Raw genomic sequence first — 57671 nt, 5'->3', positions numbered from 1 at the left:
CGACACCTGGTTCTTCGTCGCGGCCCTCCCCGAGGGCCAGCGCACCCGCAACGCCTCCACCGAAGCCGACCGGACTGTGTGGATCCGCCCCGCCGAGGCGGCCGCCGGGTACGACGCGGGCGAGCTCCTGATGATGCCGCCCACCATCTCCACCCTGCGCTCCCTGGAGCCGTACGGGAGCGCCGCCGGGGCGCTCGCCGCAGCCGCTGCGCAGGACCTCGCGCCGGTCCTGGCGCGGGCCTCGCTGGAGGACGGGCAGCTGGTGCTCAGCTGGCCGGGCCACGACGAGTTCACCAAGCGAGTGCGCCCGGGAGGCCCCGCATGACCGACGCCGCCGCACTCCCCGGACAGCCCCGCGGGGTGGTCGCCTCGGGACCGGCCACCGCCCGCGCGGTCAACGTCCTGGCCCCCAACGCCTCGGCGATGACCCTGGACGGCACCAACACCTGGCTCCTCTCCGAGCCCGGCTCCGACCTGGCCGTCGTCGTCGACCCCGGCCCGCTGGACGAGGGGCACCTGCGCGCCGTCGTCGCCGCCGCAGAGCAGGCCGGCAAGCGGATCGCGCTCACGCTGCTCACCCACGGCCACCCCGACCACGCGGAGGGCGCCGGCCGCTTCGCGGAGCTCACCGGCACCAACGTCCGCGCCCTGGACCCGGCCCTGCGCCTCGGCGACGAGGGCCTGGGCGCCGGGGACGTGATCCGGACCGGCGGGCTGGAGCTGCGCGTCGTCCCCACGCCCGGCCACACCGGCGACTCGCTCTGCTTCCACCTGCCCGCCGACCGGGCCGTGCTGACCGGCGACACGATCCTCGGGCGCGGCACCACGGTCGTGGCGCACCCCGACGGCCGCCTCGGCGACTACCTGGACTCGCTGCGCCGGCTGCGCTCGCTCGCGGTCGACGACGGGGTCCACACCGTCCTGCCGGGCCACGGACCGGTGCTGGAGGACGCCCAGGGGGCCGTGGAGTACTACCTGGCGCACCGCGCCCACCGTCTGGCCCAGGTGGAGACGGCCGTGGAGAACGGTTGCACCACCCCGGCGGCGGTCGTCGCCCGCGTCTACGCGGACGTGGACCGCTCCCTGTGGCCGGCGGCCGAATGGTCCGTCCGGGCGCAGATCGAGTACCTTCGTGATCACGGACTGATCCCCGGGGGGCCCGAGTGAACGACCTCGTCCTGTGGGCGGCGGTGATCGCCGTGGCCGCGGGGATCACCTCCACGCTGGCACTGCGCATCCGGCGCCTGGAGCGCACCGCCGACCGGGCCGAGCGGCGCCTGGGGCTGCTGCTGGACCACCTCGGCGTGGCCGAGCCCGAGCCGGCCGGCCTGGACGGGGTACGGGCCCTGCTGCGGGAGGGCCGCACGATCGAGGCGATCAAGGCGTACCGGGGTGCCACCGGCGCCGGCCTGGCGGAGGCCAAGGCGGCCGTCGAGGCCCTGGAAGCCCGCCGCTAGCCCGTCCCGTCCCGTCGGGCCGCCGTCGCGGCGGCCGATCCGCCCGCTTCCGTGCCGCGGCAGGCATGCCGCAGGGCAGTCCCGCACGGCCCGTGGGCCCGTCCGGGGCTAGCGGGTGGCGCAGGGGTGCCCGTACCGGTCGCAGGCGCGTCCGCGGTTACTCCTGCGGCGCGGCCGGCGCTGTACGGCGGTAGGCGCCCGTACGGCCCGCTGACCCGCCCGGCGCGTGGCGCCCTTAGGGCCCGTGGGCCCGTCACGAGCGGCATGTGTACGGCCCGGAGGCCTCCCGGCCCCAGGGCCTGCCGGCCGTACGGCCCGTGGGCCCGTCCCGGGCCTGCGCGGCCCCTCCCGTACGCGGGAACGCGAAAGGGGCCCCGCCCGGCCGGGCAGGACCCCTCGACGGCTCAGAGCGGCGTCGGTGTCAGCGGGACCGCTTCGCGAGGCGCTCCACGTCCAGCAGGATCACCGCGCGCGCCTCCAGGCGCAGCCAGCCGCGGCCGGCGAAGTCGGCCAGGGCCTTGTTCACGGTCTCGCGGGAGGCGCCGACGAGCTGCGCGAGCTCCTCCTGCGTGAGGTCGTGCACCACGTGGATGCCCTCCTCCGACTGCACGCCGAACCGGCGCGACAGGTCGAGGAGCGCCCGCGCCACGCGGCCCGGGACGTCGGAGAAGACCAGGTCGGACATCTGGTCGTTGGTCTTGCGCAGGCGCCGGGCGACGGCGCGCAGGAGCGCGGTGGCGACCTCGGGCCGGGCGTTGAGCCAGGGCTGCAGGTCGCCGTGGCCGAGGCCGAGCAGCTTGACCTCGGTCAGCGCGGTGGCGGTGGCCGTGCGCGGGCCCGGGTCGAAGAGCGACAGCTCGCCGATCAGCTCGCCGGGGCCGAGGACGGCCAGCATGTTCTCGCGACCGTCGGGGGAGGTCCGGTGCAGCTTCACCTTGCCCTCGGTGACCACGTACAGCCGGTCGCCGGGGTCGCCCTCGTGGAAGAGGGCGTCACCGCGTGCGAGGGTCACCTCGCCCATGGAGGCGCGGAGCTCCGCGGCCTGCTCGTCATCGAGCGCCGCGAAGAGCGGGGCGCGCCGCAGAACGTCGTCCACGAATCTCTCTCCTATGTCGACCAGCTCAGGGGACAGTGCCCCCATTTTGCCGGACGGCTCAAACAGTGCGATCAATCACAAGGATGCCGGACGGACGGGTGTGCTGGGTGGTGGGAGACCAATCGGGGTGGTGTTACCTGAGGTCCGGGCGGGTGTCAGCGGCCGGCCTTAGGCTGGCCGGGTGTCCAATAAGCCGGTGAGAGCACAGGCCAAGGGGTCCGCAGGAGTGACGGCGGCCCATAATTCAGCCGTGGGCGAACAAGTCCCCGGGAGGGTGTCCGCGGAGGCCCTGGGACCCCCGGAGGGCAAAGTTTCGGCCAAGAAAGCGCAGTCGGCCCGACCCGAATCCCGTCTGGCCATGGTGCGCCGGGCCCGGCGCATCAACCGCGAGCTGGCCGAGATATACCCGTACGCCCATCCGGAGCTCGACTTCCGCAATCCCTTCGAGCTGCTCGTCGCAACGGTGCTGTCCGCCCAGACCACCGACCTGCGGGTGAACCAGACGACCCCGGCCCTGTTCGCCGCGTACCCGACGCCGGAGGACATGGCCGCCGCCGCTCCCGAACACCTGGAGGAGCTGATCCGGCCGACCGGGTTCTTCCGCGCGAAGTCCCGCTCCCTGCTCGGGCTCTCCAAGGCCCTGCGGGACGACTTCGGCGGGGAGGTGCCGGGCCGGATCGAGGACCTGGTGACCCTGCCCGGTGTGGGCCGCAAGACGGCGAACGTGGTCCTCGGCAATGCGTTCGGCGTCCCCGGGATCACCGTGGACACCCATTTCGGGCGGCTCGTGCGCCGCTGGAAGTGGACCGAGCAGGAGGACCCGGAGAAGGTCGAGGCGGAGATCTGCGCGATCTTCCCCAAGAGCGAGTGGACGATGCTCTCGCACCGGGTGGTCTTCCACGGCCGCCGGATCTGCCACTCCCGCAAGCCCGCCTGCGGGGCCTGCCCGATCGCCCCGCTCTGCCCGGCGTACGGAGAGGGCGAGACCGATCCGGAGAAGGCGAAGAAACTGCTCAAGTACGAGAAGGGCGGCCAACCGGGCCAGCGCCTGACCCCGCCCCCGGACTACCCGGGCCTCCCGGCGCCGCCGCTGGGCGCCCCGGCGCCCTGAGGGCCGGTACGGGCCGGCGCAGGCGACCGGGCACGACGACCGGGCACGACGACCGGGCACGACGACCGGGCACGACGACCGGGCACGACGACCGGGCACGACGACCGGGCAGGGCGGCCCGGGCGGCGTCCGCGGCGCCGGGCGGGGTCGGAGTCGCGGCCGCGGCGCCGCACCGCAGGAACGAATCGGTACCCGGGCCGCGTTGGCGGTGCGGGGGAACACGGACAGGGGTGCCTATGACCGGGGCTACGCAGAACCGCCGGACCGACTCCGGCACGGCCGGGCGCGAGGCCCCGTACGGCCACTCACGCGGCAGTACCGCCCTCAGCACCGTCGGGCTGCCCGACTGGCTCGATCCCGTCGTGCAGGCCGCGCGGACGGTCCGGCCGACCCAGCTCAGCCGCTTCCTGCCGCCCGAGGACGGCCGCGGCCGGCAGTCCGCCGTGCTGATCCTCTTCGGCGAGGGCCCCCGCGGCCCCGAGCTGCTCCTCATGGAGCGCGCGGGCAGCCTCCGCTCCCACCCCGGGCAGCCCTCCTTCCCCGGCGGCGCCCTCGACCCCGAGGACGGCGACCCGCACACCACGGGCCCGCTGCGCGCCGCGCTGCGGGAGGCGGAGGAGGAGACCGGCCTGGACCCCGCCGGGGTGCAGCTCTTCGGAGTGCTGCCCCGCCTCTACATCCCGGTCAGCGAGTTCGTCGTGACCCCGGTGCTCGGGTGGTGGCGGTCCCCCAGCCCGGTCGGCGTGGTCGACCCGGCCGAGACGGCCCGGGTGTTCACGGTTCCCGTGGCGGATCTCACGGACCCCCGGTTCCGGGTCACGGTCGTGCACCCGAGCGGCCACCAGGGTCCGGCTTTCACCGTTGAATCGGCTCTGGTCTGGGGTTTTACCGCCGGAGTGATCGACCGGATCCTGCACTTCGCGGGCTGGGAACGCCCGTGGGACCGTTCGCGGCACGTCCCGCTCGACTGGCGCGCATGAGACGGTGGCCCACGTGAACGTGCTGGACATCCTGTTGCTGGTCGCCGCCGTGTGGTTCGCGATCGTGGGCTACCGCCAGGGGTTCGTCGTCGGCATCCTGTCGGTGATCGGCTTCCTCGGCGGTGGTCTCATCGCCGTGTCCCTGCTCCCGCTGATCTGGGACCGGGTGACCGACAACGGCACCCAGGTGTCCACCACCGTCGTCGTCATCGCCGTCGTCTCGATCATCATCTGCGCCTCGATCGGCCAGGCCCTGACCACCCATCTGGGGAACCGGCTCAGACGCCACATCACCTGGTCGCCGGCGCGCGCGCTCGACGCGACCGGCGGCGCCCTCGTCAACGTGGTCGCGATGCTGCTGGTGGCGTGGCTGATCGGCTCGTGGGTCGCCGTCACCTCCCTGCCCACGGTGGGCAAGGAGGTCCGCACCTCCAAGGTGCTGACGGGCGTGTCGCGGGTCCTGCCGGACCAGGCGGACACCTGGTTCTCGGACTTCAGCTCCACCCTCGCGCGCAACGGGTTCCCGCAGGTGTTCAGCCCGTTCTCCAACGAGCCCATCACCGAGGTGCGCGCGCCGGACCCGGCGCTCGCCCGCAGCCCCGTCACCGAGCAGGCCAAGCGCTCCATCGTGAAGGTCGTCGGCACCGCCTCCAGTTGCAGCAAGGTGCTGGAGGGCACCGGGTTCGTCTTCGCGCCCGGCAAGGTGATGACGAACGCGCACGTCGTCGGCGGGGTGTCCGAGCCGACCGTGCAGATCGGCGGCGAGGGCCGGCTGTACGACGGCAAGGTCGTGCTCTACGACTGGGCGCGCGACATCGCCGTCCTGGACGTGCCGAAACTGAAGGCCCCGCCGCTGGAGTTCATCGACAAGGACGCGGCGAGCGGCAGCGACGCCATCGTGGCCGGCTTCCCGGAGAACGGCGGGTACGACGTCCGCGCGGCCCGTGTCCGAGGCCGCATCAACGCCAACGGCCCGGACATCTACCACCGGGGCACGGTGCGCCGCGACGTCTACTCGCTGTACGCGACGGTCCGCCAGGGCAACTCCGGCGGCCCCCTGCTCACCCCCGACGGCAGGGTGTACGGGGTCGTCTTCGCCAAGTCCCTGGACGACCCGAACACCGGTTACGCGCTGACGGTGGACGAGATCCGCGACGACATCCGGATCGGAAGGACTGCCGACCGACGGGTCGACAGCCAGAGCTGCGCCCTGTGAGCCGTACGGGAGGGTGAGCCCGTACGGCCGGCAGGACGAGCGGGCTTCCTGCGTCCGCCCGTCTCGCTGCGTCGGCCTGTCTGGCTGCGTCCGCTCGTCTCGCTACGTCCGCGGATGGCGGAGGCGCGCCGAGACCCAGCGGGCCCTGCGGCGCAGGATGCGCGGAATTCCGAGCCGGAGGTCGTGGCCGTGGCGGCCAGTCCTCTCGCGGGTGCCCGGCACGGTGGCCGAGCGTCGTTCGTATGCGGTGTCACCGTGGTCGTGCGTCCAGCTCATACATCGAGCTGTGCCCGTGCCCCAAGGTCGGTAATCCCGTTCGGGGCGGCCAATCGGCCTATGCGCCAGGCAAATGAATGCTTGTCATACAAGCGTGGCGCACGTGCCGTTCGCCGTTCAGCGGTCCGGCTCGGGGTCCTTGAGCCAGTTCACCAGCTCGGTGGTGAAGGCCGCCGGATCCTCCTCGTGCGGGAAGTGGCCGAGGCCCTCGAACAGCCGCCACCGGTACGGGGCTTCGACGTACTGCCCGGAACCGGCCGCGCTGCGCGTCCGCATGACCGGGTCCAGCGAGCCGTGCAGGTGCAGGGTCGGCACCCGCACCGGCCGCTTCATCCGCCGGTTGAACTGGAGCCCGTCGGGCCGCGCCATCGACCGCATCATCCAGCGGTACGGCTCGACCGAGCAGTGCGCGGTGGACGGGATGCACATCGCCCGCCGGTACACCTCCAGGTCCGCGTCCTCGGGAGGCAGCGGACCCGACCAGTCCCGGATCAGCTCCGCCACGAGCGCCCCGTCGTCGGCGACGAGCTGCCGCTCGGGGACGAACGGGCGCTGGAAGCCCCAGATGTGCGAACTGGCGCGGGTCTGGCCGAAGTCGGACAGCATCGCGGAGCGCCAGCGGCGCGGGTGCGGCATCGACGACACGACGAGCCGGCGCACCAGCTTGGGCCGCATCACGGCGGCCGTCCAGGCGAGGTAGCCGCCCAGGTCGTGCCCGACGAGGGCGGCGTCCGGCTCGCCGAGGGAGCGTACGACCCCGGTGATGTCGAGCGCGAGGTTGGCGGGGTCGTAACCGCGGGGGGTGCGGTCGCTGCCGCCCACTCCGCGCAGGTCCATCGCGACCGCCCGGTACCCGGCGTCGGCGAGGGCCGCCATCTGGTGGCGCCAGGTCCACCAGAACTGCGGGAAGCCGTGCAGGAGCAGCACCAGCGGGCCGTCGCCGAGCTCGGCGACGTGGAAGCGGGCTCCGTTGGCGGCGACGTCCCGGTGGGTCACCGTCCGCCCGCCGGGGAGGCCGAGCCGCACCGCCGTGGCAGCAGTGGGGGGAGTGCCGGGGTCGGGTGTGGGCGCTGTCATGAGGACGAGCGTGCCACACCCACCACCTGGTCACTCACCGGCCGCGGATGCGGCTTGACGGTGCCGACGAGCGCCGCGGTCCGCTTGACGGACTCGATGGTCTTCGTCGGCGGCTTGACCTTCTTGAACTTCGCCACCGCGAGCAGTCCGACCAGGCCCGCGATCAGCCAGAACGCGCCGCCGACGATGAGGAAGGACCACGCGAGCCCGAGGCCGAGGTTGTGGATCCCGTAGGCCGCCGCGAAACTCAGTACGGGGAGGGAGAACAGGATCAGGACGCCCGCCACGATCGCCGCGCCGCTGCCGATGCCCGCGCGCTTGACGTCCTGCTTGATCTCCACCTTGGCGAGGGCGATCTCGTCGTGCACCAGGGCGGACATCTCGGCGGTGGCCGAGGCGACCAGCTGGCCGAGCGTGCGCTCGGCTCCTCGTGCCCCTTGGTCCACTGCGCTCATCGCTCTCTCCCTCTGTCGTCTGCCGCCGGCGGCTGTCCTCCGTCGTCAGTCAGATCATGCCGGACGGTCGGCCTCGGCGCTGGACCCGGATGCCTCCGGGGCGTCGGCGGCACTCGCCGCAGCGGCCCTGCGGCGGTGCTCGGCGGCCTTCGCCTCGTGGATCAGGGCCATCCGCAGGTGGTATTCGGGATTGCCCTCCTCGTAGACGTCCGGGATGCCGTCGAGGTCCTCGTCGCGCTCCTCGGCCTCGGTGAGGGCGCGGTACCTGCGGTTGCGGAGCTTGAGCATGACGGCGGCGACCACGGCGGCGATCAGGGAGCCGATCAGGACGGCGGCCTTGACCTCGTCGGTGAGGACGGGGTCGTCGGTGAAGGCGAGTTCGCCGATGAGGAGGGAGACGGTGAAGCCGATGCCGGCGAGCGTGGCCACCGCGAGCACGTCGGGCCAGGCCAGGTCCTCGTTCAGCTCGGCCTTGGTGAAGCGGGCGGCCAGCCAGGTGCCGCCGAAGATGCCCACGGTCTTGCCGACGACCAGGCCGAGCACCACGCCGAGGGTCTCGGGGCGGGTGAAGACCTGGGCGACGGCCTTGTCGGAGAGGGACACGCCGGCGGAGAGGAGCGCGAAGAAGGGCACGGCCAGACCGGCCGACAGGGGCCGGACCAGGTGCTCGATGCGCTCGCCGGGGGAGTGCTCCTCGCCGTCCTGGCGGGAGCAGCGCAGCATCAGGCCCATTGCCACGCCGGCGATGGTGGAGTGGACGCCGCTGTTGTACATCAGGCCCCAGATGACCAGGGCGAGCGGGACGTAGACGTACCAGCCGCGGACGCCGGCGCGGAGCAGGAACCAGAAGAGGGCGAGCCCGAAGACGGCGCCGCCGAGCGCCGGGAAGTTGATCTCGCTGGTGAAGAACACCGCGATGATCATGATGGCGAAGAGGTCGTCGACGACCGCGAGGGTCAGCAGGAAGGCGCGCAGGGCGGACGGCAGCGAGGTACCGATGACCGCGAGGACCGCGAGGGCGAAGGCGATGTCGGTAGCGGTCGGGACCGCCCAGCCGTCCATCGATCCGCTGCCGACGGTGTTGACCGCGACGTAGACCAGCGCGGGCGCGGCCATGCCGCAGAGGGCGGCGATCACGGGGAGGGCGGCGGCCTTGGGGTCGCGCAGGTCGCCCGCGACGAGTTCGCGCTTGAGCTCGATGCCGGCGACGAAGAAGAAGACGGCGAGGAGGCCGTCGGCCGCCCAGTGTTGGAGCGAGAGGTCCAGGCCGAGGGAGGAGGGGCCGATGTGGATGTCGCGGACGCTGTCGTAGCTGTCGGCGATCGCGGGGACGTTCGCCCAGACGAGTGCGGCGATGGCGGCCGCGAGCAGCAGTACGCCGCCGACCGTCTCCGTGCGCAGTGCGTCGGCGACGAAGCGGGCCTCGGACAGCGAGAGCCGGCCGAGGAACGTGCGGCGGGGGGCGGGCGCGGGCGTCTCCACTGGGGGCACCTCCGGGTCGGTCGACGGCATGGCTCATGCAGTTGCCGACCAGACTTCCCGGCGCACCCTGTGTTCCGCGGCCGTCACGAGGGACGGCTCTCAGACTTTACAGGGCGCACAGTCGTATCGGATGATCTTCACCTTAAACGGACGGAGGGCGTCCGGCGCGGTGCGCCGGACGCCCTCCACAGCCTGTGGACCGCCGTCGGGTCAGTCCTCGCCGCCCGCGGTGGGGAGCTTGGACTGGATCAGGTCCATGACCGAGGAATCGGCCAGGGTGGTGACGTCGCCGACCGCGCGGTTCTCTGCCACGTCGCGCAGCAGGCGGCGCATGATCTTGCCGGAGCGGGTCTTCGGCAGCTCCTGGACCGGCAGGATGCGCTTGGGCTTGGCGATGGGGCCGAGGGTGGCGCCCACGTGGTTGCGGAGCTCCGCGACCAGGGTGTCGGTCTCGGAGGCGGTGCCGCGCAGGATGACGAAGGCCACGATGGCCTGGCCGGTGGTCTCGTCGTTGGCGCCGACCACGGCGGCCTCGGCGACCGAGGGGTGCGAGACGAGTGCCGACTCCACCTCGGTGGTCGAGATGTTGTGGCCGGAGACCAGCATGACGTCGTCCACCCGGCCGAGCAGCCAGATGTCGCCGTCGTCGTCCTTCTTGGCGCCGTCGCCCGCGAAGTACTTGCCCTCGAACCGCGACCAGTAGGTGTCGATGAAGCGCTGGTCGTCGCCCCAGATGGTGCGCAGCATCGAGGGCCACGGCTCGGTGAGGACGAGGTAGCCGCCCCCGCCGTTCGGGACTTCGTGGGCCTCGTCGTCGACGACGGTGGCGGCGATGCCGGGCAGCGCGCGCTGCGCCGAGCCCGGCTTGGTCTCGGTGACGCCCGGCAGCGGCGAGATCATCATGGCGCCGGTCTCGGTCTGCCACCAGGTGTCCACGATCGGGCAGCGGTCGCCGCCGATGTGCTTGCGGTACCAGATCCAGGCCTCGGGGTTGATCGGCTCGCCGACCGAGCCCAGCACGCGCAGGCTGGAGAGGTCGAACTTCGCGGGGATGTCGTCTCCCCACTTCATGAAGGTGCGGATCGCGGTCGGCGCGGTGTACAGGATGGTGACGCCGTACTTCTGCACGACCTCCCAGAACCGGCCCTGGTGCGGGGTGTCCGGGGTGCCTTCGTAGATCACCTGGGTGGCGCCGTTGGCGAGCGGCCCGTAGACGATGTAGGAGTGTCCGGTCACCCAGCCGATGTCGGCCGTGCACCAGTAGACGTCCGACTCGGGCTTGAGGTCGAAGACGGCGTGGTGGGTGTACGCGGCCTGGGTGAGGTAGCCGCCGGAGGTGTGCAGGATGCCCTTGGGCTTCCCCGTGGTGCCCGAGGTGTACAGGATGAACAGCGGGTGCTCGGCGTCGAAGGCCTGCGGGGTGTGCTCGGCGCTCTGCCGCTCGACGATCTCGTGCCACCAGACGTCGCGGCCCTCGGTGAAGGCGGTGTCCTGGCCGGTGCGGCGTACGACGAGCACGTGCTCGACCTGCGGGCACTTGGCGACGGCGGCGTCGATGGCGGGCTTGAGGGCGCTCGGCTTGCCGCGGCGGTAGCCGCCGTCGGCGGTGATGACCAGTTTCGCGTCGGCGTCCTGGATGCGGGAGGCGACGGCGTCGGCGGAGAAGCCGCCGAAGACCACGGAGTGCGCTGCGCCGACGCGGGCGCACGCGAGCATCGCGACGACCGCCTCGGGGATCATCGGCAGGTAGACGGCGACGCGGTCCCCGGCCTGCACGCCCAGCTCGGTCAGGGCGTTGGCCGCCCGGGAGACCTCGTCCTTGAGTTCGGCGTAGGTGATCGCGCGGCTGTCGCCGGGCTCGCCCTCGAAGTGGATGGCGACCCGGTCGCCGTTGCCCGCCTCGACGTGGCGGTCCACGCAGTTGTAGGCGACGTTCAGCTTGCCGTCCGCGAACCACTTCGCGAAGGGCGGGTTGCTCCAGTCGAGCGTCTCCGTCGGCTCGGTGGCCCAGGTCAGGCGCCGGGCCTGCTCGGCCCAGAAGCCCAGCCGGTCCGCATCGGCCTGCGCGTACGCAGCCTCGGTCACATTGGCGGCGGCGGCCAGATCGGCGGGCGGTGCGAACCGCCGCTCCTCCTTGAGCATGTTGGAGATGGAAGGACGCTCGGACATTTGTGGGGCTCCCAACACGCGACACCGAATGGTGTAGACCAATCACACAGCTGCGTGGAATTCTTCTGCGTGCGGTACGAGTTGGTCAACCCCCCATCGATCCTGACATCTGCGACGGCTCGAATACAGCCGGTGTCCGGGCCAGGCGTGTCGGGTGCAGCGGGAACGGCCCTCCCCGCTCCGGGGAGCGGGGAGGGCCCGGGGGCGCCGCGGGGGAGGCGGGAGGCAGACGGGAGGGAGGGCGGGAGACAGACGGGAGGAAGGGCGGGAGGCGGCCGGTCAGGCGTTCTGGCCGACGCTGTCGAAGACCCGGCAGTCGAAGAAGTCCTCGCCCTCGGAGAGCAGGTAGGCCTGGGCCTCGCCCACGTGGAAGTACATGCCGTGCAGCTCCAGCGTGCCCTCGGCCAGCCTCCTGGCCACCGATTCGTGGGCCCGCAGGTGCTCCAGCTGCTGCACCACATTGGTCAGGCACAGCTGCTCCACGGCGTCCGCCGGAAGCCTCCCCGCGATCCGGGCCCAGGCGTGGTGGCGGCTGGCCATCCGCTCCAGGCTCGGCAGCCCGTGCCGCAGCCAGCGGCGCAGCGGGGTCGTCGGAGTCCCGGGCGAGGAGGTGAGCAGGGCCTGCATGGCGCCGCAGCCCGAGTGTCCGCACACCGTGATGCTGTCCACTTCGAGCACGTCCACGGCGTACTCGATGGCCGCCGCGACCGAGTCGTCTCCGGACTCCGCGCCCGGCAGCGGGACCAGGTTGCCGACGTTGCGGACGGTGAACAGGTCGCCCGGGCCGCTGGCCGTGATCATGCTGGTCACCAGGCGCGAGTCGGCGCAGGTCAGGAAGAGCTGCGAGGGGCGCTGCCCCTCGCGGGCCAGCCGCGCCAGCTCGTCCCGCACATGGGGTGCGGTGTCCCGCTGGAACGCGCCGATGCCGTTGGCCAGCTGACCGGCGCCGCGCCGGCGGGGGGCGGGGGAGGGGCGCTGCGAGAGCGGCTGCGCCTCCTCGGCGACCGCGTCGGCGCTCCCCGAGGCCCGGTGGTCGCAGTGGTTCTGCCACGGAGTCCACGGTCGGCAGCACTGGTGGCCCCCGCGCTGTGCGGAGCGCCGGGACCGCTCGCCCCGCTGGACGCGGTCGGCGAGCCCGGCCCGGTCGGTGCGGTCGGTGCGGCCGGGGGCGCCGAGGAGGCCGGCCCGGTCGGAACGCTCGCTCTCGGAGGCATGGGCCTCCGCCCCGGAGCGGCCGCTGACCTCCACCGAGCCCCCGTGTGCCAGATGGGAGTCCTGCCAGTCCTTCAGCGTCTCGTAGGCCGCGTGGTCCATGAAGGAGCCGTCCAGCTCGATCAGGACGCGCCGGTCGTGCGGGATCTGGTTCAGCACCCGGCTCAACCGGGGCACGGCGAGGAAGGTCAACTGACCCCTCACAAAGACGCGCAGGCTCCCGTCGTCCACCTGCTCGGAGGTGATCCGTGTGCGGGCCAGCCGGTGCAGGGCGAGCGCCACGGCCACCGCGATGCCGATGGCCACGCCCTCCAGCACCCCGCCGAGGACCACGGCCGCGATGGTCGTCCCGTAGACCAGGATCTCGCGGTGCCGGGAGACGCTGCGCAGGTGGGTGATGTTGACCATCTGCACGCCCACCGCCATGACGAGCGCGGCCAGTGCGGCGAGCGGGATCAGGTCGAGGACGGGGACCAGCAGCCCGGCCGCCAGGAGCACCCAGAAGCCGTGCAGCATGGTCGATCTGCGGGTGGCCGCACCGGACTTGACATTGGCCACGCTGCGGACGGCGACACCCGTGATGGGCAGCCCGCCGAGGGCTCCGGAGACGATGTTGGCCGCGCCCTGCCCGCGCAGTTCCCGGTTGAGGTCGGCGCGCGGCGGTCGGTCGGCCGTGCCCCGCTCGGAGGCGATCAGCTTGTCGGTCGCGACGGCGGACAGCAGGGATTCCACACTGCCGACCAGGGTGATGGTCAGGACGGCCGCGATGAGGCCGAGGATCGGACCCTCGGGCAGTTCCGGCAGGGCGTGGCTGCGCCAGGACGGCAGGTCCACGCGGGGGAGGGTGAGCCCCGCCAGGGCGGCGAAGGCGGTGGCCGTGGCGACGGCGGCGAGCGCGGCCGGCACCTTGCGCAGGGCGCGGCCGGCCGCGCCGGGCAGTCGCGGCCAGCCGAGCAGGACAACGAGCGTAAGCGCGCTGACGCCGAGGGCGACCGGATGCAGGTCGGCCAGCTGTCCCGGCAGGCCGCGGACGTTGGCCACGGCGGAGCTCTGCGGGGTGCCGCCGAGCACGATGTGCAGCTGGGCGAGCGCGATGGTCACGCCGATGCCCGCGAGCATGCCGTGCACGATGGCCGGGCTGACCATGAGCGCGGACCGGGCGGTGCGCAGTGCGGCGAGCCCGAGCTGACAGCAGCCGGCCAGCACCGTGATCGCGCAGGTGGTGCGCCACCCGTAGTGCTGGATCAACTCTGCGGTGACGACGGTGAGTCCGGCGGCCGGGCCGCTCACCTGGAGCGGTGCGCCGCCCAGCCGTCCGGCGACGATTCCGCCGACGGCCGCGGCGACCAGGCCGGCCTGGAGCGGTGCGCCGGTGGCCAGGGCGATGCCGAGGGAGAGCGGCAGGGCGATCAGGAAGACGGCGGTGGAGGCGGAGAGGTCGGCAGAGAGGTCCTTGCGGGCCTTCGCCTTCGCCTTCGTGGGGGTGGGGGAGGTGGTCGTCATCAGGTCCCGTCTCCTCGGGGGAGGGGTGAAGCGGCGGGAGTCTCAACACTCGGTAAATGGATGGTAATGGAGAGTAAAGGGGATTGGTGAGTAATGCGGTCAAATGGCCTATGGATTAGCGCTCAAGAGTGATTAAGCATTTTGTCCGGCTTGTCATACCTTCCTCAAAGTGGACCGCATGGGACGTTGCGGCGCGGAAGTCCTGCGATGGAACTGCGAGGGAGAGGTGGGGCGGATGATCGCCGCCACGAAGAAGATCGCCGGCGGCCTGGTCGCCACGGCGCTGGTGCTGGGTGCTGCCGGCTGCGGCGCCTCGGACCCCGCCGAGAGCCCGGCCCCCGGGGGCCAGGCCAGGAAGGGCGCCGCCGCCCCGGAGGCGCCGGGCAGCGTCAACCGGCCCATCGGTGACGGCTCGACCGCGTACACCGGCTCGCAGCCGAACGTACAGAGGCCGCAGAAGCTGAAGCCGGGCGAGAAGCCGCCGCAGTTCGTGGTCTTCTCGTGGGACGGCGCCGGCGAGGACAGCCAGAGGCTCTTCTCGCACTTCCGTGACGTGGGCAAGAAGTACAACGCCCGGATGACGTACTTCCTCAGCGGCGTGTACCTGCTCCCGGAGGAGAAGCGGAACCTCTACACGGCCCCGCAGCACGAGGCGGGCCGCTCGGACATCGGCTTCGGCGACCTCCAGGGCATCAAGGACACCGCCACCCAGGTGCGCGCGGCCTGGCTGGAGGGCAATGAGATCGGCACCCACTTCAACGGACACTTCTGCGGTCCCGAGGGCGGGGTGGGCACCTGGTCCGTGGACGAGTGGAAGAGCGAGATCAACCAGGCCAAGTCCTTCGTCAAGAACTGGAAGACGAACGCGGGCCTGAAGGGGATGGAGGCGCTGCCCTTCGACTACGACAAGGAGCTCATCGGAGCCCGCACCCCCTGCCTCGAAGGCCAGAAGAACTTCATGCTGGCCGCGAAGGACATGGGCTTCCGCTACGACTCCAGCGGCATCAGCAAGCAGATCTGGCCCAAGAAGACCGAGGGCCTCTGGGACCTGCCGCTGCAACTGGTCCCCCTGCCCGGCCGCGCCTTCGACACGCTGAGCATGGACTACAACTACATGGTCAACCAGTCGGGGACGACCTCGCAGGGCGACCCGTCGCAGCACGAGTACTGGGGCGACCAGATGCGCGACGGCCTGCGCCAGGCCTTCGACCGGGTCTACCAGGGCAACCGCGCGCCGCTGATCATCGGCAACCACTTCGAGTCCTGGAACGGCGGCACCTACATGCGCGCCGTCGAGGAGTCCATCAAGGGGATGTGCACCAAGCCCGAGGTCCGCTGCGTGCCCTTCCGCGAGCTGGTGGACTGGCTGGACGCCCAGGACCCGAAGGTCCTCGCGTGGATGCGCACCCTCGACGTCGGCGAGACGCCGAAGGAGGGCTGGTCCAGGTTCCTGACCGCGGGGCCGCCGGCGGCGCCGGCCACCCCGGCGGCCCCCGCGGACGTCACGCCGGCTGAGGAGCAGGCCGAAGCGGGTGCGGACGAGGACTGACCACCGCACCCGCGTCCCCGACGGGCTCCACACCCCCGACCCCCTCGCGCAGGACGAACTCGGGGTCGACCTGGTCCGCCAGGTCGGCCCCGGTCCTGGCGTTGCCCCAGCTCTCCGCGTTCTTCAGGTGGAAGTGCACCATCTGCTCCGTGTACCGGTCCCAGTCGCGGTGCGCGTACGAGTCGTCGGCCGCGTCCTGGAGCGCCTGCAGGGCGAGCCGGTTCGTCGCCTCCAGCAGCTCGAAGGCGGCCGGGCGGCCCTTCTCCATCGCCCGGACCCAGTCCGAGTGGCCGACGGTGACCAGCAGGTCCTCGCCCACCTCGTCCTGGAGGAACTCGATGTCCTCGGGGCCCTGCACCTTGTTGCCGACGACCTTGAGCTCGACGCCGAAGTCCCGCGCGTACTCCTTGTACTGACGGTAGACCGAGACGCCCTTGCGGGTGGGCTCGGCGACGAGGAAGGTCACGTCGAAGCGGGTGAACATGCCCGAGGCGAAGGAGTCGGACCCGGCCGTCATGTCGACGACCACGTACTCGTCGGGTCCGTCGACGAGGTGGTTGAGGCAGAGCTCGACCGCGCCGACCTTCGAGTGGTAGCAGGCCACGCCCAGATCGGCCTCGGTGAACGGCCCGGTGGCCATGAGCCGTACGGGCTCGCCGTCGAGCAGGAGCGTGCGGGCACAGGCCTCGTACACCGGGTTGTCCCCGGTGACCCGCAGCAGGCGCGAGCCCCGGCCGGGCGGAGTGGTCTTGATCATGGTGTCGGCGGAGCCGATCCGCGGATTCGACCCCCGGAGGTACTCCTTGATCAGGGGCAGGTGCGCGCCCAGGGCGGGCAGCCCGGCGGCCTCGTCCTCGTCGAGACCGAGGGCGGCGCCCAGGTGCTGGTTGATGTCGGCGTCCACCGCGACGACCGGGGCTTCGTTTGCGGCGAGGTGGCGGATGAAGAGGGAGGACAGCGTCGTCTTCCCGCTGCCGCCCTTTCCCACGAAAGCGATCTTCATGTTCACCAAGCGTAGTGGAGTCGTCGCCCCGTGTGGTCGAGGTGAGTGAAGAAGACCACTCCAAGGAGGGGTCGGTGCCGGGGGTGTGCAGTGCGTAGGCTCCCTACTTATGAGTAGCGCTGCTGACCCGCTGGCCCCGCTGGCCGGGCTCCCGGGTGTCGCCGATTCCGTGGATTCCGTACGCAAGGCCGTGGACCGGGTCTACGGGCACCGGGTGATGCGGCGGCGGAGTGCCGAGATCACCTCGGAGGCCGCCCTGCGCGGTGCCCGCGGGAGCGCGGCGCTGTCCGGGGCCGACTGGGCGCTGGAGGAGGTGCGCAGGCGCACCGACTTCGGATCGGAGCCGGAGGCCCTGGTGGTGGGCGCCGCGCTGCGGCTCACCGCGGAGGCTGGCCAGTTGTTGAGCATCTGGCGGCAGTCGCCGCTGCGGGTCCTGGCGCGCCTGCACTTGGTGGCGTCGGGGTCGACGGCGGACGGGGATGTGGTGGGACGCCCCCGGCTGGCGGGCGAGCCGGTGAGTGAACCGCTGGTGGACCTCCCGCTGCCGAGCGCGGAGGAGGTGGCCGGGCGGCTGGACGGCCTGACCCGCCTGATCATCGCGGGCGGCCCCGCCCCGGCGCTGGTCACGGCGGCGGTGGTGCACGGCGAGCTGCTGGCCCTGCGGCCCTTCGGCTCGTACAACGGCCTGGTCGCGCGGGCGGCGGAGCGCATCGTCCTGATCAACAGCGGGCTGGATCCCAAGGCGATCTGTCCGGCGGAGGCGGGCCACGCGGAGCAGGGGACCGCGGAGTATCTGGCTGCCTTCGAGGGCTACGTCTCCGGGACCGCGGAGGGGATGGCTGCCTGGATCGCCCATTGCGGTCGTGCGGTCGAGCTGGGGGTCCGCGAGTCGACGGCGGTCTGCGAGGCACTCCAGCGGGGCGCGGCCTGACCTTCGGGGCCTTCCGGGCTGACCTTCGGGGCCGTACGTACCCCGGACGCGGGTTGCGGCGACACCGTCTTGCCTTGGTGTCGCCGCTCGCATTCCCGCCCAGTTACCAAGCGTCCTCGAAGTTTGCCCATCAGGTCGGGAGCTTTGCCCGTTACCTGGTGCGGCTGGCCCGTAATCGACGGGTCGACGTCGCGTGGGTGCTCGGCGTTCCTGCTTCGGTCCGTGGGCCTTACTGCGTTTTAAAGATGATCCTCTCGGATGTTCTTTGGTCTCGCGGGCCGTTGGTTCCTTTCTACTCCGCTTCGGAGACATGCGGAAGCCCTGGCCGTACTTCTTTACTTTCCGGGGCGATATCGGGCCAATCGGGCGGCCGGTACGGCCACGTTTCGGGACGTTCGGGACCTTTCGGCGGGGTCAGTCGAGGGGGCCGGTCGGCGGAATCAGCCGCCGGCCGCGGCCAGGGCGCCGGCCCGGCGCCGGCTCGCCCACCAGACGAGCCCCGCGGTGGCGGCCGCCGCTCCCACGGCCGCAGCGGCGACCAGCGCCGGACGGGCGGGCATGGACAGGCCGGGGAACCGCTGCTTCAGGCGCACCGGCCGGTTGAAGACGAGGACCGGCCATTCCCGGGCCACCGCCTCACGCCGCAGGGCCCGGTCCGGGTTGACCGCGTGCGGATGTCCGACCGCCTCCAGCATCGGGACGTCGGTGAACGAGTCGCTGTAGGCGTAGCAGCGGGCGAGGTCGTAGCCCTCGGACTCGGCGAGTTCGCGGACGGCTTCGGCCTTCGTGGGCCCGTAGGCGTAGTACTCGATCTCCCCGGTGAAACATCCGTCGTCCCCCACGACCATGCGCGTGGCGACGACGCGGTCCGCGCCGAGCATCTCGCCGATCGGCTCGACGACCTCGGCGCCGGAAGTCGACACGATCACGACGTCGCGGCCGGCCGTGTGGTGGGCCTCGATGAGGGAGGCGGCCTCGTCGTAGATGATCGGGTCGATGAGGTCGTGCAGGGCCTCCGCGACGATCTCCCGCACCTGCTGCACGTTCCACCCCTTGCAGAGGGCGGACAGGTACTGGCGCATCCGTTCCATCTGGTCGTGGTCGGCGCCGCCGGCCAGGAAGATGAACTGCGTGTACGCGGTGCGCAGCACGGCCCGCCGGTTGATCAGGCCGCCCTGGTAGAAGGACTTGCTGAACGTCAGGGTGCTCGACTTCGCAATGACCGTCTTGTCCAGGTCGAAGAAGGCTGCGGTGCGAGGCGAGGAGTGCGGCAAGGGCTGATTTTCCACGCACCGAGCATATGCGCCCACCATTCGGCGTAAGGTGTGGCGCGTGGGTTTGCCTGAGAAGCCTCTCGGGTACACCATGGAAGTCACGGATCGTTCGCGACCGTGCTAACCCGGTCTGGCTCCTCCCCCCCCGAGTCGGACCGTGGGGACGACCCCCGCTCTCCCCCCCGGCGGGGGTCGTCGCATGTCCGGACGCGGTTCGCGTCCCCCTCTTCGGCCCCAGGTGACCATTCCCGAGCTCCTTCCTGTCGAGCGGGGCCCACGCGGCGAAGACCCTCCTCCCCCTCTGACTCGTTACGTTGCGTAATGGTTCCGCCGCGCTCCGGAACTCACCTGGGAGGGTGACCGGGTTATTCACAATGGGGTCTCTGTCCACAGTTTTCCGGCAAGATCCACATTCCTTTTCCAATGGCTGCACCGTGATTACTGCCGCGAACTCCGCGGCGAACGGATGTGCAGCAGGAAGGGGGCGGAGATCGTGGCGCGATCGACGTCGTGTGAAGTGCGGGAAACGGTGGTCCGCGGGCGGCGGACCGGTGTCGGCGCAAGGGTCGGTGCCGGGAGCGGCGCCGGGGTCGCGGACGGGCCCGGGGCCTCGGCCGGACCGCGGGCTTCGACCGGACCGGGGGCCTCGACAGAACCGCGGGCCGTGACCGGACCTGCGGCCGGGCCCGCCGGGGGGCGGCCCCTGATCATCACCGAGGATCCCCGGCTGCTCGACGACCTGTTGCGGCTGTGCGCCGCCGCGGGGGCCGACCCGCATGTGCACCACGCGGTGCCCGAGCGAAGCGACGGGACTGCGGGGGCTGCCCGGGAGGGTGATGCGGAGGGCGGCTCAAGCCGGCCGAGGGGCGGCAGTGTCGGCTGGGATTCCGCGCCTCTGGTCCTGGTCGGGGATGACGCGGCCCGACGGGTGCGCGGAGCGCCGCGCAGGGACGGGGTGTTTCTCGTCGGCCGGGACCTGGACGATCCCCTCGTCTGGCAGCGGGCGGTCGAGATCGGCGCCGAGGAGGTCCTGCGGCTCCCCGAGGCCGAGAGCAGTCTCGTCGACCGCATCGCCGATGTGGTGGAGGGAGCGGGGCGGCCCGCCCTCGCCGTGGGCGTGATCGGAGGCAGCGGCGGCGCCGGAGCCTCGACCCTCGCCTGTGCGCTGGCCGTTCGGGCCGCCCGCGCCGGGGAGCGGACCATCCTCATCGACGGCGACCCGCTGGGCGGGGGCATGGACGTCCTGCTCGGGGGCGAGGGCGCGCAAGGACTGCGCTGGCCCGACTTCGCGAAGTCGCGGGGGCGGGTCGGGGCCGGAGCGCTGGAGGAGTCCCTGCCCGAACTGCACGCCCTCCGGGTGCTCAGCTGGGACCGCGGCGACCGGGTGGTGGTGCCGCCCGCCGCGATGCGCTCGGTGGTTGCCGCCGCCCGCCGCAGGGGCGGGGTGGTCGTGGTCGATCTGCCCCGCCGGGTGGACGAGGCCGTCGCCGAGGTGCTGGCCCAGTTGGACCTGGTGCTGATGGTGGTGCCGTGCGAGCTGCGGGCGGTGGCGGCCGCGGGCCGGGTGGCGGCCGGGGTGCGGATGGCGGCCCGGGACGTGCGCGTCGTCGTGCGGGGCCGTTCACCGGCCGGCCTCGACCCGGAGGCCGTGGCCGGGCTGTTGGGGGCGCCGCTGGCCGGCGAGGTGCCGGTCGAGGTGGGGCTCCCCGGGCGGGTGGCCGAGGGGGAACCGCCGGGGGCGCAGGGGCGGAGCGCCCTGGCCCGCTTCTGTGATGGCTTCTGGCAGCGGGCGCTCGGCCCGGCCCAGGGGGTGCCGGCATGAGCGCCGTACTGCTGGACGCGGTGCGCCGGCAGCTCGCCGAAAGTGGGGCGGAGCCGACCCCGGCCAGGGTGGCGGCGGCCCTGCGGGCCCAGGGACGGCTGCTGGGCGACGCGGAAGTGCTCGGTGTGGCGGCGGAGTTGCGGTCCGAGATGGTCGGCGCGGGCCCGCTGGAGGCGCTGCTCGCCGACCCCGAGGTGACCGACGTCCTGGTGGCGGCTCCCGACCGGGTGTGGGTGGACCGGGGCGGCGGGCTGGAGCTGACCGGGGTGACCTTCAGCGGCGCCGACGCCGTGCGCAGGCTCGCCCAGCGGCTGGCCGCCGTGGCGGGTCGCCGCCTGGACGACGCGCGGCCCTGGGTGGACGCCCGGATGCCGGACGGCACCCGGCTGCATGCCGTTCTGCCCCCGGTGGCGGTCGGCTCGGCCTGTCTCTCCCTGCGGGTGGTGCGGCCGCGGGCCTTCACCCTGGAGGAACTGGTCGCGGCGGGCACGTTGCCGCCCGGCGGGCAGCGGCTGCTCCGGGACATGGTCGAGGCCCGGCTGTCGTTCCTCGTCTCCGGGGGGACGGGCACCGGGAAGACCACCTTGCTCAGCGCCCTGCTGGGCTTGGTCGGTCCGGGTGAGCGGATCGTCCTCGCCGAGGATTCGGCCGAGCTGCGCCCCGACCATCCGCACGTGGTGCGGTTGGAGACGCGGCCCGCCAACCAGGAGGGCGCCGGGCTGGTGACCCTGGCGGATCTCGTCCGGCAGGCGCTGCGGATGAGGCCCGACCGGCTGGTGGTCGGCGAGGTCCGGGGCGCCGAGGTGGCCGACCTCCTGGCTGCCTTGAACACGGGGCACGAGGGAGGCTGCGGCACGGTCCACGCCAATGCCGCCGCCCACGTCCCGGCCCGGCTGGAGGCACTCGGCACGGTCGCCGGGCTCGACCGGGCCTCCCTGCACAGCCAGTTGGCGGCGGCGCTGACGCTGGTGGTCCATCTGGTCCGGGACCGCGAAGGGCGCCGCCGGGTGGCCGAGGTGCACGTGTTGGAGCGGGATGCCGCCGGGCTCGTGGTCACCGTGCCGGCATTGCGCTGGGGCGCGCGCGGCTTCGTACGGGAGCGGGGCTGGGAGCGGCTGCGCCCGCTGCTGCGGAGTGCCAGGTGAGCGCCGGGGCGGCGCTGTCGGCGCCGGTGTTCGCGGGGGTGTTGTGTGCCGGGGCCGCCGCCTGGGTGCTGGCCGGAGGCGAGCGGGTCTCCCGGCGGGCCCGGCTGGTGCTGGCGGGGGCCGGGGCTGGGGCGGTGGCTGTACGGGGTCCGGCGCGCCGGGAGCGGCTGCTGATCGCCGTACGGGTGCGGGCGGCCCGCTGGCGGGAGTGGGCCTGCCTGGTCGCGGGGCTGCTGGTGGCGGTCGCCGGCGGCTCGGTGATCCCGCTGGTGGCCGGTGCGGGCGCGGTGCCGCTGGTCCGGCGGTGGCTGCGGGTCCGGGCGCGGGAGCGCGCCCGGGCGGCGCGCGCCGCCGAGGTGGTGGAGCTGTGCGGTGCGGCGGTGGCTGAGCTGCGGGCCGGTGCCCAGCCCGGGCAGGCGCTCACCGCGGCGATGCGGCGGACGGCTGCGGGGCCCGGAGGTCCTGGCGCGGCCGAGGCGGGGGTGTTGGCCGCCGCGGCGTTCGGCGGGGACGTGCCGGGGGCGCTGCGCCTCGCGGCTCGCGAGCCGGGCGCGGAGGGGCTCGCCGGGATGGCGGCCTGCTGGCGGGTGTCCGTGGACGGGGGCGCCGGCCTGGCCGCCGGACTGGACCGGCTGGAGGGGGCCCTGAGGGCCGAGCGGGACCGGCAGGAGTCGCTGCGGGCCCAGTTGGCGGGGGCCAGGTCGACGGCCGTGGTGCTCGCGCTGCTGCCGCTGGTGGGGCTGCTGATCGGGACCGGGCTGGGGGCGAATCCGCTCCGCGTGCTGCTGCACACCCCGATGGGGTGGGGCTGCCTGCTCGCGGGCGGGGTGCTGGAAGGGCTGGGGCTGCTGTGGTGCAGGCGCATCGTGCGGATGGGGGAGCGATGAGGGGCGGCTTCGAGGCGCACGGGCCGGGGACGGTGCTGTGCCTCGCGGTGGCGGTCGTGTGCGTGGTGTCCGCGATGGCGGCGCGGATCCGCGGGCGCCGGGCGCGGCGGCGTGTGTCGGCCCTGCTGGGGGAGGAACCGGCCCCCTGGGGACGGGCTTCGGGCTCCAGGCTGCGGGAGGTGACCGCTGGGTGGGCGGCTCCGGCCGGGGCGGCATTGGCGGGCTGGGTGCTGGCCGGTGGAGTGGTGGGCCTGCTGATGGGAGGGGCGGCCGCGCTCGGGGTGTGGCGCTGGCAGGCGAGGGCGCGCCCCCCGGCCGGTGTCGATCGGCGGGAGGTCGAGCGTCAGTTGCCGCTGGCAGCCGACTTGTTGGCGGCGTGCCTGGCGGCCGGGGCGGCGCCGGTGGAGGCGGCCGAGGTGGTGGGGGAGGCGCTGGGCGGCCCGGTGGGCGAGGGGCTGGCGCGAGCCGGGGCGGAACTGCGGCTCGGCGGCGAACCGAGCTCCGCGTGGGGGAGGTTGGCGGAGATACCGGGCGCCCGGGGGCTCGCGGAATGCCTGGAGCGAGCGGGTCGGACGGGGGCGCCCGCGGCGGAGCCGGTGTCCCGCCTCGCGTCGGCCCTGCGGGAGGACCGGGCGCGGCAGGTGGGCGCGAAGGCGCAGCGGGCGGCGGTTCTGGTCACCGCGCCGGTGGGGTTGTGTTTTCTCCCTGCATTCCTCGCGATCGGGGTCGCACCGGTGGTGATCGGAATGGCCTCCGGTCTCCTCTCCCACACCTGAAGACACATGGGCCACATAAGTCGACAACGGAAACGACAACGGAAAAACGGGAGTTGCCATGAGGATCATCTGGTTTCGTGTGCGGGCCGCGCTGAGCGGTCGCGGAGGCGACGAGGGAATGTCCACTTCGGAATACGCCATGGGCACGATCGCGGCCTGTGCGTTCGCCGCCGTTCTGTACAAGGTGGTGACGAGCGAAGTGGTCTCCACGGCCCTTCAGTCGACCATCGGGAAGGCACTCGATGTGCCGTTCTGAGGAAATCTCCGGGGAAAACCGAGGAAGGGGTGACCTGGGCTATGTGACGGCGGAGGCAGCCCTGGTGATCCCGGCTCTGGTGCTGTTCGCGGCGCTGCTGGTGTGGGCGCTGATGGCGGCGGCCGCGCAGATCCGCTGTGTGGACGCGGCCCGGGCCGGAGCCAGGGCGGCGGCCCGGTCGGAGCCGGCGGAGGTGGCGGTGGCGGCGGCGCGGGCCGCCGCCCCGCCGGGGGCGGAGGTGGAGCTTGAGCGGGCCGGAGACCTGTGGCGGGTCCGGGTGGTGGCGCCGGCGCCGGGGCCGGCGCGCCTGCCGGTACGGCTCGGCGCCCGGGCGGTGGCGTTGGCGGAGGACAGCGTGGGGCCGCCGCCGTGAGCCGGGACCGGGGGTCGGCCACGGTGTGGGCGGCCCTGGTGGCGACGGTGCTGGGCGCCGTGTTCGGGGGAGTGCTGCTGCTGGGGCAGGCCGTCGTGGCCCGCCACCGGGCAGCGGCGGCCGCGGACCTGGCGGCGCTCGCCGCGGCGGCGACCTGGGCCCACGGGCCGGAATCGGCCTGCGCGGCTGCCCTGCGGGTGGCTCGGGCCCAGGAGGCGGCGCTGGACTCCTGCCGGGTCCTGGGGGAGGTGGCCGAGGTGGCGGCCCATCCGGTGACGGGCCCCTTCGCCCCGAGCATCCGGGCCCGGGCGGGTCCGCCCGCCGAATCGCCTTCGCCGGCCGAGCCGGCCTCACCCGCCGGCTCGTCGCCCCCGACGCGGGACTCGGACCGTCCGGAGGACCGGTCTCCGCGAGCCTCTCCCGCCGACCGGGCGGACCCCGCCGACACGCTCGGGTGACTCCGTCGACCGGCCCGGGCAGGCCGGGCCCGGCCCGTCCGCCGGATCGGCTGACAGGTCCGGGCCCCGCCCCGGGCCCGGCCGCAGGCTCCACCGTCCCTCCGGGAGGCGGCCCAGGGCTCGAGGGCCCGCCGCGGGGCTCCTCTCGAGGCGGGGGCGGCCGGGGCCGCGCCTCGGGGACTGCGGGTCGCGGTGGATGCCTGCGGGGCCTCCCGGCAGCCCGCAGGGCCGCGGTGGGCCGTCCTGGGGATGGCTAGGACAGGGAGGGGCCGGGGGGCTGGGTGATCGGGGGCTCCGCCAAGAGGCGGGTGAGGAGGCGGATGGCGCCGCGTTTGTGGAGGGGGTCGTTGCCGTTGCCGCACTTGGGCGACTGGATGCAGGACGGGCATCCGGACTCGCACTCGCAGGCGGCGATCGCGTCGCGGGTCGCGGTCAGCCAGGCGCGGGCCGTGTGGAAGGCCCGCTCGGCGAATCCGGCGCCGCCGGGATGGCCGTCGTAGACGAAGACCGTGGGGAGGAGGGTGTCGGGATGCAGCGGCACGGAGACGCCGCCGATGTCCCAGCGGTCGCAGGTGGCGAAGAGCGGCAGCAGGCCGATCGAAGCGTGCTCGGCGGCGTGCAGTGCGCCGCCGAGGATCTCCGGGTGGATCCGGGCCTCGTCGAGCTGGTCCTCCGTGACCGTCCACCAGACGGCCCGGGTGCGCAGGGTGCGGGGCGGCAGGTCGAGCTTGGCCTCGCCCAGTACCTCGCCGGTGATCAGCTTGCGGCGCAGGTAGGAGACGACCTGGTTGGTGACCTCGACTGAGCCGTAGCAGAGCCGGGCCGCGCCCCACGGGATCTCGGTCTCGGTCTCCAGGACGGAGATGGAGGTGGTGTCCCGGGCGGTGGTGGAGTAGGGCGGATCGGCTTCCTCGACCAGGGCGGCTGAGCCCTCCAGGTCGAGGTGTTCGACCAGGTAGGTGCGGCCCTGGTGGAGGTGGACGGCGCCCTCGTGGACGGCCGAGTGCGCGGCCGACTCGTCGACCGTGCCGAGCAGCCGCCCTGTCGACGCCTCGACGATCTGCACCGGGCGGCCGCCGCCGCCCCGGATGTCGGTCAGGTCGCAGGCCCGTTCCCGGCGGGTCCAGTGCCAGGCCGTGGCCCGGCGGCGCAGCAGCTTCGCCGCTTCGAGCTGGGGGAGGAGCTCGCGGCTCGCCGGGCCGAAGAGTTCCAGGTCCGCCTCGGTCAGGGGCAGCTCGGAGGCCGCCGCGCACAGGTGGGGGGCGAGGACGTACGGGTTGTCCGGGTCCAGGACGGTGGCCTCCACCGGTCGGCGGAAGAGCGCCTCCGGGTGGTGGACGAGATAGGTGTCGAGCGGGTCGTCCCGGGCGATCAGCACCGCCAGGGCGCCCTGGCCCGAGCGGCCGGCCCGGCCGGCCTGCTGCCACAGGGAGGCCCGGGTGCCGGGGTAGCCGGTGATCAGGACGGCATCCAGGCCCGAGACGTCCACGCCCAGCTCCAGGGCGGTCGTGGCCGCCAGGCCGAGCAGCTCGCCGGAGTGCAGGGCCCGCTCCAGGGCCCGGCGCTCCTCCGGCAGGTATCCGCCGCGGTAGGCGGCGACCCGCCGAACCAGCGAGCGGTCCACCTCGGCGAGGCGCTCCTGGGCGATCACGGCGATCAGCTCCGCGCCGCGCCGGGAGCGGACGAAGGCGACGGTACGGACGCCCTGCACCACCAGGTCGGTCAGCAGGTCGGCCGTCTCGGCGGTGGCCGTGCGGCGTACGGGCGCGCCCCTCTCGCCCCGCAGCTCGCTGAGCAGCGGGGGTTCCCAGAGGGCGAAGACCAGCTCGCCGCGCGGGGAGGCGTCGTCGGTGATCTCGATCACGCGTTTTCCGGTCAGCCGGGAGGCCGCCCCGGCCGGATCGCCCGCCGTCGCGGAGGCCAGCAGGAAGACGGGGTCGGAGCCGTAGCGGGCGCACAGCCTGCGCAGTCGGCGCAGTACCTGGGCCACGTGCGAGCCGAATACGCCGCGGTAGGTGTGGCACTCGTCGATCACCACGTAGCGCAGGGCCCGCAGGAAGGAGGACCAGCGGGCGTGGGCGGGCAGGATTCCGCGGTGCAGCATGTCGGGATTGGTGAGGACGTAGTTGGCGTACTGCCGCACCCATTCGCGCTCCTCGACGGGGGTGTCCCCGTCGTAGGCGGCGGGGCGGACGGCGGTGCCGAGGGGCGCGGCGAGCTCGCGTACGGCACGCCGCTGATCGGCCGCCAGGGCCTTGGTGGGGGCCAGGTACAGGGCGGTGGCGCCCCTGCCGTTGGGGGCTTCGGCGCCGTCTGCGAGGGCGGAGAGCACGGGCGCCAGGTAGGCCAGCGACTTGCCCGAGGCGGTGCCGGTCGCCACGACCACGGATTCGCCGTCCAGGGCGAGCTCGGCGACCGCGGCCTGGTGTTCCCACGGGTGTTCGATACCGGCTGCCCGGATGGCCGCCACGACATCCGTTCGGATGCGATCGGGCCAGACCGCATGACGACCCGCCCGAGGGGGCAAGTGCTCCGTATGGGTGATGCGCGCAGCTCGGGAAGACCCCCGTGAGAGCCGGTCCAGGACCGTGCCGGGAGTGGGTCGTGGGTCCGCGGGTGCCGTGGGCCGACCGGGGCGGTGAGTATTGGCCATTGGAACCGAGTGTGTCACCGGCGTGCGGGACAATGGACCCAAGGCGTCGTGCGCGCCTGCCGGTAAGTGGTTGAATGCCATCGCGGCAGCCAATCCCTCGCCTACCTTCGGGTGGGGAGGCCCCTGGGGGGCGCCGCTCGATAGCAAGGTGCTGGAGGATCCGTGGACCTGTCCCTGTCGACTCGCACTGTCGGCGACCGTACGGTCGTCGAGGTCGGTGGCGAGATTGATGTGTATACCGCGCCCAAGCTGCGCGAGCAGTTGGTGGAGTTGGTGAACGACGGCAGCTACCACCTGGTAGTCGACATGGAGCGAGTGGACTTCCTCGACTCCACCGGACTCGGTGTGCTGGTGGGAGGTCTCAAGCGCGTCCGGGCGCACGAGGGTTCGCTGCGCCTGGTGTGCAACCAGGAGCGCATCCTGAAGATCTTCCGTATCACCGGTCTGACCAAGGTGTTCCCGATTCACACCTCGGTGGAAGACGCCGTCGCCGCCACCGACTGACGGCTCCCGGCGGCGAGCAGCCGGCAAGGAGTGCAGGGTACCGGGCCGTGGTCGGTCCGGTCCCCTGCCAAGTCACGCCCGTAGTCCGAGGGGGACGCGCATGGCCACCGTTGAACTGCGCTTCAGCGCCCAGCCCGAACACGTCCGGACGGCCCGCCTGGTGGCGGCCGCCGTGGCGCGCCGGGCGGGTGTGGAGGAAGCCGTCCTCGACGAGGTCCGCCTCGCCGTGGGCGAGGCCTGCTCGCGCGCCGTCGGACTGCACCGCAACAACGGGCTCACCGCGCCCGTCCGGGTCGTCCTGACCGAGGAGGAGAAGGTGTTCTCCATCGAGGTCGGCGACGAGGTCCCCGGGCCGCCCGGCGGTCCCGTCGACGCCGTGTCCGGCATCGATGCCGTCCTGGACCCCGACATCGAGGGCGAGGACGAGATGGGCCTGGCCGTGATCAGCGGGCTGGTCGACGACGTCGAGGTGACCAGTGGCGAATCGGGCGGGACCATCCGGATGAGCTGGCCCGTTTCGGGGACGGCCGGTCCGGCGTAGATCCCCGGAGGCGGTATTCCGTCGTATCGTCTGATCTTTATCGAAGGCCCTGCTGAGCAGGGCCTTTCTCATTTCCCTAGATCGACGATCAGGCGTCAATGGCTTTGTCCCATTACCACTTTCGAGGGTAATGGAGTGACGTGAGCCATTGCTGAGGGGCACGTGCAGGCCAATTCGGTTTCCTGCGCACTGTTTTGATCAGGGCGCGCTCCCTACAATCCGTCCACATCTTGAGCTCATCACGTCAAGGAGGACGAATGACGGGGCTCTTCACCCCTCTCGCGCCGGATCGCTCCGCCGATCTGGCAGCCGCAGTACTCACCGATGACAATCGGCTCATCGTGATCGTCATCGCGGCCGTGGCACTGGCCGCCCTCGTCGTCGCGCAGATCCTGGTCCGCCAGGTCCTCGCCGCCGACGAGGGAACCGACAGCATGAAGGAGATCGCCGCAGCGGTTCAGGAGGGCGCCAACGCCTACCTGGGCCGCCAGCTGCGCACCCTCGGCGTCTTCGCCGTCGTGGTGTTCTTCCTGCTCTTCCTGCTCCCCGCCGACGACTGGTCGCAGCGGTCGGGCCGCTCCGCCTTCTTCCTGGTCGGTGCGCTCTTCTCGGCCGCCACCGGCTACATCGGCATGCGGCTCGCGGTCCGGGCCAACGTCCGCGTCGCCGCGGCCGCCCGCGAGGCGACCCCCGCCGAGGGCGAGCCGGCCAAGGACCTGACCGAGGTCTCCCACAAGGCGATGAAGATCGCCTTCCGGACCGGCGGCGTCGTCGGCATGTTCACCGTCGGCCTCGGCCTCCTCGGTGCCTCGTGCGTCGTCCTGGTCTACGCCGCCGACGCCCCGAAGGTCCTGGAGGGCTTCGGTCTGGGCGCCGCCCTGATCGCCATGTTCATGCGTGTCGGCGGCGGCATCTTCACCAAGGCCGCCGACGTCGGCGCCGACCTGGTCGGCAAGGTCGAGCAGGGCATTCCGGAGGACGATCCGCGCAATGCCGCGACCATCGCCGACAACGTGGGCGACAACGTCGGAGACTGCGCCGGAATGGCCGCCGACCTCTTCGAGTCCTACGCCGTCACCCTCGTGGCCGCACTCATCCTGGGCAAGGCCGCCTTCGGCGACCTGGGCCTCGCCTTCCCGCTGATCGTCCCCGCGATCGGCGTCGTCACCGCGATGATCGGCATCTTCGCGGTCTCCCCGCGCCGCTCCGACCGCACCGGCATGACCGCCATCAACCGCGGCTTCTTCATCTCGGCCGTGATCTCCCTGGTGCTGGTCGCGATCGCCGTCTACGCCTACCTGCCGGCCACCTACAAGGAGCTCGTCGGCGTCGAGGACCCCGCGATCGTCAACCACCCCGGCGACCCGCGGGTCCTGGCCGTCATCGCGGTCGCGATCGGCATCGTCCTCGCGGCCCTGATCCAGCAGCTCACCGGCTACTTCACCGAGACCAGCCGCCGCCCCGTCCGGGACATCGGCAAGTCCTCCCTCACCGGCGCGGCCACCGTGGTCCTCGCCGGGATCTCCGTCGGCCTGGAATCCGCCGTGTACACGGCGCTCCTCATCGGCCTCGGGGTCTACGGGGCGTTCCTGCTCGGCGGCACCTCGATCATGCTGGCGCTCTTCGCGGTGGCCCTGGCCGGCACCGGCCTGCTCACCACCGTCGGCGTGATCGTCGCCATGGACACCTTCGGGCCCGTCTCCGACAACGCCCAGGGCATCGCCGAGATGTCCGGTGACGTCGAGGGCGCCGGCGCGCAGGTCCTGACCGACCTGGACGCCGTGGGCAACACCACCAAGGCCATCACCAAGGGGATCGCCATCGCCACGGCCGTGCTCGCTGCGGCCGCGCTGTTCGGCTCGTACAACGACGCGATCGCCACCGCGGTGAAGCAGGTCGGGGCCAAGGCCGGGGAGATGAACCTCAGCCTGGACATCGCCCAGCCGAACAACCTGGTCGGTCTGATCCTGGGCGCGGCCGTCGTGTTCCTGTTCTCCGGGCTCGCCATCAACGCCGTCTCCCGCTCCGCGGGGGCCGTGGTCTACGAGGTGCGCCGGCAGTTCCGCGAGCACCCCGGGATCATGGACTACACCGAGAAGCCCGAGTACGGGCGCGTCGTGGACATCTGCACGAAGGACGCGCTGCGCGAGCTCGCCACGCCCGGCCTGCTCGCCGTCCTCACCCCGATCGCCGTGGGCTTCTCCCTAGGCGTCGGCGCCCTCGGCTCGTTCCTGGCCGGCGCGATCGGCACGGGCACGCTGATGGCGGTCTTCCTCGCCAACTCCGGCGGGGCGTGGGACAACGCCAAGAAGCTGGTGGAGGACGGCCACCACGGCGGCAAGGGCAGCGAGGCGCACGCCGCCGTCGTGATCGGCGACACGGTGGGTGACCCGTTCAAGGACACCGCGGGCCCCGCGATCAACCCGCTGCTCAAGGTGATGAACCTGGTGGCGCTGCTGATCGCCCCCGCGATCGTGCAGTTCAGCTACGGCGACGACACCAGCCCGACCGTACGGGCGGTCGTGGCGGTCCTCGCGATCGCCGTCATCATCGGCGCGGTGTACGTCTCCAAGCGCCGGGGCATCGCGGTCGGGGACGAGACCGAGGACGGAGCCGCCAAGCGGTCGGCGCAGTCGGCCGACCCCGCGACGGTCTCCTGACCCGGGCCCGATCCGGGCAGCACGACAGCACGACGTACGACGGCATGACGTACGACGGCACGACGGTATGACGGGCGGGGCCGGCCGGGGTCGGCCCTACGCCCGAACGGCGGACGGGCGGCGCGGACTGACGCGCCGTCCGTCCGCCTTTGTGCTTCCCCGGATGGCTGGCGTGTATCTTCCGGGCCGAGAGCCTTCGAAGGGACCAATCCGGTGAACAAGAAGCTTGCGGCCGCGTTGTCGGGCGGTGCGGTGCTGATGCTCGTCCTGTCCGGCTGCGGCGGGGACGACGGCGACAAGAAGGCCGACGCCTGGGCCAAGAAGGTCTGCGACCAGTGGCAGCCCGAACTCAAGAAGATCGAGACGGCCAACGCCGAGATCAAGCGCGTGGCGACGGAGAGCAGTAAGCCAGAGGAAGTTCAGACGACCGATTCGGCGGCCTTCGGGACCATGTCCGAGTCGTACAAGACGATGGGGACGGCCCTGACGGAGGCGGGAGTTCCGCCGGTCAAGGACGGGCAGGCGACCCAGGCCGCCGCGGTCAAGGGCTTCGAGTCGACCGCGAAGGGCTACGCCGACCTGAAGGCCCAGATGGACGCCCTGGACGCCAAGGACCAGACGAAGTTCGCCGAGGGCCTCAAGACCCTGGCGGGCGGCCTGGAGGAGGCGACCAAGGGGGGCAAGGACGCCCTCGCGCAGCTCAACGCGGGCGGTCTGGACAAGGCGATGAACGCCCAGAAGGGCTGCCAGGTCGCGGCGCCGTCCCCGTCGGCCAAGTGACGGCGTCGTGAGCCGCGGGCTCGCGCCGCCCCGCTGACGGTCCGGCGTACGGCTCCCCGAGCGGTACGCCGACAGGGCGGCCGGGGCCCCGGAGGGGGCCGCGGCCGCCCTGGCGCATGCCCGGCCGGGGGCCCGACGCGTGCCCGACCCGCCCCCGCCCCCGGCCCGCGGCCGTGCCCGGGCGGCGATCCGCTGCGGGCGTTCGCTGTGGCGGATCGCTTCGTATGGCGGCGTACGTCGACGTACGCCGCCGTTGGGCGGCGTTTGGCGGCGGCGCCCACGCCGACGTACGCGCAGCGCACGGATCGACGGCCCCAGCGGCCACAATGGGCGGGTGAGTACCACCAGCCTCCCCTCGCCCGAGCACGCCGCCGAGCTGCGCACCGCCCTGCTCGCCGCCGGCTTCACCGCCGACGGCCTGCTCGATCTGCTCGGCGCCCCCGCCTACGCCGCGCTGGCCCGCAGCGAGACGATCCCGGCCCTGCGAGCCACCCGCAGCGGCGGCGACGGCCCGCTCGCCGGCCTGGTCCGGCTGTTCCTGCTCCAGCGGTCCGTGCCGTACGCGCACGCCGCGGCCGCGCTGCCCGTCGAGGCGGCGCTCGCCGACGGCTGGCTGCGGCGCGAGGGCGAGGAGGTGTACGCCACCGTCGACGTGCGCCCGTACGGAGGCCCCGACGGCGAGGACTGGTTCATCGTCTCCGACCTGGGCTGCGCCGTCGGCGGAGCCGGCGGGATCGGCAGCCGCGAGGAGGGCGTGGTCCTCGGTGTCGGGGGCGCGTCCACCACGCTGGCCGGGATCACCGTCCGGGTCCCGGTCGGCTCCGCCCTCGACGTCGGTACCGGTTCGGGCATCCAGGCCCTGCACGCCGCCCGGCACGCGACCCGGGTCACGGCGACCGACGTCAACCCCCGGGCCCTGGAGTTCACCCGTCTGACACTGGCGCTGTCCGGTGCCCCGGAGGCGGAGCTGCTCGCCGGGTCCCTCTACGAGCCGGTCGGCGAGGCCACGTACGACCTGATCGTGTCGAATCCGCCGTTCGTGATCTCACCGGGCGCGCGCCTGATCTACCGGGACGGCGGCATGGGCGGCGACGACCTGTGCCGGACCCTGGTCCAGGAGGCCGGGGCGCGGCTGAACCCGGGCGGGTACGCGCAGTTCCTCGGCAACTGGCAGCACGTGGAGGGCGAGGACTGGCACGACCGGGTGCGTTCCTGGGTGCCGCGCGGCTGCGACGCGTGGATCGTGCAGCGCGACGTGCAGGACGTGACGCAGTACGCGGAGCTGTGGCTGCGCGACGCGGGCGACCACCGCAGCGATCCGGCCGAGTACGAGCGGCGCTACGAGGACTGGCTGGACGAGTTCGAGAAGCGCGGGACCAAGGCCGTCGGCTTCGGCTGGATCACCCTGCGCCGGTCGGACGCGCCCGAGCCCTCGATCGTGGTCGAGGAGTGGCCGCACACGGTCGAACAGCCGCTCGGCGACGCGGTCCTGGCCCACTTCGCCCGCCAGGACTACCTGCGGGAGCACGACGACGCGGCGATCCTGGAGGGGTACTTCCTGCTCGCCGCGGAGGTCGTGCAGGAGCAGGTCGGCGCGCCCGGGGCGGAGGACCCGGAGCACGTGGTGCTGCGGCAGAACCGCGGGATGCGGCGCGCCACCAAGGTCGACACCGTCGGTGCGGGCTTCGCCGGAGTGTGTGACGGCTCACTCAGCGCCGGACGCATCCTCGACGCGATCGCGCAGCTCGTCCAGGAGGACCCGGTCGTGCTGCGGGACCGCACTCCGGAGGCCATCCGGATGCTGGTCGAGCAGGGCTTCCTGGAGCCGGCGAAGGGCCCTGCGCAATAGCCGGCGCCGGGATGTAACCCCCGGTTCGCCCGCCGTACCCCCACGGCTGGCAGGCTCCTGCGCAGCGGGATCCGGGGGGATTCCGGGAGCGGCTCGGGGGTGAGGGGAACAGCATGGAAAACGGTCCGGCGATCTTCGCGGCGATCGTGTTCCTGCTGTTCGGAGCCGCTCTGCTGGTCTGGACCGGGGCGCGCGCCCTGCACGGTGCTCCGGTGGCCGAGGGCGTGCGCCCCGTCGTGGCCGTACCGGTGGCCCTGCTCGCCGGCGCGGTGTCCCTGGCGCTCGGCGCCTGGTGCCTCGCGCACCTCTGACGGGAGGGCGCCGGGCGCTGCGTACCCGGAGGCGAAACGCAGACGTCACAGGGGGTGCGGGAGCGGGGCCGGACGGCCCCCGGGGCACCCGGGCCGGTGACCGGTAACGGTCCGGCGCGGCATCCGGGCGGCAGAAACGGCACTTGTCGGGTTACCGTTCGAGTGGCCGTTGCGGGCTTGTGCCGTTTGACACGGGTGCGGGTTGTACCGTCACACTCCGCAGCGTCGCCGTACTGCGACCGTGTGCCGACCGGAGAGAAGAGCCAAGTTGTCCCCGACTAGCGAGACCGCAAAGGGCGGCCGCCGACTCGTCATCGTCGAGTCCCCTGCCAAGGCGAAGACGATCAAGGGCTACCTCGGTCCCGGATACGTCGTCGAGGCGAGCGTCGGGCACATCCGCGACCTCCCGAGCGGCGCGGCCGAGGTTCCCGACAAGTACACCGGCGAGGTCCGCCGCCTCGGCGTGGACGTCGAGCACGACTTCCAGCCGATCTACGTCGTCAACGCGGACAAGAAGGCGCAGGTCCGCAAGCTCAAGGACCTGCTGGCCGAGTCCGACGAACTCTTCCTCGCCACCGATGAGGACCGCGAGGGCGAAGCCATCGCGTGGCACCTGCAGGAAGTCCTCAAGCCCAAGGTGCCCGTCCACCGGATGGTCTTCCACGAGATCACCAAGGACGCGATCCGCGACGCCGTCGCCAACCCGCGCGAGCTCAACCAGCGCATGGTCGACGCCCAGGAGACCCGCCGCATCCTCGACCGCCTCTACGGCTACGAGGTCTCGCCGGTCCTGTGGAAGAAGGTCATGCCGAAGCTGTCGGCGGGCCGCGTGCAGTCGGTGGCCACCCGCATGGTCGTCGAGAAGGAGCGCGAGCGCATCGCCTTCCGCTCCGCCGAGTACTGGGACCTGACCGGCACCTTCTCCACCGGTCGCGCCGGTGACGCCTCCGACCCCTCGACGCTGGTCGCCCGCCTGAACACGGTCGACGGCAGGCGCGTCGCCCAGGGCCGCGACTTCGGGTCGACCGGCACGCTCAAGAGCGAGGTGCTGCACCTCGACGAGGCGAACGCCCGGGCGCTGGCCGCCGCGCTGGAGGGCGCTTCGTTCGCCGTCCGCTCGGTCGACTCCAAGCCGTACCGGCGCTCCCCCTACGCCCCGTTCCGTACGACGACGCTCCAGCAGGAGGCCTCGCGCAAGCTGGGCTTCGGTGCGAAGGCGACCATGCAGGTGGCTCAGAAGCTGTACGAGAACGGCTTCATCACCTACATGCGTACGGACTCCACGACCCTCTCCGACACCGCGGTGACGGCGGCCCGGGTGCAGGTCACGCAGCTCTACGGGGCCGACTACCTGCCGGAGAAGCCGCGCGTCTACGCGGGCAAGGTCAAGAACGCCCAGGAGGCGCACGAGGCGATCCGTCCCTCGGGTGACCGTTTCCGCACTCCGGCCGAGACGGGCCTGACCGGCGACCAGTTCCGCCTGTACGAGCTGATCTGGAAGCGGACCGTCGCCTCTCAGATGAAGGACGCGGTCGGCAACTCGGTCACCGTGAAGATCGGCGGGCGGGCCTCCGACGGCCGGGACGCGGAATTCAGCGCATCCGGCAAGACGATCACCTTCCACGGCTTCATGAAGGCGTACGTCGAGGGCGCGGACGACCCGAACGCCGAGCTCGACGACCGCGAGAAGCGGCTGCCGCAGGTCGCCGAGGGCGACGCGCTCGGCGCCGAGGAGATCACGGCGGACGGGCACTCGACCAAGCCGCCGGCCCGCTACACCGAGGCCTCGCTGGTCAAGGAGCTCGAAGAGCGCGAGATCGGCCGCCCGTCGACCTACGCCTCGATCATCGGGACCATCCTGGACCGCGGATACGTCTTCAAGAAGGGCACGGCGCTCGTGCCGTCCTTCCTGTCGTTCGCCGTGGTGAACCTCCTGGAGACGCACTTCGGGCGGCTCGTCGACTACGACTTCACGGCGAAGATGGAGGACGACCTCGACCGCATCGCGCGGGGCGAGGCCCAGTCCGTGCCGTGGCTGAAGCGCTTCTACTTCGGCGCGGAGGACGCCTCCGAGGTCGTACCGGCGGAAGGCGACCACCTCGGCGGCCTGAAGGAGCTGGTCACGGACCTGGGCGCGATCGACGCCCGGGAGATCTCCTCCTTCCCCGTCGGCGACGGGATCGTGCTGCGAGTCGGCCGCTACGGGCCGTACGTGGAGCGGGGCGAGAAGGACGCGGAGGGCCACCAGCGGGCCGACGTACCGGAGGACATGGCTCCGGACGAGCTGACCACGGAGTACGCGGAGGAGCTGTTCGCGAAGCCGAGCGGTGAATTCGAGCTCGGCAAGGACCCGGTCAGCGGGAACGAGATCGTCGCCAAGGACGGCCGCTACGGCCCGTACGTGACGGAGATCCTCCCCGAGGGCACCCCCAAGACCGGCAAGAACGCGGTCAAGCCGCGGACGGCCTCGCTCTTCCAGTCGATGAGCCTGGACACGGTCACGCTGGACGACGCGCTGAAGCTGATGTCGCTGCCGCGCGTGGTCGGCGCGGACGCGGAGGGCGTGGAGATCACGGCCCAGAACGGCCGCTACGGCCCGTACCTGAAGAAGGGCACGGACTCGCGTTCGCTGGAGACCGAGGACCAGCTCTTCTCGATCACCCTGGACGAGGCCCTGGCCATCTACGCCCAGCCGAAGCAGCGGGGCCGGGCCGCGGCCAAGCCGCCGCTGAAGGAGCTGGGCACGGACCCGGTGAGCGAGAAGCCGGTGGTGGTCAAGGACGGCCGCTTCGGGCCGTACGTGACGGACGGCGAGACGAACGCGACGCTGCGGCGGGACGACGACGTCGAGACGATCACGCCGGAGCGGGGCTACGAGCTCCTCGCGGAGAAGCGGGCCAAGGGACCGGCCAAGAAGACGGCCAAGAAGGCCCCCGCCAAGAAGGCCCCCGCCAAGAAGGCCCCGGCGAAGAAGGCCCCCGCCAAGAAGGCGGCGGCGACCAAGACCGCTGCCGCGAAGAAGACGGTGGCGGCCAAGAAGACCACGGCGAAGAAGACGGTGGCGAAGAAGGCGGCGACCGCTTCGGCGGACGACTAGCCGGCGACCGCTTCGGCGGACGACTGGCCGGCGACCGCTTCGGCGGACGGCCGGTCGGCGAATCGGCCGGGAGCGGCTGACGGCACGCACGTACGAGGGGCCCCGCGCCGTGGCGCGGGGCCCCTCGCGCCACCCCGGGAGGGGTTTCCGTACGGCCGGGGCGCGGCGGCGGCGCGGTGCGGGCGGGGTCACAGCGGGAGCTCGTCCACAGGCCTCCGCACCCGCCATGCGCAGCGGATAGGCTGGGCGGATGACGCGAGCCGAGCAGCCGACGGTCGTGACCGCCCCCGCGAACCCCACCTACGACGAAGCCCTGGCCGCGGATTCCCGCGAGCGAGCGGTGCGCGCACTGCTGCGCACCCCCAGACTGCGCCGCCTGTGGAGCGCCCAGCTGGTGAGCGGCGTCGGTGACGCCCTCGCCCTGCTGGTGCTGGTGCTGCTGGCCCTTCAGGCGGCCGTCTCCGAAGGGTCCTTCGGCGGCGGCTACCGGGGAGCGGCCCTCGCCGTCGCCGCCGTCTTCGGCGTGCGCATCCTTGCCACCCTGCTCTTCGGCGCGGTCCTGCTCGGACCGCTGGCCGGGCTCAACGCCCCCGGCGGCAAGCTCGACCGCCGCTGGACGATGATCGGCGCCGACGGGGTCCGCCTGGGGCTCTTCGTCGTCGCCCCGCTGTGGCTCGACTGGCTCCCGGACCACGCGCTCACCGCGCTGCTGGCGACCGTCTTCGTGTCCGGGGCCGCCGAGCGGCTGTGGACCCTGGCCAAGGAGAGCGCGGCCCCCGCGCTGCTGCCCGCGCCACCGCCCGAGGGGGCGACCGTACGGCCGCTCCCGGACCACCTGGACGCCCTGCGGCGGCTGACCCTGCGGACCTCCTTCGCCGCGCTGCCCGTCGCCGCCGCCGTGCTGCTCGCCGCGACCCTGGTCGGCAAGGCCCTGGGCCTGGGCATCGACTGGTTCGCCGACAACCAGGCCGCCCTCGGCTCGTACGTGGCCTCCGGCCTCTTCGCGGCCTCGGTCTCGCTGCTGCTCCCGCTGGTCCTGCCGGACACGAAGACCCCGCGCCCGCGCTCCCCGCTCGAGGGCCTGCGGGCCCCGAAGTCGGGCGACCGGCGCGACAAGGGCCGTACGGGCGCCCTCCCCCTGCTGGTGCTGGCGTGCGCGGCGGTCGCCGGAGCGGTGTCCTGCGCCGCCGCCGTGGCCGTGCTGCACGCCTTCGACCTGGGCGGCGGCCCGGCCGCGTTCGCGCTGTTCGTCCTGGCGCTGGTCGGCGGCACCGCCGTCGGCATCCGCGCCTCCCAGGCCGGCAAGGTGCTCCCGGCGCTGTCCCGGCGCCGCATGCTGGCCCTGGCCATAGCGGTGACCGGCCTCGCGCTGCTGCTGGCCGGCCTGGTGCCGGACACGACCACCGTCCTGTTCCTGTCGCTCCTCGCCGGCACCGCCGCGGGCGTGGCGGCCAACACCGGGCACACCCTGCTGGACCAGGAGACCGAGGAATTCCGCCGGGCCCGGGTCACCGAGCACCTCCAGGCGGCCGTCCGGGTGGCCGTGGCCGTCGGCGCCGTCGCCGCCCCGGCCCTGGCCGCGGCGATCGGCCCGCACCGGCTGACCGGCGGCGAGGTGGTCTTCTCCCACGGCGGAGCCGCCTTCACCCTCATGCTGGTCGGAGCCCTGCTGCTGCCGGTCGCCGTACTGGTCCTGGCCAAGGCCGACGACCGCAGCGGAGTCCCCCTGCGGCGCGACCTGCGGGAGGCGCTGCGCGGCGGCGAGCCGGTGCAGACCGCCTCCGACGCCGGATTCTTCATCGCCCTGGAGGGCGGTGACGGGGCCGGCAAGTCCACCCAGGTCGAGGCGCTGGCCGACTGGATACGGAGCAAGGGGCACGAGGTCGTCGTGACCCGTGAGCCGGGGGCCACCCCGGTCGGCAAGCGGCTCCGCTCGATCCTGCTCGACGTGTCCTCGGCCGGGCTGTCGAACCGGGCCGAGGCCCTGCTCTACGCCGCCGACCGGGCGGAGCACGTGGACACCGTGGTGCGGCCCGCCCTGGAGCGCGGCGCGGTCGTCATCACGGACCGCTACATCGACTCCTCGGTGGCCTACCAGGGCGCTGGCCGCGACCTGTCCCCGACCGAGATCGCCCGGATCTCCCGCTGGGCCACCAGCGGGCTCGTACCGAACCTGACCGTGCTGCTCGACGTCTCGCCGGAGGCGGCGCGGGAGCGCTTCACGGAGGCGCCGGACCGGCTGGAGTCGGAGCCGGCGGAGTTCCACCAGCGGGTGCGGTCCGGGTTCCTCACGCTGGCCGCTGCCGATCCCGGGCGGTACCTGGTGGTGGACGCGGGTCAGGACCCGGACTCGGTGACCACCGTCGTACGCCACCGTCTGGACCGGATGCTGCCGCTGTCCGAGGCCGAGGTGGCCGCCCAGGCTGAGGCGCGGCGCCTCGCCGAGGAGGAGGCCCGGCGCAGGGCCGAGGCCGAGGCCGCGCGCAAGGCGGAGGAGGAGCGGCTGCGGGCGGAGGAGGAGGCCCGCACGGCACGCGAGGCCGAGGCCGCCCGGATCAAGGCGGAAGCCGAGGCCGCCCGGCTGGCGGAGGAGGCCCGGCTGCGCGCCGAGGAGGAGGCCCGCGCCCGGGCCGAGGCCGAGCGGCTGCGCGTGGAGGCCGAGGAGAGGGCCCGCGCGGCGGAGGCGGAGCGGCTCCGGCTGCAGGCGGCGGAGGAGGCCCGGCTGCGGGCCGAGGCCGATGAGCGGCGACGGGAGAAGCAGCGACGCGCCGAGGAGGCGCTGCTGAAGGCGGAGGAGGCGCGTCGCCTGGCGGCGGCCGCGGCGGCCGAGCAGGCGGCGCAGGCGGCAGCCGCCGCGGCGGCGTCGGCGGCTGCGTCCGCGGCGGCCCGGCCCGCACCGGCCCAGCCCGCGGCCGCGCCGCCGGCTGCGGCTCCGCCCGCTACGGCTCGGCCGGCCGCCGATCCGCGCACTGCGCGGACGGAGTCGCGGCACCCGGACGACGCGGTGACGGTGGAGACGCCCCTGGTGAAGCGGGTCGTCCGGCCGGACGACGTCACCCAGACGGTCCCGGTCCCCAAGGTGAACCCGAACGCCGATGAGACGGCGGTGCTGCCTCCGGTCCGCGCGATCGACGAGACGGCGGTGCTGCCTCCGGTCCGCGCGACCGACGAGACGGCCGTGCTGCCGCCCGTACTTCCGGCTGATGCGCCGTCGGACCGGGACGGGCAGCCGGCCCGGGACGGCAGCACGGGCCAAGGCGGCCAGGCCCGCCGGGACGGTCAGGCCGGCCAAGGCGGTCAGGCCGGCCAAGACGGCCGGGACCCCCGTGGCGGCGGCCCGCAGGCCGCGGCCTCCGGACCGGCCCGGTCCGCGTCGCGCCCGACGGCGCAGCGTCCGCCCGAGAACCCGGCCGACCGGGTGCCGCCCGGCATCTTCCGGGACTCGGACAACGACCGCACGCGTGAGCTCCCGGTCGTCGGCGAGGAGGCCGGTCCGCGCCGACGGCGCTCGGACTGGGCCGAGGAGACCCCCCTGGACGACCTGCCGTCGCTGGCGGACGAACTGCTGGGACGCCGCCGGGACGCCGGGGACGACGAGGACGAGGGGCGGGGCCCGCGGCGCAGCCGCTGACCGGCTGCCGGGCGGGAATGTCGGTGGCGCGCGCCACAATGGGTGCACGGAGAGCGAAAGGCGGTGGGCGGGATGCCCGTATGGGACGACCTGGTGGGACAGGAGCGGGTCCAGACGCAGCTGGCCGCCGCCGCCCGTGACGCCGACGCCCTGGTCACGGCCGTCACGGAGCGGGCCGCGCCGCCCGACGGGTCCAGGATGACCCACGCCTGGCTGTTCACCGGCCCTCCCGGCTCCGGGCGGTCCACCGCCGCCCGGGCCTTCGCCGCCGCCCTGCAGTGCACCAGCCCCGACCGCGCCCTCGGCGGCGAGCCGGGCTGCGGTTTCTGCGACGGCTGCCACACCACCGTGATCGGCACGCACTCCGATGTGGAGATCGTCCGTACCGACCTGCTCTCCATCGGCGTGAAGGAGACCCGCGACCTGGTCCGCCGGGCACAGCTCTCCCCGGCCGTCGGCCGCTGGCAGGTCATCGTCCTGGAGGACGCCGACCGGCTCACCGAGGGCGCGGGCAACGTCCTGCTCAAGGCCGTGGAGGAGCCCGCCCCGCGGACCGTGTGGCTGCTCTGCGCGCCCTCGCTGGAGGACGTGCTGCCCACGATCCGCTCCCGCTGCCGGCACCTCACCCTGCGCACCCCGTCCGTCGATGCGGTCGCCGAGGTGCTGGTCCGGCGCGACGGCATCGAGCCCGCCGTCGCCGCGGTCGCCGCCCGCGCCACCCAGGGGCACATCGGCCGGGCCCGCCGGCTGGCCACCGACGAGGCGGCGCGGAGCCGCCGGGCCTCCGTACTGAAGCTCCCGCTGCGCGTCGAGGACGTGGGCGGCTGCCTGAAGGCCGCGCAGGAGCTGGTCGACGCCGCCGCCGAGGACGCCAAGCAGGTCGCGGAGGAGGTCGACGGCAAGGAGACCGAGGAGCTGCGCGCCGCGCTCGGGGCGGGCGCGGGCGCCGGGAGCCGGATGCCGCGCGGCACGGCCGGGGTGATGAAGGAGCTGGAGGACCGGCAGAAGCGCCGGCGTACGCGTACCCAGCGCGACAGCCTGGACCTGGCGCTGACCGACCTGACCGGCTTCTACCGGGACGTGCTGGCCCTCCAGCTCGGATCGGCCCTGGCCATCGCCAATGAGGACATACGGCCGGACCTCGACCGGATCGCCCGCGCGTCGGGGCCCGAGCGCACATTGCGCCGGATCGAGGCGATCATCGCCTGCCGGGACGCCCTCGACCGCAATGTGGCCCCGCTCCTCGCCGTCGAGGCGATGACGATGTCGCTGCGCGCGGGCTGACCCGCCCCTCCCCTCCGCTCCGCTCCGCCGGGTGGCGTCCGGGCGCTCCGTTGACCGGCTCACCCGTACGGGCGGTCCGCCGCCGGGAGCGGGACGGCCCCGGTCCGTGCCGTGCCCGGCGCGGGCCACGGAAGGCGCGCGGCCGTCCGGGGGCACAGCCGCCATCGGGGCCCGGGCGGCAGGCCTTAGGCTCCGAGGATGGACACCACCCGCCTGCTGCGTACGACCGGGACCGTGATCGCAGCCGCCGGGCTGCTGCTCTCCGGGTGCACCTCCGGCGGGCCGGGGCAACCAAAGGCGTCCGCGTCCCCCGGATCGTCCACGCCCGCGGGCTCCGGTACGCCGTCCACGACCGGTGCACAGGCGCAGGCCTCCCCGGACCCCGTCGCGCTGCGCCCGTACTACGAGCAGAAGCTGACCTGGCGCGACTGCGGTGTCCCCGGCTTCCAGTGCTCCACCATGAAGGCCCCGCTGGACTACGCGTCCCCGGGCTCCGGCCAGGACGTCGACATCGCGGTGGCCCGGCGCAAGGCCACCGGCCCCGGCAAGCGGCTCGGCTCGCTGGTGGTCAACCCCGGCGGGCCCGGCGGCTCTGGCATCGGCTACCTCCAGGCCTACGCGGGCATCGGGTACCCCGCCCCGGTCCGCGCCCAGTACGACATGGTCTCCTTCGACCCGCGCGGGGTGGACCGCAGCACTCCCGTCGAGTGCCTGACCGGACCTGCCATGGACACGTTCACCCAGGTCGACCAGACCCCGGACGACGCCGCGGAGCGCGCCGGGCTGGTGGCCGCGTTCAAGAAGTTCGCGGCCGCCTGCCAGGCGCGCTCGCAGCGCGTCCTGCCGCACGTCTCCACCGTGGAGGCCGCCCGCGACATGGACCTGCTGCGCGCGGTGCTGGGCGACGAGAAGCTCACGTACGTCGGAGCCTCCTACGGCACCTTCCTCGGCGCGACGTACGCCGACCTCTTCCCGGACCGCGTCGGCCGACTGGTCCTGGACGGGGCGATGGACCCCTCGCGCCCGGCGCTGGACCTCAACCGGGACCAGACGGCCGGCTTCGAGACGGCCTTCACCTCCTTCGCGAAGGACTGCGCGGAACAGCCCGACTGCCCGCTCGGCACGGGCAGCCCGGAGCAGGTGGCGACGCGCCTGAAGGAATTCTTCGCGAAGCTCGACGCCCGGCCGGTACCGAGCGGCGAGGCCACCCGCCCGCTCGGCGAGGCCCTCGCGACGACCGGCGTGATCGCCGCGCTCTACGACGAGGCGGCCTGGCCGCAACTGCGCGAGGCGCTCGGGGCGGCCATGAACGGCGACGGCGCCTCGCTGCTGGCGCTCGCCGACAGCTACTACGAGCGCGAACCGGACGGCACCTACGCCAACCTGATGTTCGCCAACGCCGCCGTCAACTGCCTGGACCAGCCGCCGGCCTTCAGCGGCCCGGAGGCGGTGGACGCGGCCCTGCCGTCCTTCGAGAAGGCCTCCCCGGTCTTCGGCGCGGGGCTGGCCTGGGCCTCGCTCAACTGCACGTACTGGTCGGTGAAGGCGACGGGGACGGCACGGAAGCTGACGGCGAAGGGCGCCCCGCCGATCGTGGTGGTGGGCACGACGCGGGACCCGGCGACCCCGTACAAGTGGGCCCAGGCCCTGGCCGGCCAGCTCGAATCGGGCACCCTGCTGACCTACGACGGCGACGGCCACACGGCGTACGGGCGCGGCAGCGACTGCGTCGACACCTCGATCAACCGCTACCTGCTGGAGGGCAAGGCTCCCGAGGAGGGCAAGAAGTGCTGACCCCGGCGGCCCGGACCCGCACCGCCGGGACCCCGGCGCCCCTCACCACAACCTGGTCCTGGGCACCCGTCGACACCCTGTAGACTTGGCGCCGCTGCTGATGAGAGCACCTCTTCGAGGGAATACTTGTCTGACCAGCGGTGCCGCCTTAGCTCAGTTGGCCAGAGCAACGCACTCGTAATGCGTAGGTCTCGGGTTCGAATCCCGAAGGCGGCTCTGTAGAACCCCCAGGACTCACTCGCCGTGACCTGGGGGTTTTGCTTTTTACCGGATCTTGCGCCGCCGCCGCGCGCGGGCGGCCCGGGTGCTCTCGGTCTCAGTTCTGGTCTCAGACACGGGATCGGGGCCCGGCATGAACGCCTCTCCCATGCGCCGCATCGCCTCGCGGGAGAGCTCGGAGCGGCCCTTCACGTACCGCCGCGTCTGGCTGATCTGGGTGTGCCGGAGGATCTCCATGATGGTGGGCATGTCGACCCCCAGCTCGTTCAGGATCGTGCCGGCCGTGTGACGGCTCCCGTCGTGCTGGCGCCGGTCGCTGATGCCCGCCTCGTCGAGGAGTTCCTTGAACTCCGCCCAGTCGGCCCGCGGGTCCAGCGGCCGACCGTCGGAGCGGGTGAACACGGCGCCGCACTCCTCCCACAGCTCTCCGGCGGCCTGGCGCTGCTCGTCCTGCTTCGCCTTGTGCGCCGCGAGGTACGGCAGGAAGGGCGGCGGGATCGGCACGGGCTGCTGGCTCTTCTTCGTCTTGGGCCGGGTGAACGCGAGGCCTCCGCCTTTCCGCTCGGGGCAGGAGCTGGCGTGCCGGCGGCAGGTCTTCGCGCAGGGCTGCGGGCAGCCGCGCTTGTAGCCCTTGTGCGTCGGGCAGTCGGGCGGGCACGGGTCGAAGCGGTGGAGCCGGGCGCCGCAGGTGTGCGCGTCCTTGCAGCCGTGCTTCCAGGTGAGGCGCTGGAGCTGCCAGGCGGGGTGGAACAGGCCCTGCTCCAGGTCGACATAGGGCCAGCGGAGTCCCAGGGCTTCGCCCTGCCGGAACCCCATGCCGACGCCGATCGCCCAGCGCATGAACGACGGCCGCTTCGCGGCCGCGGCGAGGAACGCCTTCGACTCCTCCCGCGAGAACGGGTTCGCCTCGGTCTCGTCCACGGACGGCGGGTCGACCAATGTCGCGACGTTCTCGCTGATGATCCGGCGACGGTGCGCGATTTTCAGCGCGCGGGAGAGGATCCGGTGCACCTTGACCACGTGCGAGGGCGCGTGTCCTTCCTCCAGCATGGCCGCGTACATCACTTCCAGATGCTCGGGAGCGAGCTTGTCGAGCCGGTGCTTCCCGACGCCCGGGATGATGTCGTTGCGCGTCTTCGACCAGTAGTCATCCAGGGACCGCGGCTTGAGCTTGAGGCTCGCGATCGTGGTCAGGTATGTGTCCATCCACTGCGCGACGGTCGGCTTCCGTCCGGCCTTCGTGGCCCGGCCCTCGTCGCGCAGCTTCTCCAGCTCGCGGACCTTCTTGGCGACGACGGACTCGGTCCGGCCCCGGCGGTGCCGGCGGTCCGGGCTGCCGTCCTGCTTCACGCCCATCGTGACGCGGCCGTGCCACCACCCGTCACTGCCCAGGTAGATGGACGACTCCATGTTCGGCTTGCGGGTACTCATGTGCTCCTCCATGCGGAAGGCGGCCCCCGGGTGTCCGGGGGCCGCCAGTTGGTTGCGCTGTGATCAGACGGACTGCGGCGGAAGTTGGGCGGCGAACGCGTCGATGTCGGTCATCCGGATGCGGCGGGCCCGGCCGACCTTGACGAAGGGCAGCTCTCCGGAGGCCATGAGCTCGTAGAGCGTGGAGCGGCCGAGTGAAAGGAACTCGGCGGCCAACTCCACCGTGCAGAGGACCGGGGTGACGGGCATGGCGGCGGTGCTCATCGAAGTGCCTCCACGGCGATCGGGTGTCGGGGCGATGCCCCGCCTGTAGAAATCCGCTACTGCCGCTACCTCCGCTACCGCCCTGGTCAGGGGCTTGATCGTGGTAGCGGATGGGGTAGCGGTAGCGGATAGACGCGCGACCGGACCGGCCGTCGCGGTCCGGTCCGGTAGCGGGAGTTGCTGATCAGGTAGCGGATGAATTCGGGCTAGCCGCTACCTCCGCAGTGGCGGTGACCTGCGGGGTAGCGGAGGTAGCGGCAGTAGCGGATTCTCAGGGGGTGGGGGGAGGGCAGTACCTCGCCCACGCGTCGGTGAGATCGGCCGCGTAGTAGCCCTTGAGGACGGCGCCGCCGCTCTTGATGTTGCGGGGCTCGACCGGCTTGTTGTCCCCGGTCATGTACTCCCGGAGCATCTTCGCGAGGCTCCGGGAGGTCAGCGGCTTGCCGCCCATGTCCGCCCACGGCGCCTCCTCCAGCGCGTACAGGCGGTCCAGGACGGCGATGGTGGGGAGCCGCTCGATCCCGTTCAGGACGTGGTCGCGGAGGTCGGTCAGCAGACGGATGCCGATGCTGCCCTTGTCGTCCTGCTTGGACGCGGCCACGATCTGCGCGCACGCGGTCCGGGCACGCTCGGGCCACTCGCCTCCGGCGGCGTCCGCAACCGCGATGAGCGGCTCCCACACGTCGGCCGGCCGGTCGGTGACCTCGTCGGGCATCTCCGGGAACACCCCGTCGACCAGGTGGCGAACGCTATCGGCCCAGTCGGCGAGGCGGTCGCGCAGCGCGTGCCCCTCGGGGGCGTGCAGGCGGCGGCGGAAGGGCTGGACGCGTTCGTTACGGGCTCGGCGGCGCATCCGGATGATGACGGACCGGGTCAGGACGGTGTCCGGGAGGGAGCCGAGTCCGGCCATGGCGACCACGCAGAAGCTGGGGAACTCCTGCACAGTCTGGTTGGTGCCGTCCCCGACACACCGCCACATGCCGGCGCCCCGGTGGTGCCCCGCGTTGAGGAACCCGCGCAGGGGCTCGTTGTCTCCGGCCTTGGGGCCGAAGATCGTGTCGACCTCGTCGAAGAGGATCGTGGGCCGGGTCTCCAGGGTGGAGACGGCCCGGAACAGGACGGGGGCGGAGGCGTTCGCGGCGACGAGCGGCTGGGGGACCAGGGTCTCCACGATCTCCAGCGCTCGGGACTTCCCCGATCCGGGCTCGGGGGAGAGGAACGCGAGTCGCGGGGTGGAGTCGAAGCAGTCCAGCAGGTGCGCGTGGGCGTCCCACAGGACCACGGCGACGTACGCGGCTTCGGTGGGGAAGACGTTGAAGCGCCGGTGGAAGGCCTCCACCTCGTCCAGCAGCACGGACCCGTCCGTGACGGCCCTCGCGGGCGCGGGAGTGGTGAGCGTGTCGGTGGTCATGCGGCCTTCCTCCGGTGGGTGGCGATGCGGCCCAGCGGGCACACGGAGCGGTGGTTTTCGTGAGCCTGGATGAGGGCGAGGACGGCGCGCCGGCCGACCGCGCTGCGGTCGTGACCTCCGCATTCGCATTTCGAGGTGGCGGTCGGGACGGCGCCACGCGGAGCGCAGATGTGCAGGGTGGCGACGATGTACCGGCCGTCCCCCGGGGTGGGGTTCGGGCGAAGGGATGAAGGGACGCCTTCGGCGACGACCTTCAGCGCCCCACCGCCACCCGGGGCCGGGGCCGGTCCGGCGGGGCTGGGGCCGGTGGGAGCCAGGGTGAGGCTCTTCAAGGAGGAGCGGGGACGCTGGTTCATGCCGTCCGCCTCATCGCGTTGCGGGCGATGGACCAGTTCAGACCGGAGCGGATCGTGCTGCTGCACTCGGAGGACGGCAGGCCGGCCGACTCCCCTGCCCATTGAAGAGCCTCCTCCACCACATCGCGGGGAAGGTCTCCGACGGCGATGAACCGCCCCAGAGCGCGGGCGGCCCGTAGCAAGGTTCCGTTGCGCTCCCCGGCCGGGGCCGACTCCACCGACGCGGTCTCGGCGTTCAAGGCCGCGGCCGCGTACCGGCCCGTCTTGGAGGAGGCGGGGCGACCGGTGAGCGTGCGCAGGGCCTGCCGGGGGGCCAGCAGCCCGTACAGCCAGGCGGGGAACGGCTCTGGAGCTACGGGGTGGGTGACCTCGTATGCTCCGGCCGCCGTGACGCTGCCGGGGGCGACGACGTAGCCGCCCCAGGCACGGGTGTCGATGAGCCTGCCGAGAAGGCCCGCCGTGTTCCCCAGCCGGACTCCGGCCGGGGCGGTGAAGTACAGGTGGGACCCGCCGGTGGGCGTTCGTACTGCGAGCGTGACCGGGATGGGCTGCCCAGCGCGCTCGCAGAGCGCCTTGAAGGTGTCCGCGCCGCCAGGCGCGTCCGAACCGCCCTTGCCCTTCGGCACGTCGAGGTCCACGACGACGAGGTTGGACGGGCCGGTGGCGATGCCGACGTTGAACGGGAGCCGGTCCCACGCGCGCCGGATCCGGTCCGGGTCGCTGGTGGCGCGGTCCTCCCACTTGCGGTGCCCGCCGGCGCAGTCCCCCAGGGCGGGGCAGTGCTCCACGCCGTGGAGGGCGGGCCGCTTCTGTCCGGGGCGGAGCGGGAAGACGCTCCAGCCGAGGGCGGCGGCATCGAGCGCGGCGGTCAGCAGCGCGGATGCGGATTGATGGGTCATGTTGGATTCCTCCAGTGAGAGCTGGAAGAGGGCGGCCCGGACTTTGCCGAGACGGGGCCGCCCTAGTTGTGTCAGTGGCGGGTGTGGTCGGTGGCGACTTCGGTGAGGCGCTTGGCCTCGGCGGGGGTGACGGCGCGGTAGCGGATCGAGACGCGGCATACGGGCTCGGGGCAGCGGACGGTGCGCTTCCCGGCGAGCAGGGCGACGGCGTCGGCAACCCGGTCGGTGAGCGTCTCGGACTGGCGGTCCATGGGGCTCCTTGGCCAGCGGTGGTTGATGGTTCCGGTGGCGCGGCCGAACATCCCGGACGCGCTGATGTTCTGCGTCACGTGCTGCACCGGCGCCGCTCCCCGCCCGGCCGATCCGCGTGCGGTGCGGAGGAGGAGTGGGGCGAGGGTGCCAGCGGCGATGAGGGCGATGGCGGCCCAGAGGGCTTCGGTCATGGCGATCAGTCCCGGGGCTGCGTAGGAGATCCCGAACCCGGCGGCGGCGATCCCGGCGCCCACGGTCGGAGCGAGCAGGGCCGTCGTCTTGGCCCACGCGGGCACCGGCTGCACGACGGCCGGCGCGGGTGCGACGTCCGGGTGGGTGTAGGCGAGGGTGCGGTAGCCGCCGGGGAGGGTGACCAGCTCGACTCCCGGGGGGAGTTCGGCGGGCAGCATGAGCGGCTGCTGGACGGCGGTGGGGTAGAGGATCGGGTCGCCGTAGCGGGTCGCGGGGGTGGTGTTCGTGCGGGTGGGTTCATGCACGACGGGGCTCCCTCGTAAGCGCGGCGACCACCCTTGAACGTTTAGGTGTGGTCGCCGCGGGGCTTGTCATCCGGCTTGTCGCGTCGCTTGTCGCCTGCTTGTCGTGTGGCTTGTCGCTTCTCTTGTCTTGTCGCTTGTCGCCTCCCAGGTCACAAGCCGTTTCCAACCCCCCAGAGGGGCCGGGAGCAGGCTTCTGCCAGGGGTGGGCGACAAGCGACAAGATCAGTCCTCCGCGGGGTCCTCGGGGGTCTCGGGGGCGTGGCTGTGGTGGACGTAGCGGGTCTTGGTGCCGGTCCCGACCCGGACGGCTTCGCCTTCCTCGGCCCACGTCTTGAGCCATCCCGCGACGGTCTGGCGGGTGGTGCCGTACCGGTCGAGGTCGCGGGCGATCGCGGACGCTCCGGTCCCGGCGGGGCCCGCGGCGATCAGGAGGGTGAGGGCGGCCTGTTGGGCGGCGTTGTCCTCGGCGCGGTGCGCGGACAGGTTGAGCCCCGGCCGCACCGGCGTCTCTGGCTCCGTGTGGGTGCCGGGTTCGGGGGTGGTGGCGAACTGGGCGTCGATCTCCCGCCGGAACTGCTCGGCGAGCGCATCCTCATCCGCGACGACCGGCGCCGGGGCGGTGCGGTGCGCGGAGAGGTTGAGCCCCCCGCCCGAGAGCGTCGGGCCGGTCACGCTGGTGCTGCTGGTGTCCGGTGCGGTGTCGGGGTCGGTGTCGGTGATCCATGCGGTGCGGGCCTGGTCCCAGCGGCGGGTGTAGTCCGGGCCGGCGGCTTTGGCGGAGACGGTGTCGAGGTAGGGGTGGCGGTCGCTGGTGGCGTGGACGATGTCACGGATCTGGTTGGGCTTGATCCGCCACGACTTGAACAGTCCGACCCCCGATTCGGGGGTGCCGAGGAACCCGGCGCCCTTGTAGGGGGCCTGGTCGACGCGGAGCCCACGGCTGCCGGGGAAGCACCTCGACAGGTCCATGCCCTCGGTCTCCCCGCCGGTCAGCGCGACCCGCACTTTCGCTTCCCGGCGGATCATCAGGTCCCCGAGGACGTTCCCGGTCGCACCGAGGGCGGTCAGCACGGTGCGGACGGCCATGGCGCGGGCGATCCGGATGACCTCCAGGATCTTCTTCGCCAGCACCTTGGCCTGCTTGTCGCCGCTGGCGAGGATCTCCGCGCCCTCGTCGATGACGATCTCGATCTGAGGGATGTGCGGACTGACCGGCAGGAGGTCCGTGTTGGCCTTCGCCATCAGGTCCTGGTAGGCGATCTTGCGGTGCTTGGCCACCCGGATCGCGGCGTCCAGCATCAGGAGGGCTTCCTCATGGGTGGAGGCGAGCCAGTCGATCCCCGGCCGCACCGCCTGCCCGCCGTCGCCGGCCGCTTCCATCGCGGGGCGCACCCACGGGAGGCCGGCGGATCCGGCGTTCAGGTCGATGACCCAGGTGATGACGTCGGTGCAGCGGGAGAAACCGCCGATGACGGTGTGGACCATGTTCGTCTTGCCCGAGCCGGTCGGGCCGACGAGGAGCGCGCACTGCTCGCGCAGGAACACGGGCACCTCGTCCGCGTTGGTCCGCACGCCCCACGGGATCCCGGTCAGGAGAGACAGGGGCCCGTAGTCGGACGGGTAGGGCATCTCCTGCTCCAGCACGTTGACGGTGGTCACGTCCACCAGGACGCGGCCCTGGTCGATGCCCCGGGACGCGGTGGCGGTGCAGCCGTGCGGCAGCCGGGCATCCGCCGAGAGGCGGGCCGACTCGGAGGCGATCTTCGCGTAGGTGACGCCGCCGGGCGGGAGTTCGGCGTCCAGGGTGAACCCGGCGCCGGTCGGCCACATCTCCACCGCGACCATCCGGACCGTGATCCCACACACCCGCTCAATGCGGTCCACCCACTCCGCGGCGATCGCCCGCCGCCCCGCGGACAGCTCCCGGGCCACCTGCCGCTCGGCGGCTTCGATTGCCACCAGCTCGCGGGCTTCCTCGTACAACCCGACGGAGCGGGCGGCGGCGCCCATGCCGACGCCGATGACGGCGAGGGAGCCGAGCGCGGTCCACGTGAGCGGATTCGTGGCCAGCGCCCACGTCGTCCAGCCCGAGCCGAGGAGCCAGGACGCGGCCCGGGCGCTGATGGTGCGGGCGGCGAGCCGCTGGCGGAGACCGGTCGCGGTGTGGCCGAGGGCGCCGACGGTGCCGATGGCGAGGGCCCAGGTGGGGGGCATGTGAGCGAGGGTGCCGACGGTGGCGACGGCGTAGGCGCCGGTGGTGGCGGAGAGGGCGCCGGTGATGGGGCCGTGTCCGGCGGCCCAGTCGAGGGCGAGGCCGTTGTGGGTGACGGTGTTGGTGGTGGTCATCAGACGTTCCATCCCTTCTCGGCGTCGGGGCCGTTGCGGGGGTCCTCGTGGCGGGCGATGTCCGCTTCATGGACCATCCGGAACGCGGGCACCAGGTCCTCGGCGACGTCGGTCGCTGCGGTGAGGGCGCCGTAGATGTCGGAGAAGCCGTCGGCGATGGGCTTTTCCAGCGGGAATTCGGAGTCGGAGCGCTCGGCGAGGATCCGCATGACGTTCGCGATCGAGGTCAGGGCCTCGGGCAGGCCTTCGACCATGGCGAGGATCTCCATGGCGCTCTCCGGCTCGTAGGACTGCGCGGCCTGCTCCATCTCGGCGGCCAGCTCCTCGAACCTGAAACCGGACATGCTGTCCATCTCGTGTACTCCTTGGCTGGTGGGAGGTGCGGGAACCTGCGTGGTGGGACGGGCGGCCTGGTCCCCGACGGTGTCGCCGTCGGTGTCCTGGTCGCGTTCGGCGTCCGCCTCCTCGACGGCGGCCCGCTCGTCGTCTTCGAGCTCGTTGCGGATGTCCGCGTCCCGGTCGCCGCGCTCGGCGCGGGCGCGGCCGACGAGGAAGCGGTAGAGGCGCCGGCCGGGATTCATCAGCCACGCCCAGCGCAGTTTCCGCCCCAGCGGGGTCGTGAACATCCCGAGCACTCCGAGCAGAGCGCCGAGGACAGCGGCGGCCGCGCGGCGGGCCTGAAAGCGGGCGGCGGAGCGGAGCAGGGCACGCCGAGCGGCTTTCTGGGCAGGGGCTTTAAGGTGCGCGATCCGCTTACAGTGCGCCGCCTCGCGAACGCCCTGCTTGCCCGCGGCGACCGTCCGGCCCGTACTGAGGTCCCGGGCCGAACGCCCGGCGGCGATGGCCCGGTCGCGGACCGCTGCGGCCTTGCCCATGGCCTTGGCCAGCGTGCGGGCCGCCGGACCACGGGGCTTCCCGGTTTCGGCGCCGCCCGCCCCGCCGCCGCGGCGGCGGTCGGTGTCGGATCCGGTGCGGGGCTTGGCGGGGGCCGCGTTGCGGGTGGCGGCCTGCGCGGCCCGCCGGGTGTCGGCTACCTGCCGACGCGCCTGCACCGCCGCCGTACGGGCCGCGGCCCGGGTCGGGGTCTGCGCCTTCGCCTGCTGGCGCAGCGCCTGCACCTGTCCCGCCCGCCCACCAGCCAGACCAGCCGCGGCGTGGGCCGCGCGCTGCCGGACCGACGGCCTACCGCCCTTCTCGCCGGATCCGGACCGGAGTCCTGCAGCACCCCCGGCCGCCCGCTGCCGGGCCTGCCCGCCGGGCGTCGGCCGGGATCCGGCACCGCCCCGGCTGCCCGAGCGGGATCCGCTGCGCGGCTGGGAGGGGATCCGGCCCAAGAGGCCACGCCCCCCGCTCCCGCTCGGCGTACGGCCGGCGGCCGGGGTGGGCTTGCCGTTCGGGGTCTTCTTCTTGGCCTTGGTGGTGCGCTGGTGGGCGGCGGCGACGCCGAGGACGGCGGCCCCGGTCATTGCCACCGCGGCGGCGATCGGGCCGCCGGCCAGTGCGGCCGTGGCGAAGAGGCCAGCGGCGGTGTTGGTGCCGGACAGGGAGAGCGGCACGACGGGGAATCCGCCCGCGGTGTGCTCCACCTGCTTGCCCTCGGCCGCCGTGTCGGCGGGCTGCGGGGCTGGGGTGGGGGTGGATTCTTCGGGTGGTGCCTGCGGTTCGGTGATGGTGTCGGTCATGCTGAACGTGCTCCTTCAGGGAAGAAGAGGGCCCGGCCGGCGCTGTAGGAGGCATGCGGCCGGGCCCTTGCTGACGTTTCAGGCGGACAGTGCGGTGCGGGCGGCGTCGGTGAACGCGTCCATCGCCGTCAGGGCTTCGGCTCGCAGGGTGGTGAGCTGGTCGAGGTGGGCGGCGTTGCGCAGTGAGTAGGTCGCCTCCACCGCCCGGCCCGCGGGGGCTTGGAGGGTGGGGAGGAGGAGGCTGACGGCGAGGTGCGGGGCGGTCAGCGCGGAGCGGGTGGCGTGGCTGGCGGTGCGGGCTTCGGCGGTCTGCTGGCCGGGGGCCGCGTTCAGCCGCAGGTGCTCCCGCAGCCACATCGCCCGGCGGTGGTCGGCCAGGACGGCGGCGAACGTGGTGACCGCGGTGAGGCGGTCAGCGGTCGCCTTGTCCTGGCGGGTGATGTCGGCTTGCAGGCGTAAGGCCCGGCGTTGGAGCAGGGCAGTGACGAGGGAACCCGCGAGGGTGCCCACCACGGCTATGACGGTCTGCCACACGAGGCAACTCCTGTGCAGTAGTCGGAAGGTTCAGGCGGCGCGTTGTTCGGGGTAGCCGTGGCAGGCCACGCACATGCCGAGCGAGGCCGGGATCACGTATGGGAGGTGATCCCGGCAGACCGGGCACCGGCGGCGGGCGGCATCCGCCTTGGCGAGAGCCGCCCACCGGTTAGGGGTCATCGGCCGGACCGGCTTGGCCAGGTCAACCCGGTACAGGTAGGCGACCAGCGGGCCGCGCCGCCGGCGGGGCCGCTCCAGCTGGGCGGCGACGTCCTGACCGCCGGGCCGCAGCCCCGCGGCACGGAGCTGACGGCGCGTGGCCAAGCCGTCGGGGGCCAGGCGCCACCGGTAGACCGGCAGCGTGCTCACCGGCCGAGCGCCGGAGCAGACCCGATGGCATCGCGCTGTTCTTGGTAGCGGGCGGAAGCCCAGCCGACCGACCAGCCCGACAGCTCCGCGGCCACCCGGACCGGGACCCCGGCCGCGAACGCAGCGGCTACGGTCGCGCGGGCCTGGTCCTCCGGGAGCTTGGTCGGCGGGGGTCCGGCGGCGAGGAGGGCGGCGCGTTCACGCTCGATCCGCTCTTGTTCGCGAACCTGTTCACGGCGTTCACGCTCCGCCTGCTGCTGCGCCTCCAGCTCGCGCTTCTGGGCGGCCTGGCGCTTGAGGCGTTCAAGCTCGGCGGCGGCCTGTTCACGCTCGTGTTCACGGCGTTCACGGGCATCGCGCTCCGCCTGCTCGGCAGCCGCAGCCTGCTCGGCGTCTTCGCGGCGGATGCGGTCCTGCCGGTCGGCTTCCTCCCGGGCCAGCGCGGCCTGGTGTTCACGCTGTTCACGGGCAACCTGCGCTTCGTGCTCACGCTGTTCACGCGCCGCACGGAGCCGGTTCTCTTCCCGCTCCGCGGCCTTCTGCTGCCGTGCGTCGTGCTCGGCCTGCTGGCGGCCTTCTACGGCCAGGAGGGCGGCGGTCAGGGCCCGCCGGTAGGCCAGGCCCGCTTCCGCGGTGACGATCAGGAGGAGCGGGGCCACGGAGTGCACGGCGACCCCGACGAGGTCTCCGGCCAGGGCGGATACGCCGATGTTCAGCGCCAGGGTCATGGTCCCGGTCATCCACCGCAGCGCCACCGGCCACGCCCCGCCATGCCCACCCAGGCGGGCCAAGACGGAGTCCAGGCGGACGACGATGACGACCGCGGCGTCCACGACGAGCGGCAGGATCGGGGCCGTCCACCGCCACTCGGCGGGGGTGTGGGCGGCCATGAGGGGGGTGACGGTGAGGACGGAGTAGAGCATCGCCCCGCCCACGATCAGCCACGTCCCGACGGAGAGCGCGCGCTCGGATGAACGGATCTGGGCACGGTTCACGACACGCCCTCCGCCCGTGAACGCTCCCCGTCCGGGGCGGGGATCCTGGCGTAGCCGATCAGGCGTACACGCCCGCCGGAGTAGGTCGTCTCGGCTTTCAGGACGCGGGTGCGGCCGCCGGCCTGAACACCGTGTGACACCGTCCGGGAGGGGATCCCCAGAGCCTCACACCAGATCTCGAACCCGTCGAGGTCGTCGTGGAGCGCCAGCTCCAGGAGGTCGGGGTAGACGGTGGAGATCGACACGGTCGGGGCCGGCAGGTGCCGGTAGACGTCGGCGAAGATCCGCAGCGCCATCATCGGGGCGCCCATCGCGGAGAGAGGGATCGGGGTGGTCATGCGGCACCGCCCGTCATGCCCGCCGCGGCGGTGGCCTGGTTGGTCAGGTCCCTGCGTACGGCGAGCATCCGTCGGCGGGCCCGGCGGATGCGCTGCTCGTCCAGCTCGGACGGCGCACGGTCCAGCACGGCGATCTCCGCGTCGAGCAGGTTGACGTCCGCCAGGATCAGCGGCAGCTCCCACTCGATCGCGTCCAGCTCCGCGTCCGACGGCTCCAAACCGTCGGACCACGGGGTAACGATGTTCTGAAGTGCAGCGATGGGCTTCATGAGTCGTGTTCTCCCTAGCAGGTGGACGGCTCATAGCGGCTCCGGTGTTCAAGCACCGGGGCCGCACGCCGTTGGCGGGTGAGGTCAGGTCGGACGAAGGCATTGGCGGAGTCCGGTACCTCCGGCTCCCCTCGAACCCGCACGTACAACGCCGAGGCGCAGGACGTGCAGGAGAGGCAACCGGCCGAGGCCCAGCAGGCCGCGGTGGATGGGGGTGGCGCTGTGCCGTACGTGGGGGCAGAACCCACGTACGCCGCCCTCTTGGAGGGGGACGGATTCCTCGGTCCACTGTTCAGTTCTCAACAGGCGGTCGCTTCCTTCGAGCCGTCTCACGGGCTCTCCGGGCGCCGGAGCAGCCCGAAGAAGGCCCTCCCCGATCCGCTGTCCCAGGACTGCGGGCGTCTGTGGATGACTATGGACTCGCAGTCCCAGGACTGTCAACAGTCCTGGGACTGTGTTTGACTGGACTCATCGAGAGGAGTTCGCGTGGCACCGAAGTGGCGAGAGCTGGCGGACAAGCTGGCCGAGCGGATCCGACAGGGCGACTACGCCCCTGGCCAGCAGCTACCTCACATCCGCGACCTGGTGGACGCGGGCGAGGGGTCAAAATCCACGGTTCACGCGGCGTACAAGGCGCTCGAAGCCGAGGGGCTGGTGACCTCGTCGAGAGGCCACGGAACGGTCGTGCGGCAGCAGACCCCGTTGAAGCGCTTGGGCATCGCCCGGTACGACAAGGCGAAGTGGCGAGACGGCGACGAGGTGGCGTTCATCGCCGACCGCGTGGCGTCGGGACGCGCGTACAAACGCGGTGAGCAGACGCAGAGCGTCAGCCTCGTGCCGGCGCCTCCACTAGTGGCTGCGGCGCACGGGCTTCCCGAGGGCGCAGAGGTGTATGCGCGGGCTAGGCTCGTGAAGGAAGGTGACCAGCCAACGCACACCCTGACCAGCTACTACCGACCCGAGCATGTCGAGGGAACGCGGATCGTTGACCCGAGTCCGGGTCCGGCCGGCCGAGGTGGTGGCTTCCGGGTCCTGTACGACGCCGGGTACGAGATTGACCATATGCGCGAGGAGCTGTTCGCGCGGGTCGCGACCTCCGACGAAGCGTCGCAGCTCCAACTGGCGCCCCGTGAATGGGTGGTTGAGCTCCACCGCACGACGTACACGGCAGACGGAACCGTGGTCGAGTTCGCCATCGGCCTGCATGCGGCCACGCGTTTCGCATGGGCGTACGACTTCCAGGTCCCCGACTCTGCACGGGAGGCAACGCCGTGATCTCTGCGCAGAACTGGGCCGACGCGGAGCAGCTTTGGGACTTCCAGCAGATGCACCATGAACCGCGGCCATGCTCTGTGGCCATCGGGCTTGGCAGCCATGACCTGGGGGTCGCTGAGGTCACGGTCGCCCTCTACCAGCGCGGCATGGCTCCGCTGATCGTCTTCACGGGAGCCACCAGCCGGACGACCCGCGAGCGGATGCCCCGCGGTGAGGCGGAGCACTATCGCGCGCGAGCGCTGGAGCTAGGCGTTCCTGACTCCGCCATCCTGGTGGAATCGCAGGCGCGGAACACGGGCGAAAACATCCGCTTCTCCCGATCGCTGCTTGCGGGCAAGGGCGTTCCCGTCGAGTCGGTACTGCTGGTCAGCAAGCCCTACGAGGAGCGTCGGGCCTTTGCGACGGCCCGCAAGCTATGGCCGGAGGTGGAGATCGTTAGCGCGTCCGCGCCGATGACGCTCGCGGAGTACGTGGACTCGATCCAGGACCCCCGGCTGGTCCTCGACATGCTCGTCGGCGCGCAACATCGGCTGCTCATCTACCCGCAGCAAGGGTTCCTGATCGACCAGGACGTTCCGCCCCCCGTTTCGGCAGCTTATGAACGCCTCTGCGGAGATGGCTTCACTAGTCGTCTCCTAGTACTCCAGCTGTAGATCGTGATCTTCATGTCTGCGTTGCGGCTTGTCGCCAGTAGTGGCTGGTCTGGGATCGGGCCTGATGGCGACGTCGCCAGTTGGACCAGGCGAGACGGTGGGCGGTGTTGTGGACGGACTGGACGACGATGGCGATGAACAGTCGCTGCACTTCGTTGCAGGACAGCGGGATCAGGTCGGCGGCCCGGTCGTGTTCGTCGGCCCGGACGACGGCGAGGAAGGCATGGGCGAGCATCGCCAGAGTGACCCAGCGGGTCCAGGACACGAAT

The 57671-nt window shown here is 72.7% G+C and carries 48 protein-coding genes, 1 tRNA gene and 2 pseudogenes (1 of these 51 running past the window's edge); 28 read left to right on the top strand and 23 right to left on the bottom strand.

Translation table 11 applies throughout. The annotated features are described in order from the left end of the window. The 3 genes in view from ACFWU6_RS07400 to ACFWU6_RS07390 are tightly spaced (each overlapping or abutting the next) and all read left to right on the top strand, a layout consistent with a single transcriptional unit that may run on beyond the window. On the top strand, positions 1-325 hold the final stretch of the coding sequence (locus ACFWU6_RS07400; protein ID WP_383805998.1) for an NUDIX hydrolase. The gene continues 575 nt to the left of window position 1, outside the view; only the last 325 of its 900 coding nucleotides appear in the window; the start codon falls outside the window, past its left edge; the stop codon is at positions 323-325. Then, entirely contained in the window at positions 322-1167 is an 846-nt protein-coding gene (locus tag ACFWU6_RS07395; protein WP_383806000.1) for an MBL fold metallo-hydrolase, read from the top strand. The genes ACFWU6_RS07400 and ACFWU6_RS07395 overlap by 4 nt, the downstream gene beginning before the upstream one ends. Continuing rightward, on the top strand, positions 1164-1457 hold the full coding sequence (locus tag ACFWU6_RS07390; protein WP_383806002.1) for a hypothetical protein: 294 nt from the start codon (positions 1164-1166) through the stop codon (positions 1455-1457). The genes ACFWU6_RS07395 and ACFWU6_RS07390 overlap by 4 nt, the downstream gene beginning before the upstream one ends. A gap of 421 nt (positions 1458-1878) precedes the next feature. Here ACFWU6_RS07390 and ACFWU6_RS07385 read toward each other — a convergent pair whose 3' ends face one another. Then, positions 1879-2553 carry a Crp/Fnr family transcriptional regulator gene (locus ACFWU6_RS07385; RefSeq protein ID WP_003981529.1) on the bottom strand — a complete coding sequence of 225 codons (675 nt, stop codon included), beginning with the start codon at positions 2551-2553 and terminating at the stop codon, positions 1879-1881. Positions 2554-2827: 274 nt separating this feature from the next. Here ACFWU6_RS07385 and nth point away from each other — a divergent pair, with 274 nt between their 5' ends. From nth to ACFWU6_RS07370, 3 genes are all read left to right on the top strand, one after another. Continuing rightward, on the top strand, positions 2828-3664 hold the full coding sequence (gene nth, locus ACFWU6_RS07380) for an endonuclease III (protein ID WP_383979295.1): 837 nt from the start codon (positions 2828-2830) through the stop codon (positions 3662-3664). A 236-nt stretch (positions 3665-3900) separates the two neighbouring features. Beyond that, on the top strand, positions 3901-4644 hold the full coding sequence (locus ACFWU6_RS07375; protein ID WP_383979159.1) for an NUDIX hydrolase: 744 nt from the start codon (positions 3901-3903) through the stop codon (positions 4642-4644). Positions 4645-4657: 13 nt separating this feature from the next. Further along, complete coding sequence (locus tag ACFWU6_RS07370) at positions 4658-5860, top strand: MarP family serine protease (protein ID WP_383979156.1); 1203 nt, start codon at positions 4658-4660, stop codon at positions 5858-5860. Positions 5861-6253: 393 nt separating this feature from the next. Here the strand turns inward: ACFWU6_RS07370 and ACFWU6_RS07365 are convergent, their stop codons facing one another. The 5 genes from ACFWU6_RS07365 to ACFWU6_RS07345 all read right to left on the bottom strand — a co-directional run bounded on the left by ACFWU6_RS07365 (position 6254) and on the right by ACFWU6_RS07345 (position 14034). Next, positions 6254-7213, bottom strand: coding sequence for an alpha/beta fold hydrolase (locus ACFWU6_RS07365; protein ID WP_383806008.1), 960 nt, complete (start codon positions 7211-7213; stop codon positions 6254-6256). Further along, entirely contained in the window at positions 7210-7668 is a 459-nt protein-coding gene (locus tag ACFWU6_RS07360) for a phage holin family protein (RefSeq protein WP_383806011.1), read from the bottom strand. Before ACFWU6_RS07360 ends, ACFWU6_RS07365 begins: the two co-directional genes overlap by 4 nt. Positions 7669-7722: 54 nt before the next feature. Beyond that, a complete protein-coding gene (nhaA, locus tag ACFWU6_RS07355) occupies positions 7723-9180 on the bottom strand; it encodes a Na+/H+ antiporter NhaA (protein WP_383979153.1) in 1458 nt (485 codons plus the stop codon). A gap of 180 nt (positions 9181-9360) precedes the next feature. Continuing rightward, positions 9361-11319, bottom strand: coding sequence for an acetate--CoA ligase (gene acs, locus ACFWU6_RS07350; protein WP_383806015.1), 1959 nt, complete (start codon positions 11317-11319; stop codon positions 9361-9363). A gap of 279 nt (positions 11320-11598) precedes the next feature. Then, the gene (locus ACFWU6_RS07345; RefSeq protein ID WP_383979150.1) at positions 11599-14034 is read right to left on the bottom strand and encodes a bifunctional SulP family inorganic anion transporter/carbonic anhydrase; all 2436 of its coding nucleotides are present in this window, start codon (positions 14032-14034) and stop codon (positions 11599-11601) included. Between the two features lie 235 nt (positions 14035-14269). Between ACFWU6_RS07345 and ACFWU6_RS07340 the strand changes: the two genes are divergently transcribed. Then, a complete protein-coding gene (locus ACFWU6_RS07340; RefSeq protein WP_383806019.1) occupies positions 14270-15583 on the top strand; it encodes a hypothetical protein in 1314 nt (437 codons plus the stop codon). Here ACFWU6_RS07340 and ACFWU6_RS07335 read toward each other — a convergent pair. Then, positions 15537-16586, bottom strand: a complete 1050-nt coding sequence (locus ACFWU6_RS07335) for an ATP-binding protein (protein ID WP_383806021.1) — start codon at positions 16584-16586, stop codon at positions 15537-15539. The genes ACFWU6_RS07340 and ACFWU6_RS07335 overlap by 47 nt on opposite strands. A 109-nt stretch (positions 16587-16695) precedes the next feature. Between ACFWU6_RS07335 and ACFWU6_RS07330 the strand changes: the two genes are divergently transcribed. Then, positions 16696-17517, top strand: a complete 822-nt coding sequence (locus ACFWU6_RS07330; RefSeq protein WP_383979148.1) for an oxidoreductase — start codon at positions 16696-16698, stop codon at positions 17515-17517. 440 nt (positions 17518-17957) lie between these two features. Here ACFWU6_RS07330 and ACFWU6_RS07325 read toward each other — a convergent pair whose 3' ends face one another. Further along, on the bottom strand, positions 17958-18830 hold the full coding sequence (locus tag ACFWU6_RS07325) for an HAD family hydrolase (RefSeq protein WP_383979145.1): 873 nt from the start codon (positions 18828-18830) through the stop codon (positions 17958-17960). A gap of 625 nt (positions 18831-19455) precedes the next feature. Here ACFWU6_RS07325 and ssd point away from each other — a divergent pair. The 7 genes from ssd to ACFWU6_RS07290 all read left to right on the top strand — a co-directional run bounded on the left by ssd (position 19456) and on the right by ACFWU6_RS07290 (position 24508). Beyond that, positions 19456-20613, top strand: a complete 1158-nt coding sequence (ssd, locus tag ACFWU6_RS07320; RefSeq protein WP_383979142.1) for a septum site-determining protein Ssd — start codon at positions 19456-19458, stop codon at positions 20611-20613. Further along, positions 20610-21758, top strand: coding sequence for a TadA family conjugal transfer-associated ATPase (locus ACFWU6_RS07315; RefSeq protein WP_383806030.1), 1149 nt, complete (start codon positions 20610-20612; stop codon positions 21756-21758). The genes ssd and ACFWU6_RS07315 overlap by 4 nt, the downstream gene beginning before the upstream one ends. After that, on the top strand, positions 21755-22645 hold the full coding sequence (locus ACFWU6_RS07310) for a type II secretion system F family protein (protein WP_383979140.1): 891 nt from the start codon (positions 21755-21757) through the stop codon (positions 22643-22645). The genes ACFWU6_RS07315 and ACFWU6_RS07310 overlap by 4 nt, the downstream gene beginning before the upstream one ends. Positions 22646-22824: 179 nt before the next feature. Then, positions 22825-23421, top strand: a complete 597-nt coding sequence (locus tag ACFWU6_RS07305) for a type II secretion system F family protein (protein ID WP_383979138.1) — start codon at positions 22825-22827, stop codon at positions 23419-23421. A 58-nt stretch (positions 23422-23479) separates the two neighbouring features. Further along, a complete protein-coding gene (locus ACFWU6_RS07300; protein WP_383806036.1) occupies positions 23480-23677 on the top strand; it encodes a DUF4244 domain-containing protein in 198 nt (65 codons plus the stop codon). After that, entirely contained in the window at positions 23664-24050 is a 387-nt protein-coding gene (locus tag ACFWU6_RS07295; RefSeq protein ID WP_383979134.1) for a TadE family type IV pilus minor pilin, read from the top strand. The genes ACFWU6_RS07300 and ACFWU6_RS07295 overlap by 14 nt, the downstream gene beginning before the upstream one ends. Then, positions 24047-24508, top strand: coding sequence for an Rv3654c family TadE-like protein (locus tag ACFWU6_RS07290; protein ID WP_383806040.1), 462 nt, complete (start codon positions 24047-24049; stop codon positions 24506-24508). Before ACFWU6_RS07295 ends, ACFWU6_RS07290 begins: the two co-directional genes overlap by 4 nt. Before the next feature lie 253 nt (positions 24509-24761). Here ACFWU6_RS07290 and ACFWU6_RS07285 read toward each other — a convergent pair whose 3' ends face one another. After that, positions 24762-27242, bottom strand: coding sequence for a DEAD/DEAH box helicase (locus tag ACFWU6_RS07285; protein ID WP_383979131.1), 2481 nt, complete (start codon positions 27240-27242; stop codon positions 24762-24764). Between the two features lie 81 nt (positions 27243-27323). Here ACFWU6_RS07285 and bldG point away from each other — a divergent pair, with 81 nt between their 5' ends. From bldG to ACFWU6_RS07230, 11 genes are all read left to right on the top strand, one after another. Continuing rightward, positions 27324-27665 (top strand): anti-sigma factor antagonist BldG, encoded by a 342-nt coding sequence (gene bldG, locus ACFWU6_RS07280; RefSeq protein ID WP_365110777.1) that lies wholly within the window; start codon positions 27324-27326, stop codon positions 27663-27665. A 100-nt stretch (positions 27666-27765) separates the two neighbouring features. Continuing rightward, positions 27766-28206: an ATP-binding protein gene (locus ACFWU6_RS07275; protein WP_383806044.1), complete on the top strand. Its 441-nt coding sequence runs from the start codon at positions 27766-27768 to the stop codon at positions 28204-28206. Between the two features lie 257 nt (positions 28207-28463). Beyond that, entirely contained in the window at positions 28464-30866 is a 2403-nt protein-coding gene (locus ACFWU6_RS07270) for a sodium-translocating pyrophosphatase (protein ID WP_383979128.1), read from the top strand. Positions 30867-31079: 213 nt separating this feature from the next. Continuing rightward, positions 31080-31646 (top strand): small secreted protein, encoded by a 567-nt coding sequence (locus ACFWU6_RS07265; RefSeq protein ID WP_383806048.1) that lies wholly within the window; start codon positions 31080-31082, stop codon positions 31644-31646. Positions 31647-31980: 334 nt separating this feature from the next. Further along, positions 31981-33495 carry a methyltransferase gene (locus ACFWU6_RS07260; protein ID WP_383979125.1) on the top strand — a complete coding sequence of 505 codons (1515 nt, stop codon included), beginning with the start codon at positions 31981-31983 and terminating at the stop codon, positions 33493-33495. A 113-nt stretch (positions 33496-33608) separates the two neighbouring features. Then, positions 33609-33806 carry a hypothetical protein gene (locus ACFWU6_RS07255; protein ID WP_383806052.1) on the top strand — a complete coding sequence of 66 codons (198 nt, stop codon included), beginning with the start codon at positions 33609-33611 and terminating at the stop codon, positions 33804-33806. A gap of 268 nt (positions 33807-34074) precedes the next feature. Continuing rightward, positions 34075-36903: a type I DNA topoisomerase gene (topA, locus tag ACFWU6_RS07250; protein ID WP_383979122.1), complete on the top strand. Its 2829-nt coding sequence runs from the start codon at positions 34075-34077 to the stop codon at positions 36901-36903. A gap of 250 nt (positions 36904-37153) precedes the next feature. Continuing rightward, complete coding sequence (gene tmk / locus ACFWU6_RS07245) at positions 37154-40534, top strand: dTMP kinase (RefSeq protein ID WP_383979119.1); 3381 nt, start codon at positions 37154-37156, stop codon at positions 40532-40534. A gap of 72 nt (positions 40535-40606) precedes the next feature. Then, positions 40607-41818 carry a DNA polymerase III subunit delta' gene (locus tag ACFWU6_RS07240; protein WP_383798259.1) on the top strand — a complete coding sequence of 404 codons (1212 nt, stop codon included), beginning with the start codon at positions 40607-40609 and terminating at the stop codon, positions 41816-41818. A 198-nt stretch (positions 41819-42016) separates the two neighbouring features. Further along, positions 42017-43612 carry an alpha/beta hydrolase gene (locus ACFWU6_RS07235; RefSeq protein WP_383979116.1) on the top strand — a complete coding sequence of 532 codons (1596 nt, stop codon included), beginning with the start codon at positions 42017-42019 and terminating at the stop codon, positions 43610-43612. 142 nt (positions 43613-43754) lie between these two features. Beyond that, positions 43755-43828, top strand: a tRNA-Thr gene (locus ACFWU6_RS07230). 48 nt (positions 43829-43876) lie between these two features. Here the strand turns inward: ACFWU6_RS07230 and ACFWU6_RS07225 are convergent. The 13 genes and pseudogenes from ACFWU6_RS07225 to ACFWU6_RS07165 all read right to left on the bottom strand — a co-directional run bounded on the left by ACFWU6_RS07225 (position 43877) and on the right by ACFWU6_RS07165 (position 55474). Then, positions 43877-45262, bottom strand: coding sequence for a tyrosine-type recombinase/integrase (locus tag ACFWU6_RS07225; RefSeq protein ID WP_383979113.1), 1386 nt, complete (start codon positions 45260-45262; stop codon positions 43877-43879). 63 nt (positions 45263-45325) lie between these two features. Further along, entirely contained in the window at positions 45326-45526 is a 201-nt protein-coding gene (locus ACFWU6_RS07220; protein ID WP_383979110.1) for a helix-turn-helix domain-containing protein, read from the bottom strand. A 271-nt stretch (positions 45527-45797) separates the two neighbouring features. Further along, positions 45798-46379: a DUF3631 domain-containing protein gene (locus tag ACFWU6_RS07215; protein ID WP_383979292.1), complete on the bottom strand. Its 582-nt coding sequence runs from the start codon at positions 46377-46379 to the stop codon at positions 45798-45800. 554 nt (positions 46380-46933) lie between these two features. Beyond that, positions 46934-47293 (bottom strand): hypothetical protein, encoded by a 360-nt coding sequence (locus tag ACFWU6_RS07210; RefSeq protein WP_383979107.1) that lies wholly within the window; start codon positions 47291-47293, stop codon positions 46934-46936. Then, entirely contained in the window at positions 47290-48192 is a 903-nt protein-coding gene (locus ACFWU6_RS07205) for a bifunctional DNA primase/polymerase (protein WP_383979105.1), read from the bottom strand. Before ACFWU6_RS07205 ends, ACFWU6_RS07210 begins: the two co-directional genes overlap by 4 nt. Positions 48193-48458: 266 nt before the next feature. Then, positions 48459-48941: pseudogene (locus ACFWU6_RS07200) on the bottom strand (hypothetical protein); the annotation flags it as partial. 222 nt (positions 48942-49163) lie between these two features. After that, positions 49164-51287 carry a hypothetical protein gene (locus tag ACFWU6_RS07195; RefSeq protein WP_383979102.1) on the bottom strand — a complete coding sequence of 708 codons (2124 nt, stop codon included), beginning with the start codon at positions 51285-51287 and terminating at the stop codon, positions 49164-49166. After that, the gene (locus ACFWU6_RS07190) at positions 51287-52969 is read right to left on the bottom strand and encodes a hypothetical protein (protein WP_383979099.1); all 1683 of its coding nucleotides are present in this window, start codon (positions 52967-52969) and stop codon (positions 51287-51289) included. The genes ACFWU6_RS07195 and ACFWU6_RS07190 overlap by 1 nt, the downstream gene beginning before the upstream one ends. 78 nt (positions 52970-53047) lie before the next feature. Beyond that, a complete protein-coding gene (locus ACFWU6_RS07185; RefSeq protein WP_383979096.1) occupies positions 53048-53503 on the bottom strand; it encodes a protein kilB in 456 nt (151 codons plus the stop codon). 30 nt (positions 53504-53533) lie between these two features. Continuing rightward, complete coding sequence (locus ACFWU6_RS07180; RefSeq protein ID WP_383979093.1) at positions 53534-53872, bottom strand: RRQRL motif-containing zinc-binding protein; 339 nt, start codon at positions 53870-53872, stop codon at positions 53534-53536. Continuing rightward, entirely contained in the window at positions 53869-54867 is a 999-nt protein-coding gene (locus tag ACFWU6_RS07175) for a DUF2637 domain-containing protein (protein WP_383979090.1), read from the bottom strand. The genes ACFWU6_RS07180 and ACFWU6_RS07175 overlap by 4 nt, the downstream gene beginning before the upstream one ends. Further along, positions 54864-55205 (bottom strand): hypothetical protein, encoded by a 342-nt coding sequence (locus ACFWU6_RS07170; RefSeq protein ID WP_383979087.1) that lies wholly within the window; start codon positions 55203-55205, stop codon positions 54864-54866. The genes ACFWU6_RS07175 and ACFWU6_RS07170 overlap by 4 nt, the downstream gene beginning before the upstream one ends. After that, positions 55202-55474, bottom strand: a complete 273-nt coding sequence (locus ACFWU6_RS07165) for a DUF6284 family protein (RefSeq protein WP_383979084.1) — start codon at positions 55472-55474, stop codon at positions 55202-55204. Before ACFWU6_RS07165 ends, ACFWU6_RS07170 begins: the two co-directional genes overlap by 4 nt. 486 nt (positions 55475-55960) lie before the next feature. On the opposite strand from ACFWU6_RS07165, the gene ACFWU6_RS07160 reads away from it, so the two are divergent. After that, positions 55961-56749: a GntR family transcriptional regulator gene (locus ACFWU6_RS07160; protein WP_383979081.1), complete on the top strand. Its 789-nt coding sequence runs from the start codon at positions 55961-55963 to the stop codon at positions 56747-56749. Next, complete coding sequence (locus ACFWU6_RS07155) at positions 56746-57402, top strand: YdcF family protein (RefSeq protein WP_383979078.1); 657 nt, start codon at positions 56746-56748, stop codon at positions 57400-57402. The genes ACFWU6_RS07160 and ACFWU6_RS07155 overlap by 4 nt, the downstream gene beginning before the upstream one ends. 10 nt (positions 57403-57412) lie before the next feature. Here the strand turns inward: ACFWU6_RS07155 and ACFWU6_RS07150 are convergent. After that, positions 57413-57671: pseudogene (locus ACFWU6_RS07150) on the bottom strand (IS701 family transposase); the annotation flags it as partial.

The organism is Streptomyces sp. NPDC058674 (assembly GCF_042716505.1).
Taxonomy (GTDB): Bacteria; Actinomycetota; Actinomycetes; order Streptomycetales; family Streptomycetaceae; genus Streptomyces.
Note: the sequence above shows the minus strand (reverse complement) of the source record. Positions and strands in the feature narration are given on the sequence as shown.

Bases quoted from the DNA above. Each gene is read 5' to 3' on its own strand.
- ACFWU6_RS07395 (WP_383806000.1), top strand. From the start codon at position 322: ATGACCGACGCCGCCGCACTCCCCGGACAGCCCCGCGGGGTGGTCGCC.
- ACFWU6_RS07375 (WP_383979159.1), top strand. From the start codon at position 3,901: ATGACCGGGGCTACGCAGAACCGCCGGACCGACTCCGGCACGGCCGGG.
- ACFWU6_RS07365 (WP_383806008.1), bottom strand. From the start codon at position 7,213: ATGACAGCGCCCACACCCGACCCCGGCACTCCCCCCACTGCTGCCACG.
- ACFWU6_RS07360 (WP_383806011.1), bottom strand. From the start codon at position 7,668: ATGAGCGCAGTGGACCAAGGGGCACGAGGAGCCGAGCGCACGCTCGGC.
- nhaA (WP_383979153.1), bottom strand. From the start codon at position 9,180: ATGCCGTCGACCGACCCGGAGGTGCCCCCAGTGGAGACGCCCGCGCCC.
- acs (WP_383806015.1), bottom strand. From the start codon at position 11,319: ATGTCCGAGCGTCCTTCCATCTCCAACATGCTCAAGGAGGAGCGGCGG.
- ACFWU6_RS07345 (WP_383979150.1), bottom strand. From the start codon at position 14,034: ATGACGACCACCTCCCCCACCCCCACGAAGGCGAAGGCGAAGGCCCGC.
- ACFWU6_RS07340 (WP_383806019.1), top strand. From the start codon at position 14,270: ATGATCGCCGCCACGAAGAAGATCGCCGGCGGCCTGGTCGCCACGGCG.
- ACFWU6_RS07335 (WP_383806021.1), bottom strand. From the start codon at position 16,586: ATGAAGATCGCTTTCGTGGGAAAGGGCGGCAGCGGGAAGACGACGCTG.
- ACFWU6_RS07330 (WP_383979148.1), top strand. From the start codon at position 16,696: ATGAGTAGCGCTGCTGACCCGCTGGCCCCGCTGGCCGGGCTCCCGGGT.
- ACFWU6_RS07325 (WP_383979145.1), bottom strand. From the start codon at position 18,830: ATGGTGGGCGCATATGCTCGGTGCGTGGAAAATCAGCCCTTGCCGCAC.
- ACFWU6_RS07315 (WP_383806030.1), top strand. From the start codon at position 20,610: ATGAGCGCCGTACTGCTGGACGCGGTGCGCCGGCAGCTCGCCGAAAGT.
- ACFWU6_RS07300 (WP_383806036.1), top strand. From the start codon at position 23,480: ATGAGGATCATCTGGTTTCGTGTGCGGGCCGCGCTGAGCGGTCGCGGA.
- ACFWU6_RS07295 (WP_383979134.1), top strand. From the start codon at position 23,664: ATGTGCCGTTCTGAGGAAATCTCCGGGGAAAACCGAGGAAGGGGTGAC.
- ACFWU6_RS07285 (WP_383979131.1), bottom strand. From the start codon at position 27,242: ATGGCATTCAACCACTTACCGGCAGGCGCGCACGACGCCTTGGGTCCA.
- ACFWU6_RS07275 (WP_383806044.1), top strand. From the start codon at position 27,766: ATGGCCACCGTTGAACTGCGCTTCAGCGCCCAGCCCGAACACGTCCGG.
- ACFWU6_RS07270 (WP_383979128.1), top strand. From the start codon at position 28,464: ATGACGGGGCTCTTCACCCCTCTCGCGCCGGATCGCTCCGCCGATCTG.
- ACFWU6_RS07255 (WP_383806052.1), top strand. From the start codon at position 33,609: ATGGAAAACGGTCCGGCGATCTTCGCGGCGATCGTGTTCCTGCTGTTC.
- tmk (WP_383979119.1), top strand. From the start codon at position 37,154: ATGACGCGAGCCGAGCAGCCGACGGTCGTGACCGCCCCCGCGAACCCC.
- ACFWU6_RS07240 (WP_383798259.1), top strand. From the start codon at position 40,607: ATGCCCGTATGGGACGACCTGGTGGGACAGGAGCGGGTCCAGACGCAG.
- ACFWU6_RS07235 (WP_383979116.1), top strand. From the start codon at position 42,017: ATGGACACCACCCGCCTGCTGCGTACGACCGGGACCGTGATCGCAGCC.
- ACFWU6_RS07225 (WP_383979113.1), bottom strand. From the start codon at position 45,262: ATGAGTACCCGCAAGCCGAACATGGAGTCGTCCATCTACCTGGGCAGT.
- ACFWU6_RS07220 (WP_383979110.1), bottom strand. From the start codon at position 45,526: ATGAGCACCGCCGCCATGCCCGTCACCCCGGTCCTCTGCACGGTGGAG.
- ACFWU6_RS07215 (WP_383979292.1), bottom strand. From the start codon at position 46,379: ATGCGCCGCCGAGCCCGTAACGAACGCGTCCAGCCCTTCCGCCGCCGC.
- ACFWU6_RS07210 (WP_383979107.1), bottom strand. From the start codon at position 47,293: ATGAACCAGCGTCCCCGCTCCTCCTTGAAGAGCCTCACCCTGGCTCCC.
- ACFWU6_RS07205 (WP_383979105.1), bottom strand. From the start codon at position 48,192: ATGACCCATCAATCCGCATCCGCGCTGCTGACCGCCGCGCTCGATGCC.
- ACFWU6_RS07195 (WP_383979102.1), bottom strand. From the start codon at position 51,287: ATGACCACCACCAACACCGTCACCCACAACGGCCTCGCCCTCGACTGG.
- ACFWU6_RS07190 (WP_383979099.1), bottom strand. From the start codon at position 52,969: ATGACCGACACCATCACCGAACCGCAGGCACCACCCGAAGAATCCACC.
- ACFWU6_RS07170 (WP_383979087.1), bottom strand. From the start codon at position 55,205: ATGACCACCCCGATCCCTCTCTCCGCGATGGGCGCCCCGATGATGGCG.
- ACFWU6_RS07165 (WP_383979084.1), bottom strand. From the start codon at position 55,474: ATGAAGCCCATCGCTGCACTTCAGAACATCGTTACCCCGTGGTCCGAC.